Genomic DNA, 57,671 nt, shown 5'->3' on the forward strand with positions numbered 1-57,671 from the left:
CAGGACAACCTGGGAAATCATTGAGGAGCAGGGACTTGCCGGGGTGTTAAGTTTGGTTTGACAATTTGCCCCAACAAAAAAACGGCCCCCGCCGGGAGGGCGTGGAAGCGGTTCGGGTGCGCAGCACCCACCCTGGCTCCGCGCCAAAGGCGCATTCTTTCTCTTCTCTTCTCTTCTCTTCATTCCAGAAAGCATCGCCGCTGCAAGCGGCATCCTCACCTCTTCAGGCCCGCTGCTCGAAGCTCCCCCCTCAACTACACATGAACCCGCCCCTTGCGAAGCAACCACTCCAACACAATGGCAATCGCGAACGCCCAAGCCAAATTCGCGGCCAACGTTATCCCCAACATGACAATGACAATGAAAAGATCAGTCCGTTCCGTCACATCCTGCACAGTCAAGGCGAGTTGCGTTCCCGAAAAAAACAACAACACCCCCAACACACCCATGGGCAACAGATGCAAAACATTCACCGACCCTGTCCCGAGAAAAACAGCCAACGCCATGAAAAATCCGCCGATGATGAGGTTGGAACCGGACGTCCTCGCACCAAAGGCGTAATGAGCGGCCAACCCTCCGGCTCCGTGACACACGGGCATCCCCCCGACACAGGCAGAAAAGACATTGGATAACCCCATGGAAATACACAAGGAACGGTCTGTCACTCTTCGACTTTCCTCGCCAAAATACTCGAAACTCAAATCCCGGTTGGCAATCACCGCATTGCCCACGGTCATGGGAATTTGCGGCAAAACCAAGGCAAACAGCGCATACGAAAAATCCACACCGGTCGGAAAGCCAAATGGCAGGATTTCCGGCAAATGCAGCCCGGGTTGAACCAATGCCAACTCCCGCCACGCACCGAGCATCGCACCAAAAATCGCCCCGCACACCACCACGACCAGCCCTGCGGGATAGCGATGACTTCGCAAAAGGAACAACGTGACAACACCAAAAATCACTCCGGACACGACAGACATGGGGATTGGACCAATGGCCTGCACCGCGAGAAACGGCTCGACCGCGCCACGCAATTCCTGAAATGGATTAGACCCGACGACCAAAGATGCGCCCTTGGATAACAGCAAGACCCCGGTGGCAAGCTGAACCCCACGAATCACGGATCGAGGCACGATTCTGGCGACAGTTTTAACCAATCCGGTGGCGCCGAGAATCAAAAGGATTGCGGCCAACAACAGACCGGAAGCGGAAATCACGCCGGGAGACAACGCCAACGCGATACCATAGGCGGAAACCACTTTCATGGGCTGCACGGCAATGGGCACCCGATAATATGATCCCGCGACGACATACATCAACCCAACGGTCAAAAAAAGCCCGGTAGCGGACAGACCATTTATCATGATCAGCCCGAAAGCCAAGGGGAGCAAGGTGCCCAAGTCTCCGACCGAACCGGCCCATTCCATCCTGTCAAAGCTGATTTTCATAACGCCATCCTCTCAATTTTCTTCACATGATATGTGGAATTTATAGGCTTGGCACACAGAAGGCAAGACCGTTTATTGACTTCATCCCGGCTTTCCATGACAATCCGACCACACATTCGAAAGCCCAGTTTTCAGGAGCATCAATGAAAAAAGAGCCTATCAACAAACGGGACATGCAGCGGTATCAACTGCAAGCCACATCCATCATCGAAACCCTGCCGTACATTACCGAATTTTACGGCAAGACTATTGTCATCAAATACGGTGGCAACGCCATGATCGACGAAGAGCTGAAACGCGCATTTGCCCTGAACATCATCCTCCTCAAATATATCGGTATTCACCCCGTTGTCGTCCACGGCGGCGGCCCGCAAATCGGCGAGATGCTCAACGCACTCAACATCGAATCCCATTTCAGAGAAGGATACCGAGTGACGGACAAGGCCACCATGGACGTGGTTGAAATGGTCTTGGTCGGCAAGGTGAACAAAGAGATCGTCAATCTCATCAACCTGCACGGAGGCCAAGCCGTGGGGCTTTCTGGCAAAGACGGCACCCTCATTCAGGCTGAGCCCAAGGAATTGGCCATTGAAAAGGCCGACGCGCCACCGGAGATCATCGATCTCGGCAAAGTCGGCGAAGTAACCTCAGTCAACACCAAGCTTATCGATTCCCTGTTGAGAGACGGCTTCATTCCGGTTATCGCGCCGGTTGGAGTGGATGAAAAAGGCGAGACATACAATATCAACGCGGATTCCGTGGCCGGAGCCGTTGCCACTGCCATGGGAGCCAAACGATTGTACCTGTTGACCGATGTTCCGGGCCTGCTTGATGCGGACAAGGAACTCGTCTCCACTCTGACAGCCAAAGAAGCCTTCGAAGCCATTCGGAACGGCGTGGTTACCGGCGGCATGATTCCAAAAATCAAATGCTGCTTGGAAGCCATGGCAAGCGTTGAAAAGACCGCGATCATCGATGGTCGAATCGAAAACTGCATCCTGCTGGAACTCTTCACGAAATCCGGCATCGGCACTGAAATCATCAATTAGGAAAATCATGAATCACGGTTTCTTCACCATTATCAGTCGAGAAGAGTTCGTCGGTCTGCTCAGGCAGTTTTCACCGCTGGCACCCGAAATAAAAAGCCTGACCCGATCCGCCGGGCGCGTTCTGGCCAACGACATCGTGGCACAACATGACTGGCCGTTGCAGGATCGCTCCTGCATGGACGGATTCGCGGTCAACGCCAGAGACATCTTTGGTGCAACTGAGTCGAATCCCGGCTACCTGGAATGTGTGGCGAGCCTGTCCATCGAGACCATGCCGGACATTGAGCTGAACCCGGGAGAATGTGCCCGGATTGCCACGGGCGGCGTACTCCCACGCGGGGCCAATGCCGTGGTGATGGTGGAGCACACGCAGGCCATGGAAGCCGACACCACAATGGGCACTATTGAAATCCGCAAGAGCGTGGCTCCGGGCGAAAATGTCATGCAACGCGGTGAAGATGCACGCAAGGACGCGGTCGCTCTTGCTGCCGGGACAACGGTCCGTCCACAGGAAATAGGCCTTGCCGCCGCCCTCGGATTCGAAGAAATTTCCCTGCGACGCCGTCCTCGGGTCGGTATTCTATCCACGGGTGACGAACTCATCGAGATCAACGAGACCCCGAATCCGGGACAGGTCCGAGACGTCAACTCCCTGACCATCGCCGCGTTGGTCAAACAGGCAAACGGCAAACCCACCCGGTACGGCATTATCAAGGATGACCTTGAAAGCCTGAGCCGCGCTCTGAAAAAGGCCCTTGAAGACAACGACATGGTCTTGTTGTCCGGTGGCAGTTCCATCGGGGTTCGAGACTTGACGGTTCAGGCCATCGAATCCATGAAGGATGCCGAAATTCTGGCCCACGGCGTGGCACTCAGTCCGGGCAAGCCCACCATTCTGGGACGGGTCGCCGACAAACCGATTCTCGGACTGCCCGGACAAGTCACGTCTGCACTCGTGGTCATGCACGTCCTCGTCTTGCCGCTCGTTCGTCATCTGCAAGGCGATGACAGCGGATTCACCACCCTGAACCGAGCCAGACGCAAGGCCGTCCTCGCCAGAAATGTGGCCTCCAAGCCCGGACGCGAAGACTATATCCGCATCCGGCTGGAAGAACGAGACGGACAGCCTCCCTTGGCCCACCCTGTCTTGGGAAAATCCGGCCTGCTACGAACCATTGTCCAAGCGCAGGGCCTTGCCGCCATTCCAGCGGATTCCGAAGGGTTGTACAACGGGGAATTGATTGACGTATGGATCATCTAAGGAACTGATAAACAAAAGCTTTGATTAAAAACGCTGTTTCTGTCCATCGAGTTCGAGAATATTCCATCCGTCCTGTCCCTTCATCAAGGCAAACACGGAATCATCGTCCAGATTTTGATCCAGGTCCGCCACCTGCACCCGATAGGAGCCGAACACGCGGACCTCGGCCACATCCTCATGCAGGTACACGAGATCAAACCGGAGTCCTGACGGGTCCACTTCTGCCGTGCGCAAAATTTTATAGGTCCCGCGTTGTCGTTGGATCTGTTTGAAGACCTCGAACTGAAAATCGAACTGGTCACGCACATGGGGAGCGAACAGTGTATGATAGGCATCGGCCAATGACGTTTGCATGACATAAAACGAACGCAGCAGGTCCTTGATCTCTTCCGGCACTTCATTGGTCAGATCGGCCGGCGGCAAAGACGGAATATTTTTGACGCTGGTCTCGTCATCACCTTGGGTTGGTGACGCCATGAGAGTCAGGTAAAATTTGATCTCTGACACGGCCAATTTCTGCTGGCCCAGCAGGCCGCCTTTCGGAAAAACTTCATCCACGACAATGCGAAAGGATTTGACCGGTTTTGACTGGCATTCGATAACCTGTTCACCAGCTTCATCGCGAAGCCAGAACGGGCTTTCCGAACCATCAGGGTACACGATGCGGCCCGACCGAATCCGTCGAAATTCCTTGAATCGCCCTTCTGCCTGATGCCCATTGAAAATGCCCAGTCGCGCCACTCTCACCGGCACCGGAAAAGCAAAATTCATCCATTGCCCGACCCCGGAGCTGGCACTTCCACCAACCCACGCCGTTGCCGGGTCCGCATCCAGCAGATTCTCAGGAGCATAGGACAAGGCATGGTCCAATCTGAAGCTGGAGACAGACACTTCCACTTCCAAAGCCGCCGCAGGACGCGCCAAGCCCACCAGCAAAAACAGTATCAAGATGAAACAGGTATATCGCATGGCTCTCTTCCTACCACGCTTGCCACGTTCGGTCCTCTATAAATTTACCCACTCCAAATGAGGGGGAGGAAGAGGCCTCCGGCGGCCCCTCGCCGGGGTGGCGTCTTCGACGACCAGAGAACCTTTTGAAAAAGGTTCTCTGGACTCTCCAAAACTTTTTGGGTCGCTTCGCGAGGGCTGTCGGCAGCGTGCGTTCGTGTGACTCTTGAAGAGGCGTTGTAAAAAATAGTATTTTTTACAGACTCTATTAAAAAAACCTACAACGTATTTTCCTGTAGAATCCTCTTACTTCTTTAACCATCCCCTCTTCTATCCTTCTTATCTCTTCAATCTCACCAACGAATGACGTGGGGCCTCGCCGAAGGCGCGATAAAAAGTTCTGGAAAGGGAGTCCAGAGGGAAAACCTCTTCCAAGAGGTTTCCCCTCTGGCCGTCGGAGACATCTTCTCCCTCCCCTCGCCGGGGTGGCGTCTTCGACGACCAGAGAACCTTTTGAAAAAGGTTCTCTGGACTCTCCAAAACTTTTTGGGTCGCTTCGCGAGAGCTGTCGGCAGCGTGCGTTCGTGTGACTCTTGAAGAGGCGTTGTAAAAAATTCCATTTTTTACGGACTCTATTGAAAAATCTTAAAAACTGTTTTTCTACAAAATCCTCTTACTTCTTTAACCATCCCCTCTTCTATCCTTCTTATCTCTTCAATCTCACCCAACGAATGACGTGGGGCCTCGCCGAAGGCGCGATAAAAAGTTCTGGAAAGGGAGTCCAGAGGGAAAACCTCTTCCAAGAGGTTTCCCCTCTGGCCGTCGGAGACATCTTCTCCCTCTCCTCGACAAGTGTTGTTGATGGGGAAAAGATAAAAAAAAAGGGAAGCCGTTTGGCTCCCCTCGATTTTTCGATCCGCAGTGACTAATAGCGGTAGTAGTCCGGTTTGAAGGGACCTTCTTTTTCGACACCGATATAATCAGCCTGTTCTTTGGAAAGCGTATCAAGCGTCACACCCAGACGAGCCAGGTGCAGTCGAGCGACTTCTTCGTCCAGTTTCTTGGGCAGAATCATGACGGTGGGTTCGTACTCGTTTTTGGCCAAATCCATCTGGGCCAGAACCTGGTTGGTGAAGGAGTTGGACATCACGAAACTCGGATGGCCAGTGGCGCAACCAAGGTTGACCAGACGACCTTCAGCCAGGACGATCAGGGATTTGCCGGACGGCAGCGTCCATTTGTCAACCTGCGGCTTGACTTCCTTTTTCACGCATTCGGGGTTGCCTTCAAGATGCAGCATTTCGATTTCGGAATCAAAATGACCGATATTGCACAAAATGGCTTCGTCCTTCATGGCGTCCATGTGCTTGCCGGTCACCACATGGTAGTTGCCGGTGCAGGTCACAAAAATATCACCACGGGAGGCCGCATCGTTCATGGTCGTGACTTCAAAACCCTCCATGGCCGCCTGCAAGGCGCAAATCGGATCGATTTCAGTGACCAGTACGCGAGCACCGAAACCACGCATGGACTGAGCGCAGCCCTTGCCCACGTCGCCATATCCGATGACAACCACCACTTTGCCAGCGATCATCACGTCTGTAGCACGCTTGATACCGTCAGCCAGGGACTCTCGGCAGCCGTACAGGTTATCGAACTTGGACTTGGTCACGGAATCGTTGACGTTGATGGCCGGGAAAAGCAATTCGCCATTGCGCTGCATTTCGTACAGACGGTGGACACCAGTGGTGGTCTCTTCCGAGACACCACGGATGACCTTGGCAATATTGGTCCACTTCGTGGGATTCGCGTCATAAGAAGCCTTCAGGCGATTCATGACGATCTGAAATTCCTGAACATCATAGGTCTTGTCGAACAAGCTGGGATCTTTTTCGCATTTGACACCCTGATGAACGAGCAGCGTGGCGTCACCACCATCATCCACGATCAAATCAGGACCGGAACCGTCAGGCCAGGTCAAAGCCTGCTCCGTGCACCACCAGAAGTCGTCCAGGGTTTCACCCTTCCAGGCAAAAACCTTGGCCATGCCGGAATCCGCAATGGCGGCGGCAGCGTTATCCTGGGTGGAAAAAATATTGCAGGATGCCCAACGCAGATCAGCACCGAGTTCGTACAGGCACTTGATGAGCATGGCGGTCTGAATGGTCATGTGCAAGGAACCCATGATTTTCAAACCTTTCAAGGGTTTTTCTTCGCCATATTTGTCGATCAGGGCCATGAGACCGGGCATTTCCCGCTCGGACAACTGCATTTCCATGAGGCCCCATTCGGCCAGAGACAGGTCTGCGACCTTGTTTTCGCATTTCGGGTCGACAGGTAGTACGTTCTTGGACATTCATTTCCTCCCAATAGAGTCTTGGTTTTTATTTTTTCTCGGCCTCGTAGAGGACAACCACGAGACCCATGTTGACGATAAATTCCGTGACAGCTGTCACATCAAATCGTGCTTTCTCCAACCACTCGACCATCTTTTCCCGTGGGATACCGAGTCGGCGATCTCCATACTCACTCCGCATCCGCTCATTTTCATGTTGGTCGAATTCGGCGATTATCAACCGCCCACCGATCTTGAGCACACGGCTTATTTCCGTGAGCGCATCAAGTGGCCGCGCCAAATGATGCAAGACCAGCGACACGACCGTACAGTCGGCTTCCCAATCCCGGAGGGGCAGATGCGTCATTTCCCCGATGCGCAACGACATGGACGTGTCCTGCGAAAAACGGGCTTCGGCCAGTTCCAGCATCTTGGGCGAGTTGTCCACCCCGATCACGATGTCCGACGTCTTGGATAAAATTTCAAGCATGTCACCGGGACCACACCCGATGTCCGCAGCACAGGTACATTCTGGCAACCGAACCTGTATTTCCCTGCCCAGATTCAATTCACCAAGAACCTCGGCGGTCATGCGATCCCAATCCGACGCAATGTCATCAAAGAATTGCCGCGTCTCAGCGGTCCGCTCGCGAATCACTCTGTCGGCCCGGTTCCGATCCCGTTGAAAATCAGACTCCCCGGCCAATAGTGAACCAATACCATCAAGGAATTCACGCCCCTGACCTTCTTCACTCGCCCGGTAAAATGCCCACAGCCCATCACGACGAACATCCACCAGACCAGACTCGGATAAAATTTTGAGATGCCGAGAAATTCGGGACTGGCCCATTTCCATAACCTGCACGATTTCACCAACATTCAATTCATATTCTAACAGAACGTTGACAAGTCTCGCGCGGGTGTCGTCTGATAATGCTTTACAATATTTGATTATTTCCATGCGCTTTACCTTATATCAGGATATCTTGATATACTGAACAAACCTTCTCTACCTCATGAAGTAGCAGCCGGTCAAGCCCTCTGGCCGGGACTTTGCGTTGCCCTGACGCGTGTCATAGTCTATAGGATGATTCATACTATATACCGGAGGAAGAATGAGTAAACGTGTTCACATCTTTTTGATTTTTGCCTTGGCCGCACTCCCACTGACGGGATGTGGTGTCGCGACACAAAACATCCCTGTTTCCAGTAATCCCAGTGGTGCGCAGGTCTTTGCCGACGGAATGCAAACCTGCACAACGCCGTGTTCTGTGGAATTGGAAAAAACGCAAGCGCACATACTGACATTGAAAAAGCCCGGCTATCGGCAGGCAGATGTCCAGATATCACAAAAATACGACACTGGCGGCGTGACCCGTGACGCGGTTCAATCCGGCATGTCCAGTTCTTCAATGGGCAGTTCGGTCGAAGGGTCCATTGCAGGTGCGCTTCTTTCTGCCGAACAAGATGAGGCCAGTGGCAACGCGTATGTGCTGACACCAAGCAGTGTTGTCGTCACGCTGGTGCCGGACTGCAAAACAGGCACCGCACAACCGCAGCAGGGCACCGTCCAAACAACCGAACCCGCCACCATTGGCTCTGCCATCGAAAAAGACCCTGTCGGTGTTGGCGAAGAAGTCCTGAAGGAAGCCGCCGTGGCCGCGCCGACCATTGGGACCGAAAAAGAAATAAGTCACCACTCTCACACCTCCACTCACCACAACAGTGACGGGTCCATGTCACAACATTCATCCTCCAGCTCGGTCAGCGTGGGTGTTCATGTCAACCCGGTAGAAGCGGGACTGGATGCACTCGAATTCCTCGAAGGTGCAGAAAAAAAAGAAGCTGACACCACAAAATAAGTTCTTCGACACCAATCCCCACTCTGGCACTGGCCTTTGACCTTCGTCCAAGGCCAGTGCCTGTTAAGGTATCCGTCTCAACCATATGCCTTCGCCTTCCGTGGAGTGCCCTTTATCACTGCCCATTTCACCCACCATCACAGCCCGAAAAGCCACCACTCTTTCTGCTCGATATCCCGTCCAAATCAGCGCACAACCCCGAACGGTCAATTCACTGATAATGCTTGCCCTCACCCAATGAAATTGCGATAGTCGTAATGGATCATCGTCAAAACCGATTGGCAACACGCTGAAATGACACCGGCAAAGCAAAGGAGACGACATGTTCAAAAAGATACTCCTGGCAGTGACCCCTCAAATCGCTCCCCAGACAGCCCCCAAAGCAGCTTTCAACCTGGCCCGGAAACACGGAGCGGAACTCATGTTGTTCCACGCTCTGCCTGTAGGACGAGATGCGTGGTGTTCATTTGAAGAAACCGTGTCGGAACACGATCTTCTCGAATCCACAAAAAACAAGATTGCCCAATTCTATGCAGAAGATCTCAAAGACATTCCGAACCACTCCATCAGGGTGGTCGCCGGCCCGGTGGATGAGCAGCTTCTCAAGATCATCCATTCGGAAGGCATTGATCTGATCGTCATGGGCCATCATACCTCGGCCATGCACCGACCAGACCGCATGTGGGGCGTCGTGGACACGTCCATCCGTCGAGTCTGCTCCAATGTATTCTGCCCTGTCATGGTCGTAACCAACGAGATGCCCGGCAATGCCAACATCAACCGGATTCTCATGGCAACGGATTTTTCAACGCCGTCGGATTCAACGCTCTGCTATGCAACGCAACTCGCCAGGTCCAATAACGCTCATCTCGATATTTTCCATGTGCTGGATGTCGGCCTGACCCGTCCCAATCCAAAATATTACATGCAGGAAATGGATATTTTCATCGACCGCGCACTGGAACGGATGAAAAAACGATACACTAGGGCCTTGGACGGGATCAGCCACTCATTCCATTGTTGGGAAGGTATTCCGTACACCGAAATTCTCAAGCAGGCGCGTTGGGACAACGCCGATGTCATTGTCATGGCCCAATATTCCTCAAGCGAGGAACCGGCCCAGCCTTCCATTGGGTCCACGACCATTCAGGTGGCGCTCTCGCCGGGATGTCCGGCCATCATCGTCAATTACCGCGCCAGAGTCTGTATGTAGCAGGAGGAAGACATGAAAGCATGGACTGTTTTTTCAATCGTGACCTCCGTCCTGCTTCTGGCGGCGTGTGGTCCGCCCAAACAGAAAATCCCCGTCAGCACTGACCCCATCGGTGCGACCGTCTATGCAGACGGCAAGAAGACCTGTACCAGTCCATGCTCTGTCAGCCTTGACAAACAGGGGGAACATCTCATTACCATTGTCAAAGAAGGCTACCAACAGGAAGAAATCATCGTCCGTCGCCAATTCAAACCGGACCGGGCCGTGCGTGACGGTGTGATCTCCGGCCTGCTCAAGGGGGGCGACCCCAAGGATGTGGCCGAGGAAACGGCCAAAAAAGTCGATGAACAGGAGCGGTCCGGCGAGGCGTATGAATTGACGCCGTCCATCATCACACAAACCCTGACCCCAAACCAAAGCGGATTGTAAACCATGCGACGCAGTCGAAGAAAATATAACGAATACACGTCCAGACCCGGGCCTCGAAAGACCAGCGATCTCATGCCCCGCTTTTTGGACAAGCTCGACACCACTGGTGGGGCCGCCTTGGTCCGACTGTGGCGGTCCTGGGATGATCTCATGGGTGAAATGGCCGCCATGGCCCGCCCGCTTGGTCATCGTGGCACCAGAATCGTGCTCGCGGCTCAAGACCCCATCGTCATGCAGGAAGCCCAATATCTGGCTCCCATGATGCTCCAAAAAATAAATGAATATCTGGGCGAAGAAGTTTTTGACAAAGTCGTCTTCGAACTGCTAAACGGCAGAGTTCCTTTGGACGAAGTAATTCGGCCGGAGGCTCCAGAGCCTCCGAGGAAACTTAAAAGGCCCAAGAATTTGGGTCATGTCGATGATCAGCTGGACCCGGATTCCCCAGTGGGAAAATGTTACCGGGCCTACCGGCGAATGTTTGACGACAAAGACTGACATTCGCCTCCCTCTATTTTTAAGGAGTACACCATGAGTGAAGATGTAAAAGAAATTTCCTTTGATGAGCTTGGCCTGACCAAGCCCCTGGAAAAGATGACCGCCAAAGAATTGCGTGCCCTGTGCGTTGCCAAGCTCCCCATGATTACGGGTGCCTCCGGCAAGGACAAGGACGCTCTGGTTCAGGAAATCAAAGACGTTTTTGGTATTGTCGAAGAAGAGCAGGTTTCTCCCTACAAGAAACAGATTGCCGAGATCAAAAAAGAGATCAGAGCTCTCCGTGCTGCAAAAAGCGAAATGGAAGACCGCAAGAAACGTGAGTATATCCGTCGCAAAATCAACAAACTGAAAAAACGTACTCGCAAACTCGCCCGCGCAATTTAAAAAAAAGCAAAAAAGAAGTTGACATAACAAGGCCTAGCCTTTAAATCACTTCTTCGTTGCTGGGCTGTCGTTCAATTGGCAGGACGACGGGTTCTGGTTCCGTTAATCAAGGTTCGAGTCCTTGCAGCCCAGCCAACAAATATGCGTCCCCATCGTCTAGCCTGGTCCAGGACGGCGGCCTTTCACGCCGTTAACAGGGGTTCAAATCCCCTTGGGGACGCCACGGAAATACAACGGGTTTCATCGAAAGATGAAACCCGTTTTCCTTTATGGTCTCATTTTCATTTTTCCAGCCTCGTCTTTCCCCCTCTTTCATGAATACCCGGGCTGCATGGCCCAAATCCCAGCCTCTTCATTCGTGCATCATATCGCCCAGATGAACCGCGTTTCCATCCGTACTCAGGGGGAACCACTTCAGTTCAGCTATTTCATCAAAAACTGGTTCACATCGCATACCCATCTTTTTTTCATTGAAGGTGGACGCAACGCGCTGGCAAGTGTACAGAATAGACAGGCCCATATGCAGTGTCCGACACGTTTGAGGGTTGTCGGGATGTCTCGAATCAAAAGACAAGGAAGGCAAGATGATGAAACGATGGCTTATAACTTCGCTGTGTCTCATGCTTTTTTTGGCGTTGCTCACAGCGTGCAGTTCCGAAGCGGAACAACCTGAAGAAAAAGCAGTGTCGGAAACGTCCATATCAAACCCCTCTCCGACAGAATCGGCAGCCAACACACCGGAAAACCCTGACCAAACGGCCACGGAAGCCGCTTCCCCCGCAACCATCCCGTCAACAGACAAGCCAAACATCGTGGTTATCTGGGGTGACGATATTGGCCAAAGCAATCTCAGTGCCTACACCCGTGGCGTCATGGGCTATACCACGCCCAACATTGATCGCGTGGCGCACGAAGGCATGATCTTTACCGACTATTATGCCGAACAAAGTTGCACCGCCGGTCGCTCCGCATTCATCACCGGCCAGTCCGTCTATCGCACAGGCCTCTCAAAAGTGGGAATGCCCGGCGCAGAACTCGGCATGAATGAAGCCGATCCCACCATCGCCGAGCTGCTCAAGAATCACGGCTATGCCACCGCCCAATTCGGCAAAAACCATCTGGGAGATCGAGACATCCACCTACCCACCAACCACGGCTTCGATGAATTCTATGGCAACCTGTACCACCTCAATGCCGAAGAAGAACCGGAACACCCCGATTATCCAAAACCAGAAGAATTTCCGAACTTCAAAAAGAACTACGGTCCTCGTGGGGTCATCCACTCCTATGCAACCGCTGACGGACAGAAAATTGAAGATACCGGCCCTCTGACCAAGAAACGCATGGAAACCATTGATGAAGATGTTGCCACACGCAGCGCCGAATACATCCTAAAACAGGCACAAACCGGCGATCCCTTCTTTGTCTGGGTCAATTTCACGCACATGCACTTCCGCACCTATGTACCAGACGACAAAAAGGGACAGGCTGGACGCTGGCAGTCCATTTATCACGATGCCATGGTCCAACATGACAAGGATGTGGGTATCGTGCTCGATGCCATCGACGAAGCTGGCATCGCCGACAACACCATTGTTTTCTATTCCACGGACAACGGCCCGCACAAGAACACCTGGCCGGATGCAGGTACCTCTCCGTTCCGCAATGAAAAGAACTCCAACTGGGAAGGCGCGTACCGTGTGCCCGCCATGGTCCGCTGGCCCGGACACATTCAGGCCGGTGCGGTCTCCAATGACATCATCTCCCATCTGGACTGGATGCCCACTTTGCTCGCCGCAGCAGGAGAAACCGATGTAAAGGAAAAGCTGCTCACGGGCCACTCCGCCAACGGCAAGGAATTCAAGGTCCACCTGGACGGGTACAATTTCCTGCCCTACCTCACAGGTCAAAACGACACGGCTCCACGCAAAGACTACTTCTATTTCTCGGATGACGGCGATCTCACGGGATTGCGGTACGACAACTGGAAAATCGTCTTTGCCCAGCAACGGGCTCCCGGCTCCATGCTGGTCTGGGGCGAACCACTGGTGAATACGAGAATCCCCTGGCTCTTCAACCTCCGAACCGATCCGTATGAACAGGCGACCATCACCTCGAATACCTATTGGGACTGGTATCTGGACCATGCATTCCTGCTCGTCCCGGCGCAGGGTATTGTCGGGGACTTCCTTGGCACATTCCAGGAATATCCTCCCCGGATGAAGGCGGCCAGTTTCACTATCGATCAGATCATGGAAAAGCTGACCCCACCGACACAGTAAAAAAACCCATAAATGCCGTGTGCCTGTTGCAACACCAGCAGGCACACGGTGCTTCATCCACCGCTTGAAAGACAGACTGGAACGCCATGAGACACTCGACATCGCACTTTCCGCTTCATGTACTATGGTCCTTTCTCCTAATCGCACTCCTCGCCACACCGTCCCCTCCGGCACAGGCGCAACACTTTGCGGGATCTGAAAGCTGCCGGGACTGCCATGAACGGTTCTACCAATTGTGGGCACCGTCACGACATGGCACAGCCATGCAGCCTTACACCGACGAATTCGCCAGGGCCAACCTGACCCACCAGCCCTCTCCCCTGACTATTGAAGGCATCGAGTATCTCGCCCATGTCGAAAAAGGAACAGGGTACATCCTTGCCACAACGGCTGATGAACAGAATCGCCTGCCCATCGAGCACGTTCTCGGGGGGAAATACGTCTATTATTTCCTGACCCCCATGGACAAAGGACGGCTTCAAACCCTTCCGTTGGCCTATGATGTGGTCAACAAAGAATGGTTTGATATGGCCGGAAGCGGCATTCGACATACGGGGGGGGATGCCGTGTCCTGGACTGATGCAGCCTTTACTTTCAATACTTCGTGCCACGGCTGCCACGTCAGCCAGTTACGAAACAACTATGACCAGAAAACCGGCAGGTATGAAACGACGTGGGCCGAACCCGGCATCAATTGCGAGACCTGTCACGGGCCTTCGTCCGAACACAACCGGGTCTGTCGCGAAGCCGAAAAGGGCACGGTCCCGGACGACTTGAAAATCCTCGGGGGAAAAGGGAAATTCACGGTGCAGCAGAACTCGGACGCCTGCGCACCCTGTCACGCCCAGATGATTCCGCTGACTGGCTCGTTCATGCCGGGCGATGCCTTTTATGACCATTTCGATCTGACCACACTGGAAGACCCTGATTGGTATCCCGATGGCCGAGACCTCGGCGAGAACTACACCCACACCACCTGGAGCCTCAGTCCATGTGTCCAGTCCGGTGCATTGGGATGCGTCCATTGCCACACGTCAAGCGGCCGCTTCCGCCAAAAGAACGCCCCGAACACCGCCTGCGCCCCCTGCCATGATGCCAAGGTCTCTGCCCCGGGAAAACATACCATGCACACACCCGGCCCGGATACGCCGACCTGTCTTTCCTGTCACATGCACAAAACCCGTTTTGCCCGCATGGACCGGAGCGACCATTCAATGCTTCCGCCGACACCGGCCACCACCATGGCGTTCGGCTCTCCCAATGCCTGTAATGGATGCCATACGGACAAAGACGCAGCTTGGGCCGATTCCATTGTCCGCCAATGGCGATCCCGGGACTATCAGGCCCCAATCCTTCACCGCGCAGGTCTCGTTGATGCCGCCCGAAACAGCGAGTGGTCCAAACTGCCCGCAATGACCGCGTATATCACCGATCCAAACAGTGACCCGATTTTTGTGACATCATTGATCCGCCTCCTCCGCGCCTGCCCCATGCAGGACAAATGGCCCGCCATCCTCTCGGCCATGGAACATTCCTCTCCGCTGGTCCGATCAGCCGCAGCCGAAGCACTCACTCCACCGAGGTCCCCAGAGGCCCTTCAAGCTCTGGTACAGGCCACAGGAGACCCGGTTCGACTGGTCCGCATCCGAGCCGCCGCCGCATTGACCGGAGTGCCCATGCACATCACCAAGGGTGAACACGCATCACACTTCGAAGCCGCAAAAACGGAATACCTGCATTCCCTGACAGCGCGCCCGGACCTGTGGACATCCCACTACAATCTCGGGAATTACTATCTGCTCAACCGGGAATTCAGAAAAGCCCGCATCGCCTTCAGAGAAGCCCATGACATTGCACCACAGGCCATTCCGCCACTCGTGAACAACGCCATGGCCCATGCCCGCATGAACGATCTCAAGGGCGCGGAACTGCTGCTCATGAAAGCGTTGAAGCTGGCTCCGGAAGCCCCTGCCATTCTCTATAATCTGGGCCTGCTCAAAAGTGAGTTGAACAAGATTGACGAAGCCGAAACGTATCTGCGAGCCAGTCTGAAAGCCGATCCCCAGCTTGCCGGAGCCGCATATAATCTCTCTGTCCTTGTTGGGGAAAAGTCGCCCGGAGAAGCCATCGAATTCGCCCAAACCGCGTCCGATCTCCGCGAGGATCCTCGATACGCCTTCAACCTCGCCTTTGCCCAACATCGAGGAGGCCACACGGAAAAGGCCCGCACCACACTAAAAAATTCCATCAAGAATTGGCCGGAATTCACCGATGCCTATCTCTATCTTCTCAACATCGCCGAGACACCGACCCAGCAGTCCGAAGCCAAGAAACTGATTGCCACCGCCCTGTCTTCGCACACCCTTTCGCCAGCAAGTCGGGCCAGATTGAAACAGGTCTTCTAAACGACAACAGCCTTTGAAGCATCGTCTTCAAAGGCTGTTTGTCAAGTCTTTCCCCTGCGGGGCTACGGCGAAACTTCTTCGGCGAAAATCACCTTGAAATCCTGCTTCATGCTGATCTCATGCCAGCCGTTTTCCTCACACATCGCCCGCATGGCCTCATCCTTGTACTGATATTCCCGGTCAGGATCATCATGGTTGACGATCAACTGAATGCTCCGAGCGGCGGTCTTGGAATATTCCAGCATATGATAGTCTCCGCCAGAATTCCCCACGGCAAAGAGAGGCACCCGGCCAATGGTATTCCGAATATTCACGGGCTTGCCTTCCTTGTCGTTGATCGGCTTCACAAAGGCGTGTTGCCGAACAAAATCGGCCCGCTTCCCATTCCGAACCCATTTGGTCAGAACCGTGGTCCCGATCACATGTTCCGGGCTGACATGGGCGGCTTTCAGCGCAAAGCCCCGGGTAAACTGCGGGTCGGACCCAGAACAGATATAGACCGTAAACTGATGCGCCTTGAGATAATCAATAAGCTGCACCACGGGCGCATAGACCAGCGTGTTGTAACTCGTGCCAAAACGAGCGTCTTTCACCTGCGTAAAGTACGCGGCCAGTGCGTCGGAATATTCCGCATCCGTATAGCCATCCGTGGCATAGAGCAAAATGGTATACAGGCTGTTGATCGCAGCCGGATCATGGCTGAAATAGGCCATATCCTTCTCAAGCACGGCCTTGTAGGGCTGCACTGTCTTGAGTGACGGTTCTTTCTCCAACCGCTTGAGCAATTCCCGCTCGGCAAAATCGAAAACAACGTACTGCGGTTTTTCAACAAGGATGGTCCCATCCATGTCAAACGTTGCAATCCGATCCTCAGGCGGCACATACCCCGGTCCGGACTCATTGATGATATTTTCTACAAAATCGATAATCACCGTCTTGACGGTTCCATCACGCCACAAATCAAGATCCCCCTGCCCTCCAGGACTCTGCACGGGCAACAACAGCAAAAAAAACAGCAAAACCCCCACCTTCAACACACCGTATCTCATAAGGCCTCCTCTGCTTCATTTTTCCGATAATCACCAATGACACTACAGCAAAAAAACAATGAATCAAACATAGAACACCCTTTTTCTTGGGTGTTCATCAAAAAAAATTAAAAAAAACAGCAAATGCGCTTGCCAAGCCCTCGGTTTTGTGTAAAACACGCCCTTCACGGATTGGAGCTGACCAGCACATCCGTTTGAAAAAAGTGCGTCCCCATCGTCTAGCCTGGTCCAGGACGGCGGCCTTTCACGCCGTTAACAGGGGTTCAAATCCCCTTGGGGACGCCACGAAAATTCACGGGGTACATCTTCACGATGTACCCCGTTTTTTGTTTGTGTTGAAAACACGAAGAGCATTCCGGATATTTACGTTTCCGGAATTTCTTTTCAAGCAGCAAATGCCCTACTCCAACGCAACAAAAGGCCTTACCATCTCTCTGAGCATCTCCCTCTTTGAAGCCATACTGCTCACCCTACTGCATTCGACGTGGTGCACACATCAACTGAACCACCTGCTCACTAAATACAAACTTTCACCAGTATTCAATTCCGATCCGACCATAAAGAAAGCCCCGGTGACATCCGTCACCAGGGCTTATCTCTTCAAAAATGAAGAGGTGCTACTTGGCGGCCTTGCGAGCTGCGTCGAGCCAGCCGTTCCACTTGTCCTGATGTTTGGCAATCCATTCGTCAACATGCTTGGCGATGTCCTTGTCGGACTTTTCACCTTCATTCATGCGGGTGTTCTGAGCACTGACATCACCGATGGTGAGCCTGAAGCTCTTCAGGAAGGCTGCGGCTGCCGCGTTCTTCTCAAGGAACGTCTTGTTGGCCACGACGGTAATGTCATATACCACAAAGCCTGGACGCAAAGGATCGGAGACAGCACCTTCGATACCGGAAACCGGAGCTTCGGTATCACCCTCGGCAGGAACGTTGATCCACATCACGTCCTTGCCCGGCTTGACCTTGAACACAGTCCAGTTGGGGGTCCAAGTGTAGAAGAAAATCGGTTTGCCGGATTTGAATGCTCCGAGAGCGGACGCCATGCCTGCTTCATAAGAGGCCTTGATCGGCTTGATGTGACCGGCGAGGTCATACACTTCCATATGTCTGGCGATAACCTTTTCACAGCCCCAGCCCGGAGGGCAGGCGGTGAGATCGGCCTTGCCGTCGCCGTTCAGGTCAAACGCCTTCTTGACTTCGGGACGCTTAAAATCATCGAGAGACGTGATGCCAAACTTTTCGACCTCCTTCTTGGACACGAGGTACCCCTGCATGCCGCCGGCCTTGATGATCGGATCGAGAATCACGCCCCGCTTTTCAAAATTCTTGGGCAGCTGAGCATCATGCAGCGGGAAGTTGCCATTGCACCAGTAGTCGATATCGCCCAGATAAATGGACTTGTAAGCGATGGGATTCGACAGGTCCTTGGGCTTCTTGACGGTATAGCCCAGTTCTTCCAACCCTCGACGGACCAGAGCTTCCTGAAAAAAGCCGGTATTCCAGGTAGCGCGTGCAGGGTTCAGGGTCACGCCCTTGCCCGGTTTCATATCCATTGCTAGAGCGGAGGACGCGATCAGAACCGCACAAATTACGGCGAACGTCAACTTCATCAACTTCATGGAACCTCCTCAGATTCTGTATTTTATTATTACTTTTGAGCCATTGATTGAGTGATGCGGTCGAGAACGATAGCCATGAGTACAATCCCCACGCCACCGACAACCGCACGGCCGATATCAAGCGTGTTCAGACCGAGAATGACAGGGGAACCAAGGCCGCCCGCACCGATGAGCGCGGCAATGACAACCATGGAAAGCGCCATCATGATGGTCTGGTTCAATCCGGCCAGAATCGTCGGCAGGGCCAGAGGAATCTGCACCTTGACCAACACCTGCAAGCGGTTGGCACCGAAGGCCTGAGCCGCTTCGACCAACTCGGGATGAACCTGCCTGATTCCCAGACTCGTCAACCGGATGATGGGCGGCAGGGCAAAAATGATCGTTGCAAGGACACCCGCCACGTTACCCACGGAAAAAAGCATGACGATAGGGACCAGATACACAAAGGCCGGGGTGGTCTGCATGGCATCCAGCACGGGCCTGAACGCCGCCTCGAATGTGTCGCTGCGTCCGGCCATGATTCCAAGCGGAATGCCGAGCAGCGTGCAGATGACCACCGAGGACAAAACCATGGCCAACGTGATCATGGAATCCTCCCACAGCCCCAAAAAGCCGATCAGGAGCATGGCGAAATAACTGAAGACAGCGAGCCGTTTCCCGGAGAACTTCAACGCCACAACGGCAATGACAGTTATGACAATCAGCGGGTGCAGGCTGGTAAGCCCCCGCTCAAACCCGTTGAGCATCTGCTCCACAGGCCATTTCAACATCTGGAAAATGTCTCTGTAATCATCAACCAGCAAATCAACAAAAGTCGAAACCCACTGGTCAAGAGGTATAAGTGCTTCTTCAAACATGGTTATTCGCCCCCTTCATCCTGAATAACGTCCTCTGCCTTGTGCAGAATCCTCAAAAAACGGCTCTTGGACACAACACCCTTGTAAATCCCGTTGGCGTCAACCACCGGTACGGGCCACAGGCTCGACGCGACCAGAGGCAAGATATCCTGCATGGAATCATCCAATGACACGGCCTCAAACTCCGGCAGCAGGACCTCACGCAACGACAATTCGCTCAACCCGGCTTCCAATGCGGCCTGAATACCTTCGGATGACACCACACCGATGAGATGACGATGCGCGTCAAGCACATATCCGTGCTCCCGCTCGCTGCCGCTGAGAATCTCATGGGCCGCACGCATGCTCCCTTTCTTGGTGATGATGATAGTCGGATGCGTATCCTTGACAATATCTCCGGCGTTGATGACGTTGGTGGGATCGACACCGCGGAAGAACGCACGGACATAGTCATTGGCGGGATTTTGCAAAATGTCGTCCGGCGTCCCCACCTGAACGACCTTGCCGCCCTCCATGATGGCGATCCGGTCACCGATACGGAGCGCCTCGTCGAGGTCATGGGAAATAAAAACGATGGTGCGCTGATGCTCATCCTGCAACTTGAGCAACTCATCCTGCATTTCGGTACGAATCAACGGATCAAGGGCAGAAAACGCCTCGTCCATGAGCAAGATTTCAGGATCGACCGCCAGCCCGCGGGCCAATCCGACACGCTGCTGCATACCGCCGCTCAATTGATCAGGGTACTGGTCTTCCCAACCGGCCAATCCGACCTGTTCCAATGCCTCGCGCGCACGCTTGTGACGCTTCTTTTTTTCCACGCCAGCCAATTCCAGCCCGAAAGCGGCATTATCCAGAACGGTCTGGTGCGGCATGAGGGCGAACGACTGGAACACCATGCTCATGTTATGAAGCCGGAAGGTGAACAGTTCTTTGCTACTCATGCCCGTGACATCCTGTCCGTCAACAAGGACGCGACCTGATGTCGGTTCGATAAGGCGATTGAGCATGCGGACAATGGTGGACTTGCCGGACCCGGACAATCCCATGATAACGAATATCTCGCCGGCCTCTATGGTGAAGGACGCATCATTCACACCAACGGTCATCCCGGTTTCCTCAAGAACGGACTTCTTGTCGTGGCCCGACTTGAGCATCCCCACAGCCTTTTGGGGTTTATTTCCAAATATTTTATACAAATTCTCTACGCGGATAGTTCCCATGCTCTCTCCGATATATGTGACAACAGACCCCCTTCATCCAAGACGAAAAGGTAACCTACACAATTATAAAAAAAAGAAGAGCTAAGGTACGGGAACACGGTCACGCAGACCGCAGGGGATAGTTATCCGGAGAACACCGTGAATAGGTGAATTTTCAGATTGGATATGCCACTCTGTAGGCAAAGGCATGGTACTTATTGTAAAACGATCAATCATACTACTTTTTGAATTGTACAGTAATTAATGACTACAAAAAAACAGTGTTATATCGAAATAACGATGCAACAAATCATTATCCACTGCACCAAAAAACACCCTCAATGCATCTTTTTGGAATCAACATCGATGGTTAACAAAATAAATTCAATCGATTGTAATATACGACAATATTGTCGCTATGTCAAAAAAAGTTATTTTTAGATATAATTACAGGTTTTAACACCGATCACTGCTTCAATTTTTCATACTCATAACAACGACAAAACACTCTTGGATCAAGGCGCTGAATTGTCGCATTTTTCTCGCAGGAAGCCCCACTCCTTCACGCCAGATATTTCCAATCCCGACAAGGAAAGCAGAAAAAATTATATCCCCCTGAAAAAAGACTCGCCCCGTGCAGGAAAATGTACAAAACACGCTTCTCCAACGGGGCAAACCGGCACCAAAAGGTTCCAGAAAACCTACTGAAAAGCCTGTTGCATCATGCATCCCCACCGTCCAGTCTGGTCCAGGACAGCGGCCTTTCACACCGTTAACAGGGGTTCAAATTCCCTTGGGGACGCCACGAGAAAACAGCAGCAATTACATCAGTGATTGCTGCTGTTTTTGTTCTTTCAACAGTCACTCCACACACCTTTTCCAGCATCCCGCCGAAGAGACACCACATCGGCGTCCATCTCTTTGGACTTTGTCTCTTGCGCTCATGACCGCTCTCCCGTACTTTTCTCAAAAATCACGGAGATAGGTCATGAAAAAAAGAACGGTTGCCGCATTGCAAGTCGGCTCTGAGCACGGAACTGCGGCCACTCTTGAGACCATATTGGGATATGAAACAGCCATTCGGCAATCAGGATGTCATCTACTGGTCCTGCCTGAAGCAATTCTGGGCGGCTATCCAAAAGGAGCGGACTTCGGCACCAGACTGGGCTATCGCACTCCCGAAGGCCGTGACGATTTCCTGAAATACTGGAACGAAGCCGTGGACATTGACGGCCCGGAAATCACGCAACTCTGTGGTCTGGCCAAACGGTGTGAAACCGCCATGGTTGTGGGGATCATTGAACGCGGTGGCTCGACACTGTATTGCACGGCCCTGTTCATTGCCGAAGATGGCACCATCGCCGGGAAACATCGAAAACTCATGCCGACAGCCACGGAGCGACTCATCTGGGGGCAAGGGGACGGTTCGACTCTTCCGGTCATCGAGACACCAGCTGGTCGTGTTGCCGGAGCCATCTGCTGGGAGAACTATATGCCACTCCTCCGGGCCACCATGTACGGCAAAGGTATGGACATATGGTGTGCTCCAACAGTCGATTCTCGCGACATATGGGTCGCCAGTATGCAATTCATCGCCTATGAAGGCCGCAATTTCCTCGTCAGCGCATGCCAGTATCAAGGCCCGCCGACCGACGAAACCCATCTGGACCCAACATGGCCAAAAGACGAACCACTCATTCGGGGCAATTCCATCATCATATCCCCCATGGGAGACATCCTTGCCGGCCCCCTGCGAGGAAAAGAAGGCCTGATTTCCGCCGAGATCGACCTCGATGACATTATCAAAGCCCGTTATGACATGGATATAGCTGGCCACTACGCCCGTCCAGACGTCTTCACACTCACCGTCGATGAACGCCCCAGACCAGCTTTCAAGAATGTACCGGATACACACAACGACAAATAGCCCCCACACGCCACGGGCTGGCGGCTGCGCAATTGGCGCACATTGACCGATTGCAGGAACATTGAGGGTCAAACCGTCAGGATATGCTTGATGCTTGTCTGTCCCGGTCAAACTTGATAGGAGTATTTCCAGTTCGTTACGAAGCGGCCAATGGAAGCATTCTTCCTGCCCCAATCAGACGATGTCATCACATGGCACAAGGACGTCTATCAAACTCTGGAGCTTCGACACACGGCGAGTCATCGCCAAAACGACATGGAAGCGTTTCGTCACCGGTGTGGCGCTTGGTCTTCAAAACCAATGTATGGCAGTGATGTCATGGGCAGGTTCGACCCCTGTACGCTTCCGCCATTGTTAAACAAACTTACCGACTATAGCGTCGGCCTTTTTATTGCCAAAAAATTGGTCCCCCCAATAGTCCCCCTATCCATTGGTATTTCACGGGCCCGCAGTCCCAATCCCGACAGCCTTGTGGTGCTAGCGACTCGTCCCTTCTCGTGGTCGACAACCCTCACCAGAGTTTCTCTAACGACTATTATTGCAGCTATTATCCTGCCGCCCCCTTTTTGACAGTCAGTAAAGCCTCAAGCAACTCAATTCCCAAGAAGACGTCTTTAAATTATTGACGATTCGATGTATAGAGTCAGACAAAGAACAACGAGGTTCCAGATGCCGACTCCGTATCATGCCAAATACTTCGCTCACGACTTGACCATTCAGAAACCTCTTGATGGCGTGGAGAGGATCTCACGCTCCCTTTTTGATGCCTGTGTAGACCTCAATCCGCACCAGATAGACGCGGCTCTGTTCGCGCTTCGTTCGCCCCTCTCAAAAGGTGTCATCCTTGCCGATGAAGTCGGTTTGGGTAAGACCATCGAAGCGGGGCTGCTCCTTTGTCAATTCTGGTCGGAACGAAAACGAAAGATGATCATCGTTTGCCCGGCGTCGCTCAGAAAACAGTGGAGCCTGGAACTCTCCGAAAAATTCAACACCCCGAACATCGTGCTCGATGCACGCGCCTACAGGCTTGAAAAGAAAAACGGCAACATCCAGCCGTTCGAGCAGGACAAGGTCATCATCACCTCGTTCCACTACGCCTCGCGAATGCAAGAGGAAGTGCGGCTGACCAATTGGGACCTGGTCATCATCGATGAAGCGCACAAACTGCGGAACGCATACCGTCCGAGCAACAAGATGGGGCAGAACCTGCGCTGGGCGTTTGAAGACTGCTTTAAAGTGCTCCTGACCGCCACTCCCCTCCAAAATTCACTCCTTGAACTCTACGGCCTGTCCACCTTCATCGACGACTACATGTTCGGCGACATCAGCTCCTTTCGGTCGCAGTTCATCAATAGCGGCGGCGATCTCCCCTTCCTCCGGGAACGGCTGGGCACCGTCTGCAAGCGAACCTTGCGCCAAGACGTGCTGGAGTACATCCGCTTCACCGAACGAAAGCCGATCGCCTTCCAATTCCGTTCGACCGACGAAGAACAACGACTTTACGACGCTGTCTCGGAATTTCTCAGGCGTGAAGAAACATACTGCTTCCCCAGCCGTCAGCGGCACCTCATTAAGCTGATCCTACGTAAGCTGCTTGCTTCGTCCACCTACGCGCTTCTGGGCACGCTCCAGACCATGCGCAAACGGCTGGTGGACCTCAAGGAAGGATTCATCACTGAAATCAAGCTTGCCGAAGAGCTCATCGATATGGAGGAGCTTGAAGACGAACTCCTCGAAGAGGAGGAACTGCTCGCTCTTGAAGATGAAGAGAAAGCCGAGGAAGAGCTGAATCTGGAGAAGGTTCAGGAAGAGATAGACGAGCTCGACAAATACATTTTGTGGGCTAAAAATATCCGGGTTGATACGAAATCGAAGACACTCCTCACGGCCCTCGACACTGGTTTTTTCGAAATGAAAAAGATGGGAGCCAAGCGCCGTGCCTTAATCTTCACGGAATCCCGCCGCACGCAGGATTATCTCAAGGAATTTCTCGAAGCCAACGGATTCGCCAATAAGGTCGTTTCCTTCAACGGCACCAATTCTGCCCAGGACACCCGCGCCATTTACGATGCCTGGATCAGCAAGAACCAAGGCTCCGGACGTATCAGCGGCTCTCGTCCGATTGATGTCCGCACCGCGCTGGTTGAGCACTTTCGCGACAACGCCCAGATCATGATCGCTACCGAAGCTGCCGCCGAGGGCGTGAACCTGCAATTTTGCTCGTTGGTCATTAATTACGACCTGCCGTGGAACCCGCAGCGCATCGAACAACGCATTGGCCGTTGCCATCGTTACGGACAAAAGCACGATGTTGTTGTGGTCAACTTTCTCAATGAGCGTAATGCTGCCGACCAACGTGTGTATGAGTTGCTGGAACACAAGTTCAACCTGTTTAACGGCGTATTTGGTTCGTCCGATGCCGTACTCGGCTCAATTGAATCCGGTGTTGATTTTGAAAAGCGCATTCTGAGCATCTATCAGTCCTGCCGTTCGTCGGAAGAAATTAAGGAAGCATTCGAAGCATTGCAGGCTGATCTTGAGGAGCAAATCACCAAGAAGATGGAGGATACCAAGAAGCTCCTGCTGGATCACTTTGACGAGGATGTTCATACCCGCCTCAAGGTGCAGCTTGATGATGCCCATTCCCAGCTTGATCGTTTCGGCAAGCAGTTCTGGACGTTGACCCGATTTATCCTGCGCGATCTTGCTCGATTTGAAGAGGAGAATCTCTGCTTCAACCTTGAGCCTTCACCGATTCAGAACGCAAGCCCTGGTACGTATCACCTTATTTCCAAGGATAAGACTAATGTGGCAGGCGAGTACCTTTATCGTCCGTCGCATCCGCTTGGGGAGCATGTCATTGACCAAGGTAAAGTGTGCGCTACGCCAGACGCCAGTATCCGTTTTGACATTTCCAGCCATCCCACCCGGATTGCCATGGTGGAGCAATTGAAAGGCATGAAAGGCTGGCTCACACTCCAGCTCTTAACCATTGAATCTTTCCGCCGCGAAGAGTATCTCCTTTTTTCCGGCTTTGACGAAAAGATGCAGACGCTTGATCCAGAAGTATGCGAAAAGCTGTTCAACTGCCATGCGCAGGTGTGCGGCAATGGTTGTTCCCTTGAGGGAAGCCCGTTTGAGCGCCTTGAAGGCGATGCCAAGCAGCACGTCAAAGCGACCATCAGCCGGTCGGCTCATGAGAACAACCGGTTCTTTCATGAGGAACGGGAGCGGCTCGACCGGTGGGCTGAGGATATGGTCATTGCCTCGGAAAAAGAGCTGGCCGATACCAAGGCGCAGATTAAGGCGCTCAACCGGCAGGCCCGTTTGGCCACGACCATGGAAGAACAGAAAGAGCTGCAAAAACGGATAGCTGATTTGAAAAAGACCAAGCGCAGGCAACGCCGCAAGATATTTGATGTAGAAGATGAAATCGAAGCAAAGCGCGACCATCTAATTGACAGTTTAGAGAAACGGATCAGCAGAAAGACCGACGTGACACCGCTTTTTACCATACAATGGGAAGTCGTTTAGGAGACACCTGTGAACGAAAAATACAAACGCCTTATCAAGCTCCTGAAAGAGCTGTTTCAGATAGATCGCCCTGACCTTGATTTCGGTATCTACCGGATCATGAACCAGAAGCGGGACGAGATAACCCGGTTTCTGGATAAGGACTTGCTGCCTCAGGTGAAGCGATCCTTTGCCGAGTATGGCTCTGGTGGGCGTGGCGATATTCAGGAAGAGATGGATGAGGCGATCAAGCAAGCACAAGGACTTGGCGTGAATCCTGATGAGGTGCAAAAAGTTAAAGACCTCAGAGAAAAACTCGAAGCTGCCGTCGATGTCTCCGAGCTAGAAAACGAAGTCTATTCCCACCTCTACAATTTTTTCCGTCGTTACTACAAAGACGGCGATTTCCTGTCGCTCAGACGCTACAAAAAGGACGTCTACGCCATCCCTTACGAAGGCGAAGAGGTAAAGCTCCATTGGGCCAATGCGGACCAGTATTATATCAAGTCTTCCGAGAACTTCCGCGACTATACGTTCAAGCTGGGTGAGCTCCCCGAGAAAAAAGGAGAAGACACTCGCAAGACTGTTCATTTCAAGCTTGTTGAAGCTGACACCGAGATTGCCAACAACAAGGCGCTTGAGGGGAAAGAACGCCGCTTTGTGCTGTGTGAAGACACACCCATGATCGAAGAAGATGGGGAGCTGTTCATCCGATTTGATTACCGCCCGTTTGCCAAGAAGCAGGCACAGAAGAAGCTGAATGAAGCAGCTATAAAGACGCTGGAAAGCAACGTGGAGTTTGCCGGTTGGATTCGTGAACTTTTCAAGGAAGACAACGGCACTCCCATACTGACCAAGCACCTCAACACATACACGGCCAAAAACTCTTTCGACTACTTCATCCACAAGGATCTCGGCGGCTTCCTGCGCCGGGAGCTGGACTTCTTTATCAAGAACGAAATCATGCATCTCGATGACATCGAGGAGGAATCCGTCCCTCGTGTGGAGCAGTATCTGAATCAGATCAAAGTGCTCAGACAGATAGCCCACAAGCTCATCAAGTTCCTTGAGCAGTTGGAGAACTTCCAGAAAAAACTATGGCTCAAAAAGAAATTTGTTGTTGAGACAAACTACTGCATCACTTTGGATCGAGTGCCGGAAGAGCTGTATCCTGAGATATGTGCAAACGATGCCCAGAGAAAAGAATGGGTTGAGTTGTTTGCGATTGATGAGATTAAAAAAGAATTGGGGATTGAGGGATATTCTGAGCCGTTGACGGAAGATTTTTTACGGCAACAGCAATCATTACCACTAGATACAATATTCTTTTCCAACGAGATAAAAAAAGTTGTTTTATCAGGAATTGATAATTATGAAACTAGAAATGATGGTCTTGTAATAAATGGAGAAAATTTTCAGACACTAAATTTTCTTTCTCGTCGATACACTAAACAAATTCAATGTACATATATTGATCCTCCCTACAATACGGGAGGAGACGGCTTCGTTTACAAAGACAACTATCAACACTCAAGTTGGCTCAGTATGATCAATGATAGGCTTCGACAACTCCCCACCCTAAGTGGGGTTGGAGCACCGTTTTTTGCAAGCGTAGACGACAATGAACAAGCCCACTTCAAACAGTGCTTAGATTCTGTTTTTGGCGAATCTTGTTTTGAAACTCAAGTAATAGTGCAATCGAACAAACGAGGGCAAACATACCAATCAATCGCTAAAACCCATGAATATCTTATTGTTTATGGGATTGGCTCTGTACCAGAGCTGCACGAACTCCCTAAAGAAGTAGCAAAGAATGCCTTAAAAGACTCCAAGGGTATATACGAACTGTGGGAACTCAGAAACAGAAATCCCAAATTTGGACGACATAACAGACCTAATCTCTACTACCCGTTCTATGTCGCCCATGAGACCACTGATAAAAATGGATATGCAAGCGTCTCACTTGCTGAGGATGATGACCACCTGCTTAAGGTTACTCCTAAAAACAGTGAAGGGGTAGATTCCTGTTGGCGATGGGGCACTGAAAAAGTGCAACAGGCATTAACTGAAGAGCCTTTGTCTGTTTTAGTCGCCAAACAAAAGCGAGATGGCGGCTGGAACATATATGAAAAAGCGAGAAAAGGGACCAAAAAGGCTAAGTCGATTTGGGAAGAAACTGAAGTTATAAATGAGCAAGGCACAGTTGAGTTGCGGCATCTTGGTTTTAGAGAATTTGGTTTTCCGAAGCCTGTAGGACTTCTCAAAAAAATAATTCAAGTTGGTGCCAATAAAAAAGATTTGATTTTGGACTTTTTCGCAGGTTCTGGGACAACAGGCCATGCAGTGATTAGTAAGAATCACGAAGATGGCGGGAAGCGCAAATACATCCTAGTCGAAATGGGGGACCACTTTAAGACGGTTATCCTCCCACGATTAAAAAAGGTAATTTACTCTAGCGACTGGCGAGATGGGAAACCTGTTTCACGTCAAGGCTCTAGCCATATGTTTAAGTATATCTCCCTTGAATCATACGAAGACGCCCTCAACAACCTCACTATCAAGCGCACAGACACACAAAAGGGGCTCCTCGACACCTCCCTCGCCCTCAAAGAAGAGTACATGCTCTCCTACATGATGGACATGGAGACCGAGGGAAGCGCTTCCCTGCTCAACGTGGACCGCTTTGACGATCCGTGGAACTACACCATGAAGATCGCCACCGGCAGTGCTGGGGAAACCAAGGTGCGCCCCGTCGATCTGGTGGAGACCTTCAACTACCTCATCGGCCTCACCGTGATCCGCCGTGATTTCATCCGAGGCATCGAGGTCATCGAAGGCACCAGCCCGGACGGCAACAACGTACTCGTCATCTGGCGCAACACAAACGAGACCAATAACGAACAACTGGACGAATTCTTCCGCAAACAGGACTACAACACCCGCGACACCGAATTCGACCTCATCTACGTCAACGGCGACAACAACCTCGAAAACCTTCGCCGCCCCGACCAAACCTGGAAAGTCCGGCTCATAGAAGACGATTTCAAACAACTCATGTTTGACGTGGAGGATGTGTAAATGGAACGCCACTTATCCGAAATTTCGATTAAGGGATTCAAGTCGATTCGAAACCTGGAAGCCCTCAAGCTGAAAGACATCAACATCCTCATTGGAGCCAATGGCGCGGGCAAAAGTAATTTTGTCGAGTTCTTCAAAATGCTCCGCTCAACCATGATGGGCAACCTCGACAGCTTCATAGAAAAAGGCGGGGGTATTAACGATTTCCTCCACAACGGACCTAAGCGCACAAAGCAGATTGAAGCTTCGCTTATGGCTGGAGGCGAAAGAGAGACATTTCTCCTCACACGGTCATCAAGAGAGACTGCGGTTGCACAAGATATGGGAGGAAAGGTTCTCACCGGTGCGGCACTAGGCGCGATTCTTGGTGCTTTTCTGGGCGGGAATAAGGGAGCTGCATGGGGAGGCACTGCAGGAGCTATTCTCGCAGGGGAAGGATCAGCCCGAGACACCAAGCAACCTGTAGAAGTTGAAAGCACCTTGAGAAATGCCGACAAAACCAAAGAGGCTTTTGTCGATATTGCCCCCTACCATTTCCAGGACACAAGCGCTCACTCTGCAATGCGGACATCTGAAATAATTCAAGATAACCAATTCCTGCGTATGGATGCCGCCAACATTGCTCCTTTTCTGCTACGCCTCAAAAATGAAGAGCCGAGAGCTTACGATGACATTATCGAAGCAATTCAAACAGTAGCTCCTTTCTTCAAAGACTTCACAATGAATGTGGTCAAACGAGGAGAAAAAGAAAGCGTCAACTTGGAGTGGTACCAGAAGGGTTCTGAAAATTACCCTATGCAACCACACCACCTGTCTGATGGAACCATCAGATTCATATGCCTGGCCACCGCCCTATTGCAGCCCAATCCCCCGGCCATCATCATTATCGACGAGCTTGAGCTTGGCCTGCATCCCTTTGCCATCAGCATCCTTGCAGAACTTATCGGAGCAGCAGCAGAAAAATCCCAGCTTATCATTGCCACCCAATCAGCTTCTCTTGTCGATCACTTCGACCCGGAAGATGTGATTGTTGCGAACAGGAATGATGGAGCATCGTCTTTTAGACGACTACGTACCAACGAGCTCAATGTGTGGTTGGAAGACTACACTCTCGGCGACCTCTGGCGAAAGAACGTCTTTGAGGGGGGGCCAAGGTATGAATAACAAACTTACAGTGGTTGTTATTGTCGAAGGGCCTACAGAAAAAGGGTTTGTCAACAATGTGCTCGCCCCGGAGTTTGGCGCGAAAAACATCTTTTTCTATGCAACTATAATTGGAAAAGATAACCACAAGGGTGGAGACGTTAAGTTTGACCGGGTGTCCCCATTTTTCAGAAATTTTTTAAAACAACGTGCCGATACAATTGTAACCACCATGTTTGATTTCTTTCGAATCGACACCAAGTGGCCAGGTATTTCTGACGTAACTGCGAATATGAAAGCGCATGATATTGGCGTCGCGGTAGAAAAGGCTACCTATGAAGCTGTTAAAGCAGCTTATCCTGACTTACGAGTTGCTGATCGCTTAATTCCGTATATTTCCATGCACGAATTTGAAGCCTTGCTGTTCAGCTCTCCTGAATACCTAGCCTTGGGAATCGACGTAGAAGAGAAACATATTCAAAACATAGTAGACAGCTCCGGCGAGCCCGAAGAAATCAACACAGGCCCGGAAACAGCCCCTGCAAAACGAATCCAAAACCTGTGCCCCAGAAAATACAAAAAGACGATTGAGGGACCGAACATCGCCCAAGCAATTGGCTTGGAGACAATCCGTCAACAATGCCCCCATTTCAACTCCTGGCTCGTTAAACTCGAAGCCTTAGTGGATTAATATACATGCCTATCCCGTTCTATAAACGTCTTGCCCTCAACAAGTGGCTTTTCAGCCTCTTCGGCGCAAAGAAATTCGAAGACCTTGCCAAGCATCTTACTGATGACAGTCTTGAAGGTTTTGACGAAGACAACATCAGCAGATTCGTCCAGGTCCTCATCCCTCATCTTCCGATTGGCTCTTCGCTGACCAAAGAACGGCTTCTGGGATACGACGAAAACATCGTCAGGCATTGGAAGACTATGGCAGAACCTCGCTCTCATGGCAGTAAGCTTATTACCCCTAAATACTTCCAGTACCTCTCCCTGCTTTTTACAGAAATTTATTTAGAGAGATATTTTCAGGACAAGGAAAGCCTGCTGGGTGAACTGAATGCATTTCTGCTCAAGTTTAACGACGGATTGAGGAATGCTGATAAAGTCAGCAAATTCAAAATCAATGAGCTCAACAAACTCGCCTTCTGGAATGCCACCGGATCGGGCAAGACGCTGCTCATGCACATCAATATTCTTCAGTACAAACACTACCTGAAGAAATACGGGCACGAACGCGACCTCAACCGGATCATCCTGCTCACGCCAAACGAAGGGCTGTCCCTCCAACATTTAGGAGAATTTAAGCTCTCCAAAATGCCCGCGCACATGTTCCGAAAGGACCAAACGAGCCGCCATCTGAAGCAGATCGAAATCATCGACATCCACAAACTCAAAGACGATTCCGGCGACAAGACCGTGGCCGTTGATTCCTTCGAGGGCAACAACCTCGTGCTCGTCGACGAAGGCCATAAAGGTTCGGGCGGCAAGGAGTGGATGGAAAAACGCAACAAACTCTGCGAGCAAGGCTTTTCTTTCGAATACTCGGCAACCTTCGGCCAGGCGCTCAAGGCTGCGAACAAGCCGAAGCTGACCGAACAGTATGCCAAGTGCATCATTTTTGACTATTCGTATCGCTATTTCTACAAAGACGGTTACGGCAAAGACTACAAAATCCTGAACCTTTCCGAAGAAACTGACCAAGAGAGAATGGATTTATATCTCTCAGCCTGCCTGCTTTCATTCTACCAGCAGGTGCGACTATTCGAGGAAGGGCACAAGAAATTGCGTCCGTTCAACATCCACCGCCCCCTCTGGGTCTTCGTCGGCGGCAGAGTTAATGCTGTCCGCAAAGAAAGAGGGCAAGACGTCTCGGACGTTACTGCTGTCCTGCGGTTTCTCAGCATATTTACCAAAGACAAGAAGGCCAGCTCTGCTGCTCTGGATCGTATCCTCAGCGGAACTGATGGCCTCACTGATGCTAATGGTCGCAGTATTTTTGCTGCCACGTTTGGGCATCTGAAGATTGCGAAACTCACAGCTGAAGAAGTTTTCGATGATATCTTGAAGCGTGTCTTTCACGCGCGAACTCCGGGCAAAATCCACGTCGAGCATCTCAAAGGCGGTGACGGTGAAATCGCACTCAAACTGGGTGAAGGAAACGATCCCTTTGGTGTGATCAATGTTGGCGACGCCAAAAAGCTCTGGAAGCTTTGCGATAAGCTGGATGAGCTTGTCGCCATTGAGAAAGATTTTTCGGAATCTCTGTTCCAAAAAATTAACGACGAAGATGGTGGCATCAATCTGCTTATTGGTTCAAAGAAGTTCACCGAGGGCTGGAATAGCTGGCGCGTCAGCACCATGGGGCTGATGAACATCGGCCGAAGCGAAGGGTCTGAAATCATACAGCTTTTCGGACGCGGCGTGCGTTTGAAGGGATATGATTTTTGCCTCAAACGAAGCAAAGAGGTTCGTGATGTTCCAAAGCCCGACTTCATCACTACCTGCGAAACGCTTAATATCTTCGGTGTCCGTGCCGACTACATGCAGCAATTCAAAGAATTTCTTGAAGAGGAAGGCCTTCCCGCCGAAGTCGAAGAGTTTGTGCTTCCGGCCATCCGTAACCTGGGCAAGGTCAAGCTCAAGGTGCCAAGCGTTTCTGACGATGTGAACTTCAAAAAAGAAGAAAGAACGACTCTGGCCACTCCGCCTGAGAGGCTCACCAAACGGCCTTTCACCCTCGACTGGTATCCCAAGATCCAAGCCATCGTTTCCGAGGCTCACCAAGGGGCTTTTGCCGATGGCGAAAAGCATGAAGTCTGGAGACTCGAAGAGAGACATTTAGCCTTCATCAATTGGGACGAGATTTTCTTTGAGCTCGTTCGCTACAAAAACGAACGTAGCTGGTTTAATTTCAATCTCAACAAGGAGCTGCTGAAAGACCTCATTCTTGAAGGCGGCTGGTTCAAGCTACAGATTCCAGAAGAAGAAATTGAACCCACCAGTTTCACGAATATTCGACGTTGCCAGGAAGTCATCGTCGCCTTGCTTAAGAAGTATTGCGATCGGTTCTACGGGTACAAGAAAGACGAGTTTGAGAAGCCGCATATGGGCTACAAGGAAATCACTCCTGATGATCCCAATTTCTTTGACGAGTACCGGATTGCTGTCGACAAGTCTGCAGAAAACATCATTAGGGAAGTCCAAGAACTTCAGGAAGCAATCAACAACGGCGACCTCAAAGACCAAGGCCTTCAGCTTCAATCTTTTGTTTTCCAACAGCACCTCTACTATCCACTCCTGCATGTAAACGGGAAGGAAACATCAGCTCTCGTCAAAGTCACGCCAGTAGACCTCAATGAAGGAGAAAAGGACTTCGTCTTCGACCTCCGAAAATTCTACGACACTAACACAAGTTGGTTCGAAGGCCGCGAGCTTTATCTGTTGCGCAACCTGAGCAAAGGCAAAGGCATTGGTTTCTTCGAAGCCGAGAATTTCCATCCGGACTTCATCCTCTGGCTTGTAGAAGACGGCAAGCAGCACATCGCTTTTGTAGACCCTAAGGGCATTCTGCGCCTGCGAGGCCTGGAAGATCCCAAAATCATGTTCTTCGAAAAGGTCAAAGAGCTTGAGCATCGCCTCAAAAATGACAACGTCACCATGACCTCATTCATTGTCTCGAACACACCTCTGGAAGAAGTCAAATGGTGGTCAGGTGGCGATGCCGTTGAATTTGGCAAGCGCAATGTGCTATTTCAGAAAGAAGATAAAAGGATATACGTTAAAACGCTTTTAGAGGAACTTATCGCATAAAGGACAGAAGTGGGTCGGTAATCCCCCCGAAAAAAAGTAGTTCTGAAAAGTAGAATTTTCTCGTAATCAAAACGCAGGAGATTTTACATGAAGAAGTCCCGTTATTCCGACAGTCAAATTTTGAGTATTTTGAAGCAGGCCGAAAACGGCGTGCCCGTGGTTGAGCTTTGCCGTGAACACGGTATGAGTAGCGCTACCTTCTATAAATGGCGTTCCAAATATGGCGGCATGGACGCTTCTCTGATGGCTCGCATGAAGGAGCTGGAGAAGGAAAACCGACTTCTCAAGCGCATGTATGCCGAAGAAAAGATGAACGCCGAAGTCGTTGCAGAGGCACTTGCAAAAAACTGGTAAGGCCGTCTCGTCGCCGCGAGATGGCCAAAAAAGCCGTGAAAAGGAAACGGTTGAATATTCGGCAGTCCTGTGAAGCTTTCGACATTAGCCAGACATGCTACAGGTACGAACCAAAATTGTCGGCCGAGAATGAACGTGTGGCGGATTGGCTTATTCGTCTGACCACCAATCAGCGCAACTGGGGATTCGGACTATATTTTCTATACCTGCGTAACGTCAAAAAGTTTGGCTGGAATCACAAACGCGTGTACCGGATTTATTGCGAACTGGAATTAAACATGAGAATCAAGCCTAAAAAACGTCTAGTACGCGAGAAGCCTGAACCGCTCGCCCAACCTAAGGCGATCAACCAAGCGTGGTCTATGGATTTCATGCACGACCAGTTGCGGGATGGCCGCAGCTATCGATTGTTCAATGTGATTGACGACTTTAACCGGGAAGGCTTGGGCATCGAAGTGGACTTTTCATTGCCAGCTGATCGGGTGATCCGCTCCTTGGAACAAATCATTGAATGGCGTGGTATGCCACAGGCAATTCGTTGCGACAATGGTCCTGAATATATTAGCCATCGGCTTCAGATTTGGGCGAAGAAAAAGGATATCCGGTTTGATTACATCCAGCCAGGCAAGCCACAGCAAAATGCATATGTTGAACGATTTAATCGGACTGTGCGTTATGACTGGCTCAACCAATATTTGTTTAAAAGCATACAAGAGGTTCAGGAGCATGCCACCAAGTGGCTTTGGACATACAACAATGAACGACCGCATCTTGCCCTTGGGGGGATCCCCCCAAGGGCAAGACTGACCGAGGTAGCGTAGTCTCTACTTTTCAGACTGACTAGAAAGGGGAGGATTACCTTAACAGTTCGAAATCATTTCCTTTTGAATTGCTGATCATCCCAACCTCCTTCAATTGAATCACAGATGAAGGGAAAAACTAGCACAAGGGCGGCCTAGTCTCTACTTTTCAAGCCTACTGAAAATAAAAGAATTACCGAACGACCTCATGAATATCTCTACAACATGACGCCAATTAAATCTGCTGCCCAGAGGGGAGGGAATCCCCCGGCCCTCTGGACAAACCCGAAAATACAGTGAAAATTTCTATTCGTAGGAGCCCCTGAGATGCAGAATTTCACACAGGCTTTATTCTTCACGTATCCCATATTTAGAAAAAACAAACGACAGACCACAGAAAACAATATCAAACAAATACTGGACAACCAACCACAAAAACACAACGGATGCGGTAATTTCTTTAGGTACAAAAAGCAAATGGTTGTACAAATAAATCGCCGAGACTTGAGACACTCCTAAACCAGAAATAGAAATCGGCAAAAGTTGAATAATACTAATTATGCCAGATATACAACAAACTTGAAATACCGTTATGTCAGCACCATAAAATTTAAAAAGCAGCCACGTCATGCAATAGGAGACACCCCATTTACCTAACGTGCAAATAAAATTGATGTTTAATGTCGATGGACTTTTTACCAAAGAACGACAAAAAACCCAAAACCCACTAAAATAGTCAACATATTTTCCAAGTAAAATCCGTTTTACTACCGCATGTATGAGGCCGTGAAATTTAATATATAGCCCTGCGCTAAGGATAAAAACAACCACATAAAAAACAATGAGCACCTTCATTTGTGGAGCAAATAGAATCGTTCCAATAAATGCAAACAAAGAAAAAAAGCTCAAGGATATGAGCTTATCAAAAATAGTTACCGCCAACGATGCACCAAGCGGGACAGCGTGCTTTTTTAAAAAAACAATAATTGAGAAATCTCCAGAACGGCCAGGCATAACTAAAGCCATCAGACGGCTATAATTCACTGCGTTCACCAAATCAAAAAGCCCCACCCTATATGATAAATGGGCAAGAAAAGACTGAAGACCGATCGCGGTAAATATTCGTGTTAATAAAGCAACCGCAACCATTGGGAATAGAAGTCTTTTATCAAAACTTTTCAACAAACCCCAGAATATTGGTAGATCGATTTTATAAAATAAAAAGGCTAACAACAAACCCGCAACAAAAGACTTGGTAACGTTTTTATGATTTAATATACTTTTTTTTATACTCATTCTAAATCTAAATATGCTGAATAATTATAAAGGAGAAAACAGACCGCCAAGGAATTTATTAATAATAACAAAAAAATGAGAAATCATATTACGAATGCCAAAAGTTCTCCAAAGAAAGCTTCCCCTCTCTCAACAGGCGCAATTTCCCTCGAAACCAAGCGAAAATCCATTTCCCGTATTTTTTGATAACAAAACTATAAATGAAATGAACGAGGAACCACCGGATATTGAGCCAAAATTTTGAAGGTTTTACCGTAGGATCGGGAACTGTTGTCACTTCTTTACGAAATGCTAAATCCATAAAATCTGCGTGCTGGAAGGGGTATTTGATAGTACCATCCTCTTTTTTATATACGCCCCCCTGACGAGCGTAAGACAAAAGATTGTTCCCTTCAAGGTCTTGATACTCTAACTCCACATAGTCGGCGATATCGTCCACTGCAGCCAGCGGTACCAAGCCGGGGAAAGGTGTCGGTTCAAGGTCAAGATTGATCGAATCTTCAAAAACATTACCGTAAGACCGGTCACCTACATAGGAGTCACACATTTCGATCTTCCCAAAATTATCCACAAGAATATGGCGAACACCAATCATGGACAATCTTCCAAGTCCGCTTACTTCACAAAGTTGATACTGCAAATTTGCACGATCCATATATCGCGCAGTCTTTATCCACTGGTCTTCGGTATATGCTCCTGGGTACTTTTTACCCCGGTATAAACCTCGAAAAGCACGAATATGAACAACCAAACCGTTCGCATTGAAAGCGGGCAAATATTTGCTTTCAAAGTCATCAATCTGAGGAGGGTACATCACATAGACAATTGAAGGTTCAATACCGGCCGCACGCAGTTTCAGGCACTGCTGGATAAATGTATCCACATCTACCTGTGTTGGGTGAAAAGATGTATTAATATTAAGTCTTTTCTCTCTAGCCAGTCGTGTAGCCAACAATTTATCCAAAGGAAGAGATAAATTAGTGGTAATTTTTGCTTCCCAATTTTTATTTTCCGCAACCATATCAAGGACATCAAAAAAATACTGGGCAAGAGTCGGTTCACCATAGGAAAAATAAAAAACAGTATGAGTATCGCCAAAATGTCTATTAAAGGCAGTTTTCCATTCCTCAATCGAATGTTGAAAATGCATCCCCTTGTTAACGCTTGTTGATACATAACAATAAGGGCAAGCATAATTACAATGAGCATAACGTCCATTAAATTGCCAAAGAACAATCATTTGCCTACGGATCAAAACCGGAAGTATCGCCTGCACCATAACTTTGTACCCTTCCGAATTTGGATGAATAGCATCTTCTAGCCCCAAATAAATGGGATCGAATGTACGCATCCAGTAATCGTAGACATTGGCTATAAGAACTTTAAATTTGGATGCCACCTTAAGAATAATCTCATTATATTGTTTGATCTCATCACTTATCCCCTGTCTTCCTTCTTGAGAAAACCGATATGTTGTACCATTAAAATCAGGTTGAATAGTACAAACAACAACGTGTGATAAATTTCGGGTAAGTGTTTCCAAAATGGTAGTATAGTTACGTTCAAACTCCTCAAGCTCCAATCCCTTACGCCAATCATTCATACCAAAATTAACAACAGCAGAATCAACATTGGAATCAATGACCGTTTGTAAACGCTGCAATCCATCTCTCGATGTTTCAGAAGAGATGCCCATTTGGAGAATTTCTATAGAATAGCCTTCCTTGGCTGAAAAAACTTTTTGCAACTTTTTCTGCAAATAACTGACACAGCCTTTAGCTATGCTATCACCGAATAATGCAACCCGTTCATTTTTTTTCATGAACCACATCTCCTTTACGATTTAATCGGTAGCGGACTGAGAGTAATGCTGACGAAAGCACGTCGTAACCTCTTAAAACGGTCTGGCTACTTTTGATATAAGGGGTCAAACTGCAAAGCGATTGGTGCCAACGCAGAGGAAAAAAAAGCCGTTGTCGTTCACATCTATCTTCGACCTTTTCGGTTAGCCCAACTAAAAATCTTGTTGCTTTGTGTTCCTTGCTATCAACAAGGTCTATATAGTCTGTATAATCAAGATTGCGCGGCGAAACAAGAAGCCCTTCCAACCCTAATTCTCGAAAAATCTCCTCACCCCGATCATCGCGTTTTTCCATAACTACAGCTGGCCTTCCTTCAAGCATCGCAGCCACTCCCGCACTACTTCGTAAGCTAAGAAGAAAATCCATCTCATCCAATCGAGCATATCGTAAAAACACATCTTCACAAAACGGATGTATTACTACACGGTCTGGATCACATAAACGATCCCGTAATATCCTAGCCAAATGTTCCTCATCCTCCCGCTCAAATAAACGACCAACAGGACCTCGCCGTTTTATTTTAAAAGCAAAAAGGTGAAGCTCTGTGTCTGGAGCAGCCTTCAATTCTTTGTCCCCATAAGCGGCCAGCAAATCCAGCAAAGCCGTCGGAGCTAAGCCAAAATTACGCCTTCCAACCAAAGCGATTCCCACTTTCCGACCAAGTACACCCTTTCGAATAGCATTACCTTGACATTTATCAGAGCGAGCAAGCTGCACAAGAGGGTCACCGACAATTTCAATAGGAACACGGACATACGGCTTAATATATTCACCCACACTTTGAGTACGCACACTCACAGCACTAGCTCGCGCCAACAACTCGAATAACGCCATGCGCGACATAGCATTAAGATGCTGTACAGGACGATCTGTCCCAAAACCAAAAAAAATAACGGGAATATTCAATCGTCGCAATTGATGTAAAGAGGGCATCCAACGAAAAGAAGCGAGTCCATCGTCACAGACGACACAAAGATTACAACCAAAATGATCTACAAAAATAACGTCAAGCTGAACATGAGCGGCCGCTTCAAGAACTAAATCCTCGACTAATACCCGCACCAACTGCGATGTATACCCCACAAGGCGGACTTTAAGCATGGGAACACCCGCCAAAGAAAGCGATGGACGCTTTGCAGGGCCATGATTCGGCTTGAATATTTTATCCATGGTGGTCCAGAAAGTATGAACCATGTATTACAACTCCTTTTGCGCTCAGCCACAAATACAGATCATCTCGAACAGAAATCCGTTTCGGCTCTTACTCGATGCGTACGTATTCCCAACTGCCGAGCCGAGTTAATGCGCTCTACTCCATCATCCACCAGAAGGATTTGTTCAGGAGCAAGGCCAGAACTGTCAACGACAGCACGCAAGAGTTGATCATTGTCCTCAAAATCTTCACCAAAGAACTCAGCATCAAAAGTCAATTCGAGATGCTCAAGAACGAGATGCGCGTTAGACTTGGAGGCGTTTGTCACCAGCCAACATGGTACTATACCATGAAATTGTGTCCATAAATCATATCCTTCTCGAACTAAAGAAATTAAAGGGATAAAATGGGGATAAAGATCTTTTTTGCGTCGATGCACGGCTTGAGCGACCTCAGGTGTCCCAGATCGTTTTGGCCCCCATTCGTTCCAACTTTTACCCACATAATCACAATATTCTTCCGGCACAAAAGAACACCCCAGTTCAGTAAACGCTTTAGCGTAGGCTTTTGCATTAGCAGAGAAAGAGTGAGCGAGTGTTCCGTCCAAATCAAAAAGAACAAGCTGTGAAGTCACGATGCGACCCTCATGCTTCGAACCAATTCATCTGTAAGTCGAAGGCTCAAGTCATAGTAATATTTGGACAGTTTTGGACTAGTCCGATACTTATAATCAAGCAACCTGATATAATGTGATATCTCAAAAAAACGGCTTTGTTGATCCAATGCTTCCGACCAAACAGGAAATAAACGGCTAAACCTTTCGCCAATATAAAGATAAACCTTTTCTAAGGCTTCCCGCGACTGTGCTCCGCTATATTTCGAACGTTCGTAAAACGAAAAAACAGATTGACGAATTTTGCCAACATCCAACGCCCATGGAGCAAAATAGGACGGCGATGGATTGGAATCAATAAGAACAAAAGAATCTGCAGTGAGTAAAATATTTTCAAAAGTCAAATCACCATGAACCAACCCAGCCCGACAATGTTCCAATGCGGTTTTCCCATTGAGGCATGCACGCAAATCCTGCAACCGGGCATTCAATTCCGAAGCCCCTCCCGCCAAGCGGCCATAACTCTCTAACCGTTTGTTTAAATAGTCAAAATAAGCATAAATATCGTAAGATTCATTATGCTTCGCATATAAATTATCATGCATCAACGTGACTATTTCTGACAAACGTTGAAAAGCGGCATATGGAGAACACATCGTACAAAAAACATCCAAACTGATACCAGGGAAATACTCCATGCTATAACCACAGGAATCCGTCTTGATAGGCTTAAGGACATGTCCAGGAAGTTTTTGCGCTAAACGCTTCATGTGTTCAGCTTGGGCAAGCAACTTTTCTTCCCCCCCAGACCGGGCCGTCTTGCGCACGGTCCGACCTAAAAACTCTATGGAAGAACCGGAAATCCCTCCCCGTTCATCAACCCCAGAACAAACATGACTCATATCCCCTCCCGCTCAAAAGCGACAAGCCCTTCTGGTGTACCTAAATCAATAAATTTTGAAGCAGGCCTGACTATCACCTTGTCATGAGTCTGTGCATAAGCATTCAATATTTGCGACATGTAAAATTCACCTTTGGTTTTTTCCCCAGCAGCAAGACATTGTTCCAAAGTTCGTGCCAACCCCTCACCATCACTAAAATGATAAATTCCACCAACGGCATGATGAGAAACGACCTGTTTTTCCACTGCTGCGCGCACAAAACCATTTTCCAATTTTACATAACTTTTGGATGGACAATTAGACTGAAAAGTTAAGACAGATCCATCAATACGATTATCATTCCACCCCGGAGAAGCAAAAGCTGATACTGCTGAAATATCACAATCAACAACTGCAACATGAGACGTATTACAAAAATAATCCAAAGCACAATACACTGTGTGTGCCGCCCCTTCTAAGGGCGTCCGTTGTTCGACGAAAGTGGCCTCTGGCAAAAGCCCACGTAAGGCGTAACGCAAAACAGGAGATTGCTGGGCATGATAGATGACTATAACATCTTCTTGGGCACAATGAATCGATTCCAACGCATATTCCAACATGAGCTTGCAGGAAACCGGCAAAAGACATTTGGGCAATGTGACGGATTCTGGGTAAAATCGTTTGCCGTGGCCGGCAACAGGAAATATAACTTTCATATATGGCGTTCCTTGTGTTCGATCCAAGACAAAATATAAGGTCGTACAAGCCGCTGATAAATGCTGTCTACATCCGCGTCCTCAGCAAAAATTCTTTCCGAAAAATGATTCTGTTCCCAAAAAGAGTCCATCCATGTACCGAAGCGTCTATTGTTTTTACGAAAACCTTCTCTATCGATGAAATTGATAGAAGGAACTCGGGCGATAAAGAAAAAATGTTCGAAGCTACCCCGCCCACCGACAAAGAGCTGAGATTGCATAACTATCTGATAAAGTGTTCTCAAGGGAACACCTTGAGTATAATTATCAACAAGACTGACTGTATGCCCCCCTTCCAGTTCAGGGATATACTGATTGCGCGTAGAGCCGAGAATCAATGCCGTCACCCATGGCGCCACTGCGGGATCGTCGACCATTCGTTGATATAAAGCCGTGACCAAATCTGCGTTGCGCCTCAAATGTAACGCGACGACAAACCTATCCAAAAGGTTATTTTGCTCGCGCCATTTTTGCGCCGATTGCACGTCTTCTGAAATAAATATTTCTGGGAATAAGGCATCGGCCCATGCATCCGGTGAAAGATAAGGTCCCCACACACGCCTAAAGGCATTATCTGGAAACCAATATTCACCTTGTTTATATGGCACCCCTCCCCTATGCTCATCAATAAAAGAAACATTGGCGAGAAAATCCGCAATAGGATTAATAAGGCCACCATCAGCGTTCCGTTCAACTCGAGTTTGAGCATACCCAAACCTTTCCGGGCACGGTGCCTGATCTATGTTGTCAGTATACACCACATGCAAAGGACGATGCGAGTTGCGCTTCTTGAAATATTGCAAATAGGGCAGTAGCAAAACAACATCGCCAAGCCCACCATGAATCCCCACAACCTTCGGTGTCTCGGAATGACAAAGAGTGTCGTCTATCCAGTGGTCACGAATAAAAACAGGCCTTCGATTGCCAACAACAACAACTCGATTATAGCGAAGGTGCGACCAAATCTTCTTGAGCCGCTGCATCAATATCGTCTCAAGACTTTTCATGTGGCGGGATGCGCTTTCAGCGTCTTACAAACATAAAGAACTTCTTCGTCCGTTAGCTCTGGATAAAGTGGCGGACAAATATGATGGCCACAAAAAGTATCTGCACATGGGAAAGAATTATTTTTAAACTCTGCCTCGAATACTGGCTGCCTATGCAATGGCATTCGATAAACTTCACCTGTCAAACTTATTCCGTTGATTTTACAGTAATTTTCAGCTTCTTCAGACGGCACCGGGGATGCACAAATCACTTTATAAAATGTTGAATGAATATCCTCTGGACACGGCTGAACAGCCCAAGCAGTTCCACTGAGTTCGTGACGGTACAATTCAGCCAGATACTGTCGTCGCTGAACTCGATCGTTCAAACGGTCACACTCAAGAAGGCCGAGTAGCCCTTGAAACTCCGTAAGTTTAAAATTAGAGCCGCTCCGAATAAAAACATTCGTCTTTTTCGGATCTTGCCCGAACTGTCTAACAGACTTACATAAGTCTGCAAAGGAATCGTCATTCGTGGTGATCATGCCGCCTTCGGCACAGGTCATAACCTTGGTTGGAAAAAAAGAAAAACAACCCGCCAGTCCTAACGCACCCGCAGATGTTCCTCGATAGGACCCCGACTGAGCATGAGCCGCGTCCTCAATAAGAGGAACGCCATATTCATCACACAAATTTATAATACGCTGCATAGCTGGACTGACCAGCCCTCCAATATGCACAGCAATGACAGCAGCAATGTCACCTGTAGTCCGTAAAGCATGCTCGACAGCGTCAGGAGCAATACCATAACCATCTAATTCGATATCCAAGGGGACGGGTAGACCTCCTGCATTACGAATTGCCATGGCTGTAGCTATAAAAGTATTTGTCGGAAGTAAGACTTTTTTGCCCTCAACACCCAATGCTCGAAAGCATATCTCCAAGGCTGCCGTTCCATTGCTTACAGCAATAGCATGGCGGGTTCCACAAATCTTAGAAAAGGCAGCCTCAAAAGCACGAACTTGCGGACCATTGGTTAAAATCCCAGATTCGAAGATTCGATCGCACCCATCATGAAACCGTTGACGTAAATTATCATCGAACTGCAATCGAAAAATAGGAATATCCATAACCATACTTCTTTCTTAAGAAATTATAATGGGGGTAACATCGCCGTAGCACATACGATCTTGGCCATAGTGGATGGGAATGGGAAAATTCTGTTTATTGCTTGGTCCGGTGACAGACTCCAATTTATCCCCTGGACGGAGCCTGTTGTCCACGACCAGACATGTCACGACCCCATTTGCACACGTCACAACAGCACGATTTTTGACGATTTCAACAACAGTCCCAGGAGGCGCAGGAAGGGGCTTTTTTTGAAACTGCACAACATACAACTCCACATTTTCATCTTCCCCAAAACGACAAGTTCGTGGGCCAGGATACGGTGGAAAATTAAGAGCTCTAGAAAAACGAAGTAAAAAATCCCCGCGCCACTCCCAAGAAATCCACCGATCATTAGGCATTCCCTGCACATGGTAAAACTGCCCAGGATAAAGTGGAATTTGAGGCTTCCAGCCTGTCAATATTTTATCGAGCGTCCTTGAAAAATCTGCAACAACAAAACGGCACAAGCGATCATACAGGGTTTTAGCAGTGTCCTCGCTCCTAATAAGCGTCTTATTTTGATGCACAATCAATCCACTATCGATTTCCGGCGTTACACGATACGTTGTAAACCCCGCGACATCATCCGCCATAAGAGCATGCACAACAGGATAACACCCTCGATTATATGGAATAATGCCCAAATGAGTATTGTAAACCTCGCCGTGTACTGCTTCGATAAACGGCTTGTGAATAATTCCATCATAACCGCCTAAAATCACCAAATCAACATCACACGCACGATCAACAATATCCTCATCATTAACGTTCCGGGCTCCTAAATATGAAACATTGGCATCTTTACATAAATATTGAAAAGAACGTTCAAATTCACTGACATGAGCTGCAGGATATCGTTTACTTGTCGCAAAGGAGACGTCTAACCCTTTCTCCACTAACAATCGCATGTACTCCAAACCAAATGAGCAAAGGCCGAGAAAACCAATCTTCATAGTATCTTCCTATGCATTCGTTTTGATCTTTCGCATGATGGGCACAAGAGCTTTATACGAACAATTACGACAATGTCGGTGAGCTTTATTTGCTGTGAGACTCTCACGTATATCTTTAAGAAATGAGTTCTGATACAAGTCTTCAATTTTTTCCTTATAGATGTTGCCTACACACCACTTATCGGAAAGAGATATGACACAGGGAAATACATTTCCGTGCACATCCACATACATCCGCTCGAAAGGCCAAATGCAACTACTGTAATCAAAATTTTCGTTACCTGCGATAAGGACTTGAAACGGTTCTTGTATATTTTTCTCATGAATGCTACGTAAGGTTTGAATATAAGCACTATTGGAATAACGCTCAGGGCTTGCCAAACTGTTATCTGCGGACCAATCTTGCACCGGATTAATTCGTAACTCATCAATCGGATAATCATATAAAAGTGAAATAAGGTCTTCAATCTCGTTATGATTTAAATCAGAAGCAGTAAAACTAACCACAAATAAATTTCCCTCTTGCTTACAGCGAGCCAACTGCTTCATGCTACGCCATAAGACATCCCATTTGCAGCCATGACGAAGATCCTCATAGGTTTCTTGACAGCCTCCGTCAATCGACAAGTAAAGGACATCCAATTCCTTAAGATTGTCTATAAGCTGTTCATCTGAAAGGGACCAATTAAGATTGGTAGAACTCATCACGGACGCAGATGGGAAATGAGTCTTCAAGCAATGCACAAGAGAACCTATATCTGGATGCAAAAAGCACTCTCCGAGCCCTTGTAGCTTTACATACTTCACTTGATCAAAATGTTTACATAATGCATCAAGTTCTTGTATATTCATGTGACGAGGTTCTTGACTTTTAAATTTTCTGATACAAAATTTGCAATCTGCATTGCAATAATTTGTCGGCTCAATCTGCAAATATCGAACAACAAGACTTTCGTCCTGACTATATTGAAATGTATTATGAACAAAATTTTGCATATTCTTTCCATGGTCTTTTATAATCTTTGACGATAAAATTGTTACACTTAATCGAATATAACAAAGTGTGCCTCGCTCCACAACTATCTCATATTTTGGACTTTTCCACTCGACTCCCGACAAGATTCCGCCCATTGATTGGAGGTCTGTATCGTTTCCGGCAACTTTGCGCAAGCGGCTCACGGTTGAATGCAGCAGCCCTAAAGGGGCTCAAAACAATTCGGCAGAAAAATTCAACAAATTCCAAAATGCTTAATAAAAAAAGACTCTAAACTCATATAACAACACACAACATTTAATTATTATCTATCAAGTCAAAGATTTTAGACATATTTTCTCGCTCAGAAGTATGTGCTTTCATATAATATGCATTCATTTTTTCAAGCACCTGATCCAGGTTATTTTCTATATGATTCAGGACCTGACTAAACCCTTCTATAGTTACATTACTGACGGGGACAGCCAATGACTCCAACCCTCCACCGGCAAGCATACCGTCGACTTTCTGACTATAACTCAATGCCACAAAAGGCGTCTGCGCTACAATGGAATAGATCAAGGAATGCAACCGCATGCCTACAGTAAGCCTCGCCCGCTTCATCAATGACATCACAACTTCAGGCTTCATTTGAGGATCATCAAGAATACGACAATCACCATGTATTCCCTCAGAGACATGTCTGGCTACCAAAGAATCTTTTCCTGCCCGAAAAGCATGAAAAACGATCTGACTGCCATACCGTCTAATCAATTCATTGCAGCATTTCTGCATACTGGTAATGAAAGAATCGTAGCTGGCCTGTTGAAATTTTGACTTGATATTGAATTGGGTCGCAATTTTCACAGGAATAAGAGGATGAGTATCAAACCAATGTCGAAGTGAAACAAAAATGAATTTCGGAGCAATAGAGTATTGATGCATTACAGCATCACTTTTCGCCTCATCTGGTCGCTTGAAGGAAAAAACTGGATCAAAGGCAGACGTGATGGGGACCTTGACTCCAAGCTCCTGCAAAAGACTATATGAGCTGTTATCTCGGACGATCACATGCGCCGCGCGACTCAAATATTTCTTTGCTAGATACTTATTGATTGAATATTTGAGAGGCCCAATACTATTTCCATAAACAATGCACGGTTTAGAATATTGTGTGGCGACTTTCAAAAACTTGAGCCATCTATAAGGATTGTAAACTGTCGTTTCATCCTGAATTAGCCCACCTCCTCCTAACACGACCATATCCGACTTGCGAACGGCGTTTACTATTTCTTTATGAGAACTGAGAGAATATGCATCAATTCCATGGAAACGCCGTGTAAATTCAGCATCAAATGACAAAGCCATTGGATGAATAGCCCGACCATTCATTTGCATTAGCATAGCACGCAATAAAGCTTCATCTCCGGAATTTGGCAATCCAGAAGCACAAGCAAACAATATTTTCTTCATTATGTTCTCCACAAAAAAGGCAAACATCCATGCATTGCAAAACAATCTTTGATAAATGTTATGCGCATATTCTCACACAAATTTACCAAAAGAAGCTTTTCAAAAAAGACCTAAACGTTAAAATTCGAGCCCCATGTTCAATGCTCTTTGAGCAAATCACTTCCCTTATCAAGGGAACACTTGAATGGTGTTACCATGGGATTACAACGACAGACTTTCTCGTCAATTTCATGCATGAGAACCATCAGAATCACAAATAAGCGTGACCAGTTTGTCCCAGGAAAAACTTTTTTTCGTTTCTTGAGCCTTAAGAAGAAGATGGCTTAGCATCGTCTCCTTAAGGCTGGCAATAAGAGCCTTTGCCAATTCATCTGGATTAGAAGGAGGAACGAGTAGTCCATTTTCTCCGTCTTGAATCACTTCCGACAAATTGCCAACATTGGTAGCCACAACTGGTTTTCCAAATCCATAAGCCAACTGAGAGACACCACTCCCCGAAGCGGATCTATACGGCTGCACGACGATGTCAGCAGCTGCAAAATACCATGGTAGGAACTCATTTGATACATATTTGTCAACCAAACGAACATGCTTACCAATGCCAAGCGTGGAGATCTGTTCCAAATATATATTCTTGTCTTTCCAAAATTCGCCAACGACTAGAAGAGTTACATCGCGGGCAGCAAGGACTGCGGGCATGGCATCCAGCAAGACATCTAACCCTTTGTAGGGACGTACGAACCCAAAAAAAAGTAAAACATTTCCCTGAAGATTGAACTTTTGAACAGCCCTAGCATGATCAATGAGTTCGACAGCTAAAGGCGCATATGTAGGGTGAAACCCTGTTATTACTGAAAAATTCTCACCAAGAAATCTTTTCGCTTTTTTGCTCTCCAGATTCGACTGAGTTACAATACTGTCCGCTCGAGACAAAGTTATGCGAGTAATCATTCGTTTCGAAAAGGACGACTCATGTTCTACGACATTATGACATAAAAAGACGATCCGAGTTGAGGAAAACAACCGCATCCATGTGGTAAGGACTAAATAAAACGGTGCCCAAAAAACAACCCACCAAGGCAGCACAAGTAAATCAGGTTGAAACCGTACAATTTCCCGAGCGGCCTGAATCCAAGTTATTGGATTTAATGAATCCACAAGAAACTTAACCCCGTGTGCTCGAAGTGCTTCAGCGCTTGGATCCTTGTCGGATGTTCCAGGGAAAAGCCATGACGGGTACTGACGTTTGTACGAAACAAACTGAACATCATGTTTTTCCCTCAAGGCCTTGTACAACAATGTTGTGTGATGCGCTATACCACCTCGATAGGGATATGTAGGACCAACAAGACTAATACGCATGAATTTCCTTTAATCACGACGACAATTATTGCTTACTTCAGCGTCCTGAAAATCCAATTGCTGTTTTTGACGAAAGCGTATTTCTTCAAGCAATCTTCGGTTGGCGGAAAGTAAATCTGCCATTAGCGCTATCAAAAAAGTTTGAAAGCCCATCCCAGTTAATAGTCCAGCAAGGATTAAGGACTGAATATGCCCGCTTCCACCACCAATGAAATAGTAATAAAGGAATCGGATACCTACGAGCACCCCCATTAGAAATAGAATGGCGGCGATAAGTGAAAAAAAACGAAATGGTTTATAGACTACAAAAATTCGAATAATAGTAAAAACACTTTGTTTGATGTAGGACGGGATATCTTTGACAAGGCGGGAAGGCCTCAAGTCTTCGTTCACTTGCACAGGCACTGAAGTAACAGACATACCCTTTTGACCAGCTTGAATAATGGTCTCCAACGTGTAGGTGTAATTATTAAAAACCAATAACTGCTGTGCGGCTATTCTGGAAATTGCCCGGAATCCACTAGGAGCATCAGGGATGTTAGTACGACTGGCTATACGCACAACCCAGCTACCAAGGCGCTGCAACAGTTTTTTCAATGGAGAAAAATGATCAATAGAGGCGATGGGACGTTCTCCGACAACCATGTCAGCAGTTCTTTCCAAAATGGGGCGAACTAAATCAGGAATGTTACCAGCATTATATTGATTATCGGCATCCGTATTAACAATAACATCCGCCCCCAAAGCAAGACATGCGTCAAGCCCAGTTCTGAAGGCAGCAGCCAACCCTTTATTATTAGGATGACTGATGACATGATCAACTCCATTTTTTTTTGCCTCGGCAACGGTATTGTCACTACTACCATCGTCGATGACCAACCATTCAACTTTCGTGAAACCAGGTACACTACGGGGAAGTGCCGCAAGAGCGACGCTCAAAGTTTGCTCTTCGTTGTAGCAAGGTATTTGAATAATCAACTTCACGGTATAGCTCCTTGGTAACGTGCAAAGAAAAATTTGTTTATTTCAATCTAGTTGCTGTTAATTCATGGATATGTTTCAAATTTTCTCTTTCCTAATGGACTTGCTGTTCGTTGGCAAGTCACCGATCAAGTCATTCGAAAATTAGCCATGATTCACCTCGACCACAACAACAGCTGACAGAGTGCCTAAAAACTCCGAAATATCATCAATATCGATCCAATAATATTGCTTTCGTTTCCAAATCACCTACATATCCATTAGAGTCTACCAACATATAAGAATCTCCATCCCTGATAATAGAAGGAAAATCTGTGAGATGGATATTATGCACACGGTTATATGGCGTTCTTCCGAAATACCGCTCATTTGTATAAAGTGCACGGAATTTGATTATACGTTTAATCGATTCTCGTTCAGTTTCTCCTTGAAGAATATACACAGGGTTGCCTTCTTCTTTGGCTCCGCGAACAAGACTCATGGTGCGATTTGTCTGCATATAACCTGTGTCCAAATGAATACGTTTCACTGCGTTTACCGTAATGGGAATAAACAAAGCAAAGAAAAAAATACTTCGAATGACTTGATCTTTCCTGTTCGATGAACTCAAACATTTCAAGGCGGACTTGTTAAACCGGGGAGCCGACAAAAACAACAAAATGGTTAAAAGTGCCAATTCGAATACAACGGACTGATACCGAAAAAGCACTCGTTCAGGTCGAGTGAAAGGGAAAATAGACGTAACAGCGTACGCATGTCCCAAAAAACCAAATAAAAAAGGAACCGCTGTAATAGATATGTCATTCCACTTTTTATTCAGTGCGATCACCGCAACGATAATTGTTGAATAGTATAATACAGCTGGAGCCCGACCAGGATACTTAAAATAGACCAAGAAATTTGCCAAATACTGCAATAAAGAACTTGAACAAGACTGCCATGTATTGGTTGCAAGATTAATAGCACGAATCGGACGATGCGAATCTTGGATAAGCTCCATTCTGCCGAAAGAACTGCAAGTCAATGTATTGAAAAAAAAGGTTTCAACAGCAAAAAAAACTACGAACACACTTAAAAAACAAACACCATTACGAACAAAATTTTTCTTGTCATCCGAAAACAGATATAAAAGAGAAAGAAACGCTGGAATATAGTAAACAGTTGTGATTTTTGCTCCATATGCGATAAAAAGGAAAAAAGCACTGATAACTATATTGAATTTATCTTTTTTGTCTCGCCAACGGATTAAGAAATAGAGAGCTAACAGCACAAAGGGTACAACCGTCCCCATGGGTAAAAGTTGAGTCCCCTGGCGCAGCATGGGGTCCGAAAAAATCAGCAAAATAGCTGCGACTAATCCCAATCGCCACGTACGTACTTTCTCCAACAACAAAAAAGCAAAAAGCGCAGACAAAGTAGAAGTAACAAAAGGCCATATATAATAGAATTTAGGGGCAGTTCCAAAAACTTTCTGAAGCAAAAAAAGTGGAATATTAATGGCCCATCGGCATGCATGGTGATTCAATTGAAAGGGGACTTCGCCAAAAAGGACATACTGTTTAACAATTGACCATTTATAAATGGCATCGCCTCCACTTTCGACCACATTGGAAGTCAAAAAACGAAAAAACAAAGAAAAAGATATCAAAAATAAAATATTTACCCACAATAAAACATATCGTTTTTCAAAAAAATTCTTAATATTTGTCCAATCATACATTAGCGCCTCTTTTTAATTTGTAGCCGTATACCTGGCAATAGCTCACTTTCAAACGTTTTTTTACACAAGTTAGTTGCTCTTAATTCTGGTCATAAAATAACGATCAAGAAAATAAGCTGTAAGCCAACAGAGAGATAAAACACTAAGGATATTAAAACCCCAATATTGTTTTGGAATAAATGGTACCAAAACCAAACGAAAAATTACTATTCCAACAAAGAAGTGTACACCATAAAGGACAAGAGAATGTCGCCCCATCAAAGCCAGTGAAGCGAGAATCCGTTGAGCGAGGGAAGTCTTTGAGCCTTCAAGCTTGCATAATAAAAAGGAAAATCCTGACGCAACACCAAAACAATAAAAATAATATGAAACAGCCATATTCTTAAGCGCACTAACAGGTGGGTAAACAATGAAATAAAAAACTATAGCCAATACTCCTCCAACAAACATAGAGATTAACGCTCGATTACATTTCTCAGGTATATTCATCTCTGCAAAATAATCACCCAATAAAGAAGCATAAACACCTAAACTAACCGTCACAAACCAAGGAAGATCTTGATAAGTTTTTATGTCTGAAGTGATGACATTGAAAAAAAGGCAGGCAGAAGCAAGAAATAGCATGCAATACGTCTTACATCGAAATGAGCACTGATAGTAATTTAAAAAACTATGTAAAACAAGTTCACTGAATATATATATAAATAAAATGTTAAAAAGGACATTAGGAGCCAGTAACAACATCGAAAATTCTTTGATATTTTGCGGGAATTGTGTGTTTAAAATTAAAATTATATTGACAATTAACGTCCCTGAAATCAGTTTAAAACTTTTGTTATAGATTTTACGAAAATCTACAACTGAATGTTTTTTAAATTTAATATTACACATGATTCCAATAATAAAATAAAATAGAAACGGAGCTAAGAAAGATGCATTTGCATGAAAAAAGTAAAGTAAAATTAGAGGAATACTTCCTATTTTTGCTAAAAAATTATTCAACACAAGTCCATCAAACTCAGCAGTCTCGACATAACTAAAATGGGCAACGATCATGCATAAAATGGCCACACCACGCATCGCATCCCACAATTGGATACGTTTGCCTAATTGTTTCCCCATCAAAAGGTCCTTATTATTTAAATTTTGAATAATTCATTGAATATTTGACTCAAACAAAATTCGTGCATGTTCTATTTGTTTGCCAATATCGACAAATGTCCCCTCAATGCAACAAACTATCCCCAAAGAGACTGATTCCAATTCATAAAAACACTTAAAAATACTTTTATCGAGACCGCTATGGACAATTATCACTTCGACAATTTTGCTTTCTTAGAACGAGGGCCCTCTGAAATCTTCAACTTTGTGATTTGATTTATTTCTGGCAAATAGTCTGGTATGCGATAGTCTGTGTCCGTCAAATGATCAAAAATTTCAAACATATATTTATTATTCAAATGAGCAAGGTCCGGGCAGGATTCAAGAAAAACATATGATGGGTTCGTTTTATAAAGCGCAAATGAAGACGACAGTTGGTCACGACGAGAAAAACGGCTGATTTCATTTCTCCAAGCATTGAAAAATATTGAGCAATTATCACTTTTGACATTGGCAACGAATATCCCCGTAACCAAAAGAGGTTGATCATTGATCTCAGCAATATCATGCTTGGTTACATAATAGCCCCGTTGCGCTTCAATAACTGCAGCATCATCCTTCCCTTTCCGAAGACAGGCGGCGACTTCTTCTTCATAACAATTCCTATCGGGATGAGGAAAGACCCCTAAATCAGCATTCGCTCGTTCAACCTTGGCTACATATGGTTCCAAACTATTTCGAACAAGAAAACTTGCGTCTACCCACACAGCATATTCATATCCAAAAAACAATTCATAAGGATTAAGTTTGACGTTACGGGCGAGACGGATAGGATCGTCTTCGGATTTATCAAGTAGAATTTTTTTGAAAGGTTCAAAGACCTTAAGGTCTTTGTCATCCGTAAAAATATAATAGTCAAAAGTCGGATCAAAATATTCAGGGACCTTAAACGATTCGTAGCCCCCTGTAAGCGCCGTGTAGTAAACATTCTTTTTCTTGACAGTAGAAGACTGATATTCTTCTAGGCGAGCGAGATGAGCCTCTTTTGAAATCTGAGATTTATAGTATTTCAATCGCCTCGTATTGCGCTTAGCGATATCTCTAAAACGGATGGAGACTAGAATGGAAACAAAAAACAACGCTGTCAAAACAACATGCGCTGTATCAATATTATGTATATTCATATTACCTCAAGGTATTATGTGCAACATCACTTCTTCCGAGTGTTAACAACTGCTAGCCCTTTATTCCACAGGACTCGCCACCAAGGATAAGGAAGTAGTCTATGGCTATATTTCTGAAGTAATCGTAGCAAGGAATCCGATTTCCTCTCCTTTAAGCAAACAAAAAGAACATGATATTCGCTTCTCAGCGGCCCCAAGTCTCTGATTTCTGCTCGATTTAAAATCGCTGCTGCCTGCTCAAAAAAAACTTTTTGCTCAACCTTATTCACATGAATAGAGGCCCACGCACACATTCCGGCTATTGCCGGAAAATCTATGCGATCAAACCGAAATGCCAAGGCTTTTTCATTTCCGGTTTCCCACAAAATATCCATCATTTTCCCATGAGCCCGGATATTGTCAAGCATACTTCTTGAATTCTTACGCCCTTGAAGTGAAGTATGTCGACGGCGATATTTGACTAATGGTATACGACTAATCGTTAGTGATCGAGCCGCTGTTAATGCTTGAAGCAAGAATACTTTATCATCATGACCAATGACATCCAAAAAAATCAATCCATTATTGAGAACAAATTCCCTATTAAATATCCAAGCAGCAAAGTTCTCTCCTCGCCAAAGTTCCGGCTTTTCTCTAAATTGCGTGGTAATTGGAGAAGAAGGCAAAAAACCATTCATGTTTTTTTCTCTCCCTTTTTTTAAAGACAGTCGGACACCTCGCACAGCATCACTTTTACATCGTTTGGCGAGTTGAGCCAAGTGATCCAACGCCCCCTCGACTAACAAATCATCCTGATCGAGAAATATCAAATACTTCCCGCTGGCATGGTCTAAAGCCGTATTACGAGCGGCGAAAGGGCCACCATGAGACTCCTCATGAAAAAACAATCTAATCTTACTATTTTCAGATTTTGCATCAAGAACGCACTGCACCGAATTGTCCGTTGAACAATCATCTATCGCAATAATCTCCCAATCCAAAAAAGACTGAATTTCAACGGATTTGATTGTCTCCCTCAAAAAGGCAGATCCATTATATATAGGAATAATAATACTGAAAAAAGGACGGCTCATACGCATGCGGATAAGCCGAATTCATTTGCCTAGCAAGAAAAATTTTGATTTCACTCTCTTTTTTCTATTGTAAAAAACGTCTTCGTTGTTATTTCTTTACCAAAACCGTCCAAATTTAATACACAGACTGGCCCAACGGCCACCTGGGCCATGTATAACTTCAATATACAGGCTGTCAGCACGATCGGAAAAGTTCTTCCGCCGTCTCATCGCATGCTTCTGGATTGCAGGGAATCAGATGCCCTGCCCCGTTCCAATGGTCCTCATGATTTTGCCTGCTCCATGTTTTTGATAAATTCCGTGAACTACCTCTATCGCTTCAACAAAGGCATCCATATCCCGCATATCGGAGGTGTCAACGACCTCGATAATCTTATCGATATCCTCTTGCGGCACCCCCCTCCCAAGATACCTCCGAATGCGAATCATACGCCTTCCTTTTCAATTCCTTAGACTTTGATTCGTCCCATTCGCCGTTTTGCAGGCCAGACTCCATCTTGAATTGAAGCAGGTCCTTTGTGTGTTCCATCAATGGCGTTGCTGATTTTTTTTAAAACGGTATATATTGACAATAAATATAAGAATCTCATATGGATGGGTACAGCTGCAGGACTCGTTGGGACAACCTTCTGGGAACTAGCTGCTCACGATATTCCTGTAGCAAACATACTTGTTCCATTTTCAGTCGCATTGGGCGGTTTGATATCCGATTTTCTTATTTGGCAGTTGCTTGTTGAAAAAGGTATTCAGGACACATGATTCGTTTTAATAAACCCAGACTTCTCTTTGCCCTAGGTATTGGCTGCATAGCTCTTGGTTATTCGCTTTGGATATTCTTCAGCATACCCACGGCTGATAAGATTCCTTTCACACTGGTTCCAACCGTGGCCGCACCGATAGGATCATTCACCGTTGCAGCGTTATGCTGGTTTTTTTTAATTGAAAAGATGCACTACTGCAATAACTTGACTCGAGTAATACTTGGATTAATATTTGGATGGTCTGTTTTCCCATCTGGTCTTCTGGCTGCTTTTATTGCGGATACAATTATTGAAGGAGGCGGTTTACGGAAGGTCGAAGGACTCATCCTGCAAGCAAAGATTGCAGTTGGGCTTGGCCCATTGATTTTGATTATGGCGTGAGGGTGGATTCCGCTGTTGTTGTGTGTACTTTGGGGCTCAGTTTGGACTCCTTCCTACTGTTCACAAGATCAAAAAGAAAAGCCAGGGAGGTGACCTTCCCGGCTTTATGCCTTCCAACGAACTGGCGGTAGGACCGGTATTGATTCAAACACCGTCTTGGCTACTTCACCAACTTCTTCTATTGTCAAAGCTAAATACTTTGCACCGGTGACTCCGGTGTCCCAGCTCCTTCCGTGTTTCTCTTGTTTAATCAATTCTCTTTCAACCTCAAGCGACTCCTTAAGGACTTTGAAGTCGATCATATCCATACGATCAACGACCTTGATTACCTTATCAATGTCTTCTTGAGGCAACTCCGCCAAGCCAGCCTCAAGATACGCCTCCGAATACGAATCATACGCTTTCGCTTTCAACTCTTCGGGCTTTGATTCATCCCATTCGCCTTTTTGCAGACCAGACTCCATCTTGAATTGAAGCAAGTCCTTTGTTTATTCCATCAATGGTGTTGCTGGGATTTTATCAAAATGGCATACATCGATAATGAATACAAAAAATAAGAATTCCATATGGATGGGAACCGCTGCAGGACTCGTTGGGGCAACCTTCTGGGGGCTAGCTGCTCACGATGTGCCTATAGCAAACGTGCTTGTTCCACTTTCAGTAGCATTGGGCGGTTTGATATCCGGTCTTCTTTTTTGGCGGCTGCTTGTTGAAAAAGAAAAAAAGACAATATTTCGATGCGTACTGGCTGGAGGGCTTACAGGACTCTTGTTTTTGGTGCCCTCGGCAATAGTCCTCGCGCTATTGACCGTGGTGTTTCAAATAAACGTTCCGGTCAGCAAACGACTGTCTTTAGCAAGCGCATACCTGATTTTTGGTTTTCCTTTCCAATTCTATCTCGCGACTTATTTCGTACCAGCCTACGCCTGCATGGGAGGGGTTATCGGATTCTTGCAAAAGAGAAGAAAGGGTAAGCCTTCCTTCTCTTGCGATAACTGACGAAATTACTCTACAAGCCAATCGATCTTTTTTCGCGCCTCATCGGAAAGTAAGTTCAATTTTTTCTTCAAAGCACGAGCTGTTTCATTGCCTCTTTTTTTGAGATCATTCACCCCAGCCTCAAATCCGTCTGGAGCGACTTCAATTGCTTCTTTTATCGCCTTCTTAGTCCAAAAGTCTTTTGCATCAACTTCAGAGGCAATTTTTATCAAGTCGGGTATCGTCACCTTGGAAAGGCCGCCTTCAGAATAGGCCTCGGAGTGCGAGTCAAAAGCCTTTTCTTCCAAAAGGGTACTCAAAGGATAAAAATGCAGCTTGACATGGTCTTACAATATGACGCCTATACCGGATACCACCTCCGGGCTATTGGTATGGCAATGCGGGAAAATCTGTTGAATCAAAAAAACACCATGATCAACTTTTCAAAAACGGTGAGCTGTCCTTAATGGGGTTGACACGATGAGGGCTTATTTATCGACGAAACACGGTAAAAAGAGAGCCGCTGGCAGATGTTGGCGGCTC

At 47.6% G+C, this 57,671-nt stretch carries 49 protein-coding genes and 4 tRNA genes; 23 read left to right on the forward strand and 30 right to left on the reverse strand.

The window, feature by feature from the left end; all coding sequences use genetic code 11:
• Positions 1–254: 254 nt before the first annotated feature.
• Entirely contained in the window at positions 255–1,448 is a 1,194-nt protein-coding gene (locus GO013_RS12340) for a putative sulfate/molybdate transporter (RefSeq protein WP_163811553.1), read from the reverse strand.
• Positions 1,449–1,621: 173 nt separating this feature from the next.
• Between GO013_RS12340 and argB the strand changes: the two genes are divergently transcribed.
• Positions 1,622–2,497 (forward strand): acetylglutamate kinase, encoded by an 876-nt coding sequence (gene argB / locus GO013_RS12345; RefSeq protein WP_239057857.1) that lies wholly within the window; start codon positions 1,622–1,624, stop codon positions 2,495–2,497.
• A 7-nt stretch (positions 2,498–2,504) separates the two neighbouring features.
• The gene (gene glp / locus GO013_RS12350; RefSeq protein ID WP_163811557.1) at positions 2,505–3,758 is read left to right on the forward strand and encodes a gephyrin-like molybdotransferase Glp; all 1,254 of its coding nucleotides are present in this window, start codon (positions 2,505–2,507) and stop codon (positions 3,756–3,758) included.
• A 24-nt stretch (positions 3,759–3,782) separates the two neighbouring features.
• Here glp and GO013_RS12355 read toward each other — a convergent pair whose 3' ends face one another.
• From GO013_RS12355 to GO013_RS12365, 3 genes are all read right to left on the reverse strand, one after another.
• Positions 3,783–4,727 carry a hypothetical protein gene (locus GO013_RS12355; protein WP_163811559.1) on the reverse strand — a complete coding sequence of 315 codons (945 nt, stop codon included), beginning with the start codon at positions 4,725–4,727 and terminating at the stop codon, positions 3,783–3,785.
• 904 nt (positions 4,728–5,631) lie between these two features.
• Positions 5,632–7,062, reverse strand: a complete 1,431-nt coding sequence (gene ahcY / locus GO013_RS12360) for an adenosylhomocysteinase (protein WP_163811561.1) — start codon at positions 7,060–7,062, stop codon at positions 5,632–5,634.
• A gap of 28 nt (positions 7,063–7,090) precedes the next feature.
• Entirely contained in the window at positions 7,091–8,002 is a 912-nt protein-coding gene (locus GO013_RS12365) for a metalloregulator ArsR/SmtB family transcription factor (RefSeq protein WP_163811563.1), read from the reverse strand.
• Positions 8,003–8,156: 154 nt separating this feature from the next.
• Here GO013_RS12365 and GO013_RS12370 point away from each other — a divergent pair, with 154 nt between their 5' ends.
• From GO013_RS12370 to GO013_RS12400, 7 genes are all read left to right on the forward strand, one after another.
• Positions 8,157–8,903 carry a PEGA domain-containing protein gene (locus GO013_RS12370; RefSeq protein ID WP_163811564.1) on the forward strand — a complete coding sequence of 249 codons (747 nt, stop codon included), beginning with the start codon at positions 8,157–8,159 and terminating at the stop codon, positions 8,901–8,903.
• A 322-nt stretch (positions 8,904–9,225) separates the two neighbouring features.
• The gene (locus tag GO013_RS12375; RefSeq protein ID WP_163811566.1) at positions 9,226–10,116 is read left to right on the forward strand and encodes a universal stress protein; all 891 of its coding nucleotides are present in this window, start codon (positions 9,226–9,228) and stop codon (positions 10,114–10,116) included.
• A gap of 12 nt (positions 10,117–10,128) precedes the next feature.
• Positions 10,129–10,545: a PEGA domain-containing protein gene (locus GO013_RS12380; RefSeq protein WP_163811568.1), complete on the forward strand. Its 417-nt coding sequence runs from the start codon at positions 10,129–10,131 to the stop codon at positions 10,543–10,545.
• Between the two features lie 3 nt (positions 10,546–10,548).
• The gene (locus GO013_RS12385) at positions 10,549–11,040 is read left to right on the forward strand and encodes a DUF721 domain-containing protein (protein WP_163811570.1); all 492 of its coding nucleotides are present in this window, start codon (positions 10,549–10,551) and stop codon (positions 11,038–11,040) included.
• A 33-nt stretch (positions 11,041–11,073) separates the two neighbouring features.
• Positions 11,074–11,424: a hypothetical protein gene (locus GO013_RS12390; protein ID WP_163811572.1), complete on the forward strand. Its 351-nt coding sequence runs from the start codon at positions 11,074–11,076 to the stop codon at positions 11,422–11,424.
• A 60-nt stretch (positions 11,425–11,484) separates the two neighbouring features.
• Positions 11,485–11,559 (forward strand) — tRNA-Gln (locus GO013_RS12395).
• A gap of 10 nt (positions 11,560–11,569) precedes the next feature.
• Positions 11,570–11,647 (forward strand) — tRNA-Glu (locus tag GO013_RS12400).
• Between the two features lie 129 nt (positions 11,648–11,776).
• Here the strand turns inward: GO013_RS12400 and GO013_RS12405 are convergent.
• Positions 11,777–11,944 carry a hypothetical protein gene (locus GO013_RS12405; RefSeq protein ID WP_163811574.1) on the reverse strand — a complete coding sequence of 56 codons (168 nt, stop codon included), beginning with the start codon at positions 11,942–11,944 and terminating at the stop codon, positions 11,777–11,779.
• Between the two features lie 64 nt (positions 11,945–12,008).
• Here GO013_RS12405 and GO013_RS12410 point away from each other — a divergent pair, with 64 nt between their 5' ends.
• Both GO013_RS12410 and GO013_RS12415 read left to right on the forward strand, forming a co-directional pair.
• Positions 12,009–13,706 carry an arylsulfatase gene (locus tag GO013_RS12410; protein WP_163811576.1) on the forward strand — a complete coding sequence of 566 codons (1,698 nt, stop codon included), beginning with the start codon at positions 12,009–12,011 and terminating at the stop codon, positions 13,704–13,706.
• Between the two features lie 263 nt (positions 13,707–13,969).
• Entirely contained in the window at positions 13,970–16,111 is a 2,142-nt protein-coding gene (locus GO013_RS12415; RefSeq protein ID WP_163811578.1) for a HEAT repeat domain-containing protein, read from the forward strand.
• A gap of 62 nt (positions 16,112–16,173) precedes the next feature.
• Here the strand turns inward: GO013_RS12415 and GO013_RS12420 are convergent, their stop codons facing one another.
• Complete coding sequence (locus GO013_RS12420) at positions 16,174–17,160, reverse strand: HAD family hydrolase (protein WP_163811579.1); 987 nt, start codon at positions 17,158–17,160, stop codon at positions 16,174–16,176.
• Between the two features lie 207 nt (positions 17,161–17,367).
• On the opposite strand from GO013_RS12420, the gene GO013_RS12425 reads away from it, so the two are divergent.
• A tRNA-Glu gene (locus GO013_RS12425) sits at positions 17,368–17,445 on the forward strand.
• A gap of 332 nt (positions 17,446–17,777) precedes the next feature.
• On the opposite strand, the gene proX is transcribed toward GO013_RS12425, so the two are convergent.
• The 4 genes from proX to GO013_RS12445 form a co-directional block, all read right to left on the reverse strand.
• Positions 17,778–18,782 (reverse strand): glycine betaine/L-proline ABC transporter substrate-binding protein ProX, encoded by a 1,005-nt coding sequence (proX, locus tag GO013_RS12430; RefSeq protein ID WP_163811581.1) that lies wholly within the window; start codon positions 18,780–18,782, stop codon positions 17,778–17,780.
• Positions 18,783–18,811: 29 nt separating this feature from the next.
• Positions 18,812–19,639, reverse strand: a complete 828-nt coding sequence (locus GO013_RS12435) for a proline/glycine betaine ABC transporter permease (RefSeq protein WP_163811583.1) — start codon at positions 19,637–19,639, stop codon at positions 18,812–18,814.
• 2 nt (positions 19,640–19,641) lie between these two features.
• Positions 19,642–20,862, reverse strand: coding sequence for a glycine betaine/L-proline ABC transporter ATP-binding protein ProV (proV, locus tag GO013_RS12440; protein ID WP_163811585.1), 1,221 nt, complete (start codon positions 20,860–20,862; stop codon positions 19,642–19,644).
• Positions 20,863–21,315: 453 nt separating this feature from the next.
• On the reverse strand, positions 21,316–21,570 hold the full coding sequence (locus GO013_RS12445) for a hypothetical protein (RefSeq protein ID WP_163811587.1): 255 nt from the start codon (positions 21,568–21,570) through the stop codon (positions 21,316–21,318).
• Between the two features lie 259 nt (positions 21,571–21,829).
• On the opposite strand from GO013_RS12445, the gene GO013_RS12450 reads away from it, so the two are divergent.
• The 8 genes from GO013_RS12450 (at position 21,830) to GO013_RS12485 (ending at position 35,493) form a co-directional block, all read left to right on the forward strand.
• Positions 21,830–22,768, forward strand: a complete 939-nt coding sequence (locus GO013_RS12450; protein WP_163811589.1) for a carbon-nitrogen hydrolase family protein — start codon at positions 21,830–21,832, stop codon at positions 22,766–22,768.
• 257 nt (positions 22,769–23,025) lie between these two features.
• A tRNA-Sec gene (locus GO013_RS12455) sits at positions 23,026–23,119 on the forward strand.
• 318 nt (positions 23,120–23,437) lie between these two features.
• Complete coding sequence (locus GO013_RS12460) at positions 23,438–26,302, forward strand: SNF2-related protein (protein ID WP_163811591.1); 2,865 nt, start codon at positions 23,438–23,440, stop codon at positions 26,300–26,302.
• A 9-nt stretch (positions 26,303–26,311) separates the two neighbouring features.
• The gene (locus GO013_RS12465; RefSeq protein ID WP_163811593.1) at positions 26,312–29,359 is read left to right on the forward strand and encodes a site-specific DNA-methyltransferase; all 3,048 of its coding nucleotides are present in this window, start codon (positions 26,312–26,314) and stop codon (positions 29,357–29,359) included.
• Positions 29,360–30,523: an AAA family ATPase gene (locus GO013_RS12470; RefSeq protein ID WP_163811594.1), complete on the forward strand. Its 1,164-nt coding sequence runs from the start codon at positions 29,360–29,362 to the stop codon at positions 30,521–30,523. It abuts the gene before it with no gap.
• A complete protein-coding gene (locus GO013_RS12475; protein WP_163811596.1) occupies positions 30,516–31,193 on the forward strand; it encodes a DUF4276 family protein in 678 nt (225 codons plus the stop codon). The genes GO013_RS12470 and GO013_RS12475 overlap by 8 nt, the downstream gene beginning before the upstream one ends.
• Before the next feature lie 5 nt (positions 31,194–31,198).
• A complete protein-coding gene (locus tag GO013_RS12480; protein ID WP_163811598.1) occupies positions 31,199–34,318 on the forward strand; it encodes a DEAD/DEAH box helicase family protein in 3,120 nt (1,039 codons plus the stop codon).
• An 87-nt stretch (positions 34,319–34,405) separates the two neighbouring features.
• Positions 34,406–35,493 (forward strand): IS3 family transposase gene (locus GO013_RS12485; RefSeq protein WP_163811600.1). Its coding sequence is split into 2 segments (ribosomal slippage): positions 34,406–34,658 and positions 34,658–35,493, totalling 1,089 coding nucleotides; the frame shifts between segments, so codons are not numbered across the junction.
• 327 nt (positions 35,494–35,820) lie between these two features.
• On the opposite strand, the gene GO013_RS12490 is transcribed toward GO013_RS12485, so the two are convergent.
• From GO013_RS12490 to GO013_RS12580, 18 genes are all read right to left on the reverse strand, one after another.
• Positions 35,821–36,768 (reverse strand): lysylphosphatidylglycerol synthase transmembrane domain-containing protein, encoded by a 948-nt coding sequence (locus GO013_RS12490; RefSeq protein ID WP_163811602.1) that lies wholly within the window; start codon positions 36,766–36,768, stop codon positions 35,821–35,823.
• An 88-nt stretch (positions 36,769–36,856) separates the two neighbouring features.
• Positions 36,857–38,590: a GDSL-type esterase/lipase family protein gene (locus tag GO013_RS12495; RefSeq protein ID WP_163811604.1), complete on the reverse strand. Its 1,734-nt coding sequence runs from the start codon at positions 38,588–38,590 to the stop codon at positions 36,857–36,859.
• Positions 38,577–39,824: a hypothetical protein gene (locus tag GO013_RS12500; protein ID WP_163811606.1), complete on the reverse strand. Its 1,248-nt coding sequence runs from the start codon at positions 39,822–39,824 to the stop codon at positions 38,577–38,579. The genes GO013_RS12495 and GO013_RS12500 overlap by 14 nt, the downstream gene beginning before the upstream one ends.
• Before the next feature lie 38 nt (positions 39,825–39,862).
• On the reverse strand, positions 39,863–40,417 hold the full coding sequence (locus tag GO013_RS12505; protein ID WP_163811608.1) for an HAD hydrolase-like protein: 555 nt from the start codon (positions 40,415–40,417) through the stop codon (positions 39,863–39,865).
• Complete coding sequence (locus tag GO013_RS12510; protein WP_163811610.1) at positions 40,414–41,298, reverse strand: phosphotransferase; 885 nt, start codon at positions 41,296–41,298, stop codon at positions 40,414–40,416. The genes GO013_RS12505 and GO013_RS12510 overlap by 4 nt, the downstream gene beginning before the upstream one ends.
• Complete coding sequence (locus GO013_RS12515; protein ID WP_163811611.1) at positions 41,295–41,993, reverse strand: NTP transferase domain-containing protein; 699 nt, start codon at positions 41,991–41,993, stop codon at positions 41,295–41,297. Before GO013_RS12515 ends, GO013_RS12510 begins: the two co-directional genes overlap by 4 nt.
• Positions 41,990–43,015, reverse strand: a complete 1,026-nt coding sequence (locus GO013_RS12520) for a hypothetical protein (protein ID WP_163811613.1) — start codon at positions 43,013–43,015, stop codon at positions 41,990–41,992. The genes GO013_RS12515 and GO013_RS12520 overlap by 4 nt, the downstream gene beginning before the upstream one ends.
• Before the next feature lie 20 nt (positions 43,016–43,035).
• A complete protein-coding gene (locus GO013_RS12525) occupies positions 43,036–44,154 on the reverse strand; it encodes a DegT/DnrJ/EryC1/StrS family aminotransferase (protein WP_163811615.1) in 1,119 nt (372 codons plus the stop codon).
• A gap of 9 nt (positions 44,155–44,163) precedes the next feature.
• Positions 44,164–45,141 carry a formyltransferase family protein gene (locus GO013_RS12530; protein WP_163811618.1) on the reverse strand — a complete coding sequence of 326 codons (978 nt, stop codon included), beginning with the start codon at positions 45,139–45,141 and terminating at the stop codon, positions 44,164–44,166.
• A gap of 9 nt (positions 45,142–45,150) precedes the next feature.
• The gene (locus tag GO013_RS12535) at positions 45,151–46,311 is read right to left on the reverse strand and encodes a radical SAM protein (RefSeq protein WP_163811619.1); all 1,161 of its coding nucleotides are present in this window, start codon (positions 46,309–46,311) and stop codon (positions 45,151–45,153) included.
• Between the two features lie 121 nt (positions 46,312–46,432).
• Positions 46,433–47,587 (reverse strand): polysaccharide pyruvyl transferase family protein, encoded by a 1,155-nt coding sequence (locus GO013_RS12540; RefSeq protein ID WP_163811621.1) that lies wholly within the window; start codon positions 47,585–47,587, stop codon positions 46,433–46,435.
• A gap of 228 nt (positions 47,588–47,815) precedes the next feature.
• Positions 47,816–48,949 (reverse strand): glycosyltransferase, encoded by a 1,134-nt coding sequence (locus GO013_RS12545; RefSeq protein ID WP_163811623.1) that lies wholly within the window; start codon positions 48,947–48,949, stop codon positions 47,816–47,818.
• Positions 48,950–48,958: 9 nt separating this feature from the next.
• Positions 48,959–49,933 (reverse strand): glycosyltransferase family 2 protein, encoded by a 975-nt coding sequence (locus GO013_RS12550; protein ID WP_163811624.1) that lies wholly within the window; start codon positions 49,931–49,933, stop codon positions 48,959–48,961.
• Between the two features lie 205 nt (positions 49,934–50,138).
• Positions 50,139–51,650 carry a glycosyltransferase family 39 protein gene (locus tag GO013_RS12560; RefSeq protein WP_163811628.1) on the reverse strand — a complete coding sequence of 504 codons (1,512 nt, stop codon included), beginning with the start codon at positions 51,648–51,650 and terminating at the stop codon, positions 50,139–50,141.
• A gap of 69 nt (positions 51,651–51,719) precedes the next feature.
• Complete coding sequence (locus GO013_RS12565) at positions 51,720–52,772, reverse strand: hypothetical protein (protein ID WP_163811630.1); 1,053 nt, start codon at positions 52,770–52,772, stop codon at positions 51,720–51,722.
• 191 nt (positions 52,773–52,963) lie between these two features.
• Positions 52,964–53,935, reverse strand: a complete 972-nt coding sequence (locus GO013_RS12570) for a glycosyltransferase domain-containing protein (protein WP_163811632.1) — start codon at positions 53,933–53,935, stop codon at positions 52,964–52,966.
• Positions 53,936–53,961: 26 nt separating this feature from the next.
• Entirely contained in the window at positions 53,962–55,014 is a 1,053-nt protein-coding gene (locus GO013_RS12575) for a glycosyltransferase family A protein (RefSeq protein WP_163811634.1), read from the reverse strand.
• Between the two features lie 228 nt (positions 55,015–55,242).
• Positions 55,243–55,437 (reverse strand): hypothetical protein, encoded by a 195-nt coding sequence (locus GO013_RS12580; RefSeq protein ID WP_163811636.1) that lies wholly within the window; start codon positions 55,435–55,437, stop codon positions 55,243–55,245.
• 102 nt (positions 55,438–55,539) lie between these two features.
• Between GO013_RS12580 and GO013_RS12585 the strand changes: the two genes are divergently transcribed.
• Together GO013_RS12585 and GO013_RS12590 are read left to right on the forward strand one after the other, a co-directional pair.
• Positions 55,540–55,767 carry a hypothetical protein gene (locus GO013_RS12585; RefSeq protein ID WP_163811638.1) on the forward strand — a complete coding sequence of 76 codons (228 nt, stop codon included), beginning with the start codon at positions 55,540–55,542 and terminating at the stop codon, positions 55,765–55,767.
• A complete protein-coding gene (locus tag GO013_RS12590; RefSeq protein ID WP_163811640.1) occupies positions 55,764–56,150 on the forward strand; it encodes a hypothetical protein in 387 nt (128 codons plus the stop codon). The genes GO013_RS12585 and GO013_RS12590 overlap by 4 nt, the downstream gene beginning before the upstream one ends.
• Positions 56,151–56,254: 104 nt before the next feature.
• Here the strand turns inward: GO013_RS12590 and GO013_RS12595 are convergent, their stop codons facing one another.
• Complete coding sequence (locus tag GO013_RS12595; protein ID WP_163811642.1) at positions 56,255–56,629, reverse strand: hypothetical protein; 375 nt, start codon at positions 56,627–56,629, stop codon at positions 56,255–56,257.
• A 61-nt stretch (positions 56,630–56,690) separates the two neighbouring features.
• Here GO013_RS12595 and GO013_RS12600 point away from each other — a divergent pair, with 61 nt between their 5' ends.
• The gene (locus tag GO013_RS12600) at positions 56,691–57,149 is read left to right on the forward strand and encodes a hypothetical protein (protein ID WP_163811644.1); all 459 of its coding nucleotides are present in this window, start codon (positions 56,691–56,693) and stop codon (positions 57,147–57,149) included.
• Positions 57,150–57,154: 5 nt separating this feature from the next.
• On the opposite strand, the gene GO013_RS12605 is transcribed toward GO013_RS12600, so the two are convergent.
• Positions 57,155–57,436, reverse strand: coding sequence for a hypothetical protein (locus tag GO013_RS12605; protein WP_163811646.1), 282 nt, complete (start codon positions 57,434–57,436; stop codon positions 57,155–57,157).
• Positions 57,437–57,671 lie beyond the last annotated feature (235 nt).

Source organism: Pseudodesulfovibrio sp. JC047, from assembly GCF_010468615.1.
In the GTDB taxonomy this organism is placed as follows: Bacteria; Desulfobacterota; Desulfovibrionia; order Desulfovibrionales; family Desulfovibrionaceae; genus Pseudodesulfovibrio.

What these genes read in the sequence shown, in the direction of transcription:
- GO013_RS12340 (WP_163811553.1), bottom strand. Translation starts at nt 1,448, where the DNA reads ATGAAAATCAGCTTTGACAGGATGGAATGGGCCGGTTCGGTCGGAGAC.
- argB (WP_239057857.1), top strand. Translation starts at nt 1,622, where the DNA reads ATGCAGCGGTATCAACTGCAAGCCACATCCATCATCGAAACCCTGCCG.
- glp (WP_163811557.1), top strand. Translation starts at nt 2,505, where the DNA reads ATGAATCACGGTTTCTTCACCATTATCAGTCGAGAAGAGTTCGTCGGT.
- GO013_RS12355 (WP_163811559.1), bottom strand. Translation starts at nt 4,727, where the DNA reads ATGCGATATACCTGTTTCATCTTGATACTGTTTTTGCTGGTGGGCTTG.
- ahcY (WP_163811561.1), bottom strand. Translation starts at nt 7,062, where the DNA reads ATGTCCAAGAACGTACTACCTGTCGACCCGAAATGCGAAAACAAGGTC.
- GO013_RS12365 (WP_163811563.1), bottom strand. Translation starts at nt 8,002, where the DNA reads ATGGAAATAATCAAATATTGTAAAGCATTATCAGACGACACCCGCGCG.
- GO013_RS12370 (WP_163811564.1), top strand. Translation starts at nt 8,157, where the DNA reads ATGAGTAAACGTGTTCACATCTTTTTGATTTTTGCCTTGGCCGCACTC.
- GO013_RS12375 (WP_163811566.1), top strand. Translation starts at nt 9,226, where the DNA reads ATGTTCAAAAAGATACTCCTGGCAGTGACCCCTCAAATCGCTCCCCAG.
- GO013_RS12380 (WP_163811568.1), top strand. Translation starts at nt 10,129, where the DNA reads ATGAAAGCATGGACTGTTTTTTCAATCGTGACCTCCGTCCTGCTTCTG.
- GO013_RS12385 (WP_163811570.1), top strand. Translation starts at nt 10,549, where the DNA reads ATGCGACGCAGTCGAAGAAAATATAACGAATACACGTCCAGACCCGGG.
- GO013_RS12390 (WP_163811572.1), top strand. Translation starts at nt 11,074, where the DNA reads ATGAGTGAAGATGTAAAAGAAATTTCCTTTGATGAGCTTGGCCTGACC.
- GO013_RS12405 (WP_163811574.1), bottom strand. Translation starts at nt 11,944, where the DNA reads ATGGGCCTGTCTATTCTGTACACTTGCCAGCGCGTTGCGTCCACCTTC.
- GO013_RS12410 (WP_163811576.1), top strand. Translation starts at nt 12,009, where the DNA reads ATGATGAAACGATGGCTTATAACTTCGCTGTGTCTCATGCTTTTTTTG.
- GO013_RS12415 (WP_163811578.1), top strand. Translation starts at nt 13,970, where the DNA reads ATGCAGCCTTACACCGACGAATTCGCCAGGGCCAACCTGACCCACCAG.
- GO013_RS12420 (WP_163811579.1), bottom strand. Translation starts at nt 17,160, where the DNA reads ATGAGATACGGTGTGTTGAAGGTGGGGGTTTTGCTGTTTTTTTTGCTG.
- proX (WP_163811581.1), bottom strand. Translation starts at nt 18,782, where the DNA reads ATGAAGTTGATGAAGTTGACGTTCGCCGTAATTTGTGCGGTTCTGATC.
- GO013_RS12435 (WP_163811583.1), bottom strand. Translation starts at nt 19,639, where the DNA reads ATGTTTGAAGAAGCACTTATACCTCTTGACCAGTGGGTTTCGACTTTT.
- proV (WP_163811585.1), bottom strand. Translation starts at nt 20,862, where the DNA reads ATGGGAACTATCCGCGTAGAGAATTTGTATAAAATATTTGGAAATAAA.
- GO013_RS12445 (WP_163811587.1), bottom strand. Translation starts at nt 21,570, where the DNA reads ATGCATGATGCAACAGGCTTTTCAGTAGGTTTTCTGGAACCTTTTGGT.
- GO013_RS12450 (WP_163811589.1), top strand. Translation starts at nt 21,830, where the DNA reads ATGAAAAAAAGAACGGTTGCCGCATTGCAAGTCGGCTCTGAGCACGGA.
- GO013_RS12460 (WP_163811591.1), top strand. Translation starts at nt 23,438, where the DNA reads ATGCCGACTCCGTATCATGCCAAATACTTCGCTCACGACTTGACCATT.
- GO013_RS12470 (WP_163811594.1), top strand. Translation starts at nt 29,360, where the DNA reads ATGGAACGCCACTTATCCGAAATTTCGATTAAGGGATTCAAGTCGATT.
- GO013_RS12475 (WP_163811596.1), top strand. Translation starts at nt 30,516, where the DNA reads ATGAATAACAAACTTACAGTGGTTGTTATTGTCGAAGGGCCTACAGAA.
- GO013_RS12480 (WP_163811598.1), top strand. Translation starts at nt 31,199, where the DNA reads ATGCCTATCCCGTTCTATAAACGTCTTGCCCTCAACAAGTGGCTTTTC.
- GO013_RS12490 (WP_163811602.1), bottom strand. Translation starts at nt 36,768, where the DNA reads ATGAGTATAAAAAAAAGTATATTAAATCATAAAAACGTTACCAAGTCT.
- GO013_RS12495 (WP_163811604.1), bottom strand. Translation starts at nt 38,590, where the DNA reads ATGAAAAAAAATGAACGGGTTGCATTATTCGGTGATAGCATAGCTAAA.
- GO013_RS12500 (WP_163811606.1), bottom strand. Translation starts at nt 39,824, where the DNA reads ATGGTTCATACTTTCTGGACCACCATGGATAAAATATTCAAGCCGAAT.
- GO013_RS12510 (WP_163811610.1), bottom strand. Translation starts at nt 41,298, where the DNA reads ATGAGTCATGTTTGTTCTGGGGTTGATGAACGGGGAGGGATTTCCGGT.
- GO013_RS12515 (WP_163811611.1), bottom strand. Translation starts at nt 41,993, where the DNA reads ATGAAAGTTATATTTCCTGTTGCCGGCCACGGCAAACGATTTTACCCA.
- GO013_RS12520 (WP_163811613.1), bottom strand. Translation starts at nt 43,015, where the DNA reads ATGCAGCGGCTCAAGAAGATTTGGTCGCACCTTCGCTATAATCGAGTT.
- GO013_RS12525 (WP_163811615.1), bottom strand. Translation starts at nt 44,154, where the DNA reads ATGGTTATGGATATTCCTATTTTTCGATTGCAGTTCGATGATAATTTA.
- GO013_RS12530 (WP_163811618.1), bottom strand. Translation starts at nt 45,141, where the DNA reads ATGAAGATTGGTTTTCTCGGCCTTTGCTCATTTGGTTTGGAGTACATG.
- GO013_RS12540 (WP_163811621.1), bottom strand. Translation starts at nt 47,587, where the DNA reads ATGAAGAAAATATTGTTTGCTTGTGCTTCTGGATTGCCAAATTCCGGA.
- GO013_RS12545 (WP_163811623.1), bottom strand. Translation starts at nt 48,949, where the DNA reads ATGCGTATTAGTCTTGTTGGTCCTACATATCCCTATCGAGGTGGTATA.
- GO013_RS12560 (WP_163811628.1), bottom strand. Translation starts at nt 51,650, where the DNA reads ATGTATGATTGGACAAATATTAAGAATTTTTTTGAAAAACGATATGTT.
- GO013_RS12565 (WP_163811630.1), bottom strand. Translation starts at nt 52,772, where the DNA reads ATGGGGAAACAATTAGGCAAACGTATCCAATTGTGGGATGCGATGCGT.
- GO013_RS12570 (WP_163811632.1), bottom strand. Translation starts at nt 53,935, where the DNA reads ATGAATATACATAATATTGATACAGCGCATGTTGTTTTGACAGCGTTG.
- GO013_RS12575 (WP_163811634.1), bottom strand. Translation starts at nt 55,014, where the DNA reads ATGCGTATGAGCCGTCCTTTTTTCAGTATTATTATTCCTATATATAAT.
- GO013_RS12580 (WP_163811636.1), bottom strand. Translation starts at nt 55,437, where the DNA reads ATGATTCGCATTCGGAGGTATCTTGGGAGGGGGGTGCCGCAAGAGGAT.
- GO013_RS12585 (WP_163811638.1), top strand. Translation starts at nt 55,540, where the DNA reads ATGGCGTTGCTGATTTTTTTTAAAACGGTATATATTGACAATAAATAT.
- GO013_RS12590 (WP_163811640.1), top strand. Translation starts at nt 55,764, where the DNA reads ATGATTCGTTTTAATAAACCCAGACTTCTCTTTGCCCTAGGTATTGGC.
- GO013_RS12600 (WP_163811644.1), top strand. Translation starts at nt 56,691, where the DNA reads ATGAATACAAAAAATAAGAATTCCATATGGATGGGAACCGCTGCAGGA.